Here is a 56,518-nt window from a genome sequence, read left to right as displayed (position 1 = left end):
AGCCTACCCATGTAAAAAAGTTGAGCATCAGACAACTCCCTTTATCCAGCTGTGATTTCCCCACTATAGCAAAAGGCATCCTTGCTGTAGCAAGCCTAAAAAAGCGGCAAACTGCTTTTTACGCTCGCTTACTTCCTCCTGCCGGGCTTGCTATAATTGCTAGAGAAAAACGTAGAGAATCGAGGAGAAACCCATGATCCTGCACAAGGGAGAAGTCCTGTTTCGACAAGGAGAAACTGGACCGCTCTATCATCTGAAGAGCGGTCTGTTAAAAATCGTTCGGGTACATGCAGACGGAGCATTGACGCTGGTCAACATCATCGTTCCAGATGAGATCATTCCGCATCATTCGTTGATGAGCCCGAATCCCTATTACGGGACAGCAATCGCTCTCGTGACCTGTGAGATCGAAGTGCTGTCTGCCCCCGATTGGTACCGCCATCTGGATGACAATCCTGAAAAGTGCCGTGATATCGCGCTACAGCTGCAAGGGAAGCTGCGGATGATGCAGCAGCGTATCGATCAACTGACTGAAGTCTCTCCTGCTGAAAAGCTTCGCAAGCTCCAGCTTTGGTTTCAGACATTCATCCCTGTCGCTTCGCTTTCGGATTTGCTAACTCAGGATGAAATCGGTCAGCTCATCGGGCTTCGCCGCGAGACGGTAAATCGGCTGCTGCGCGCTCAAGCTGCGAATCGCGAATAAGCCTGGGCTTTTTTCGTAAGAGCCTCTTTATGCCAAGGTCGCTGCCGGACCAAAGAACTCATAATGAATATCGGCTGCTGGTACTCCCCATTCCAACAGAGCACCATTGATCGTCTTCATGAATGGAATTGGACCACAGAAATAGTAGCTCGCCTCTTTTGTATCGATAACCTTTTGCAGCCACGGCAAGTCGATATATCCTTCTTTCTGAAAAGCACCGTTCAATCGATCTTTTTCGGTCGGCTGTGTATAGCACCAGTGGACAGAGAGCTGCGGATGTTTTGCGGCCAGCTCCTCTACGGCCTGCTTCATGGCATGCACATTTCCGTTTTTCGCTGCGTGAATGAAGGTGATCGGACGGTCTGTTCCCGATTTGATCAGTGTGTTCAGCATGCTGATCATTGGGGTCAATCCTACACCGCCACTGAGCAGCACAACCGGACGGCTGTCCTCTTGCTGTAAGGTAAAATCTCCAGCCGGAGCAGACAGCCGCAGGCTATCTCCTTCCTTCACTTCCTCTGACAAATAAACGGATACTTTTCCTGCTGGCTTATCTTGCATTGCGTCCTCGCGCTTGACAGAAATGCGGTAGTACGCATTCCCTGGCGCATCAGAGAGACTGTACTGGCGAATGTGTGTATATTGCTCGCCCGGTAATTCTACCTTGACGCTGACATACTGCCCTGGCTCATAGGTGGAAATCGGTTGACCATCTGCCGGAACCAGATAAAAGGAAGTGATCACGTCGCTTTCCTTCACCTTGCGTTGGACGATAAACTCTCTGAAATCTACCCAACCTCCAGGCTGCCCGCCCGCCTCTTCATACATTTCGTGTTCTACACCGATGAAGGCATCCGCAATGACGCCATACGCTTCCGCCCACGCCTGTATAATCTCGTCCGTAGCGGCATCCCCAAGTACGTCCTTGATCGCAGCAAGCAGGTTTTCTCCGACGATTGGGTAGTGTTCGGCCTTCACTCCCAAGCTGCGGTGCTTGTGTCCAATCTGCTTCACAACAGGCAGAATTGTTTCCAGCTTATCAATATACAAAGCCGCAGCATACACCGCATTTGCCAGAGCTGTTTGCTGTCTTCCCTGCTTTTGATTGGCGTGGTTGAAAATGTTGAGAAGCTCAGGGTGCTTGGCAAACATCATTTGATAAAAACGTTTTGTAATGGCAGTTCCGTGCACCTCTAGTACAGGAACGGTTGATTTTATGATTTCAATGGTTTTTTGGCTTAACATCGTAGAACCTCCTTGAAGTGCTTCGTACTCTCTATATTTCAAGTGTACGGGAGGTTCACAGATACACATGTGATTCTGGTCACAGGAAATAGAAACGATTTGTGACAATTGCGAAACGCCATAACAAAAAGTCGTCCCCCAACTGTCTTGTTGCAAAAGAAACGATTGCCATGATAGCATATCAGCCAATGATTTGTTATTAAATTCCAACAAAAACACTGAAGGTGAATCAATGCTAATCGTAAACCGAGATGACGAACGTCCAATCTGGCAGCAGCTGCTGGACCAAGCGATCCATAATATTACCTCTGGAAAATGGCAGCCAGGTGAATTGCTACTCCCCTCCCGCGAACTCGCTTCTTTAATTGGCGTTTCCCGTTCAACCATACAGATTGTTTATGAGGAGTTATTCAGCCGGGGCTACACTGTCACCTCTCGCCGCGGTGGAACGAGAGTTAGCGAATGGATTTATGCAACTCGCCCTTCAGAGGATGCTGCGCCCGAAGGACCTGTCCCACCCGAGTTGCCTTTATTAAACGCTACAATCGGTCATTTGCACGGTTGGTTCGGGGACAAAAATAGTCAAAAGGTTGAGGTCGATTTCAGTCCCCATGAGCCATATTTGGACGAACATTTTCAAAAGATTTGGAGACGTTCGTTTTTACAGGCTTCCACAGAAACGAATCTGGACTGTTGGGCTTATGGCAATGCCTATGGATACCAACCGCTACGAGAACAGATTCAACGTTATTTGTCACTTGAACGGGGCGTTCATGTAAATATCGATCAAATCATGTTAACCTCAGGTGCACAGCATAGCATCGATCTGATCGCCCAAGCCCTTTTACATGAAGGGGATACCGTTTCTGTGGAAGATCCAGGCTTCCCTGCTGCCTGGATGGCAATGAAGTATCGGCGTATGCAAGTTGTCTCCGTTCCAGTTGACGAGTACGGATTATGCGCAGACCAGATTCATCCGGGGTCCAAGCTTGTCTATGTTACGCCATCGCACCAGTGTGCGGTTGGAGTCATTATGTCCGAACCTCGCAGGCAACAATTGTTACACATGGCTGCCGAGCAGCAGTTTTGGATTGTTGAGGATGATTACGACAGCGAATTTCGCTATCGAGGCGATCCACTTCCAACCTTGTTCAGTCAGCGTCCTCAGAACACATTGTATATGATGAGTTTTTCCAAAATGATTGCTCCTGGTATACGGATATCGGCAATCGTTGGTCCCAAAGAGGCCATTCGCCAGCTCGCCAAAGTCCATGAATTAACCTATCGTCATCTTCCGATTATGGAGCAATTAACGCTTACTCATTTTATTGAGCATGGTCATTTCATGCGCCATATGAGACGGGTTCGAAATGTATATCGGCGCAGACACGAAGCCATGACGAAGGCCATTATCACGACAGGTCTCGTCGAACACTTCACACTAAGCGGCGTAGAAACGGGATTGCATATCCTCCTTGAAGCTGATAAATCGTTTGATGAAGAAGCCGCGACGATCCTAGCACTGGAAAAAGGAATCCGTGTTTATCTACTTAGCAAGTATTGTTTGAAAAGCGATCGAAAAGGATGGGTGCTAGGCTTTGCTAAAGTAGATGAATCAACCATTGAAGAAGGCATTTTTCGTCTTGCGGAGATTACACGGTTTTACCAGGTTTGAACATTTTTTCTTCTTCTATTGGATTTTCTTTCGCAGTGATATGCTGTGGATCTATTCGGTACACCTGAACCGGACCACCGAATACTGCTGAACGGTATTTGTCTACGTGCTGCTTAGGTAAAGGCCGATTATAGTAGCCTGGCACATACTTATTCATCATTTCTTGTAACATGTATGTAGCTTCATCTAGATCGGCTATAGGCTGTGCCTTGCCAAAAATCATTACACTCATATACGCTGTGTCCGTCTTTGCTGGCACCGGATCAGTAATCGTTCCATATTCTTCACAAACCGTAAAACAGACCTCAGGATTAGCATCCATAACCTGATTTCTTCTCCCGCCGGTGCCACCATGGAAATAAAGCTTCCCATTTGTCCAAACAAAATTGAGCGGAACTACATACGGCAAATGACCATCGACCATTCCAAGATGTCCGATTCTTGCTTGCTGCAAAAATGCCTCAATCTTGTTCTTATCTAATACTTCTCTAATTTTGTAACGCACTCCATCCATTGTTACCACTCCTATTATTTTGAAATATGCTGCAAGTTTATCAGCCATTGGAGTGAATATATACGTCCAAAACCATCTAATTGAAGCAATCCATAACCTACCTTCTAAAGCATGAGAAAACGAAAAAGCTGCCGGAATATCCCGGCAGCAGGCATCTTGGAACCGCACCAACTGTTCTTTTCTCTTCTGGTACCGTGTAAAAATAATGTGGTGCTCATTACTATATACTTCATTGCACGGATCATCTGCCATGCTACAAAAAAAGATCATTCCCAATCAAGCTGGAATGATCTCAATGTTTGTAATCAGTTTTGACAATACCAAGCAGATACCCGTTCCCTTACAAACTCGGCCAAGTTGTCGATGTCATTAATATCGAAAAATGGCAACCCCGGCTGACGTTTGTCTGACCAGCCTACGATCCCTACCAAATTTGTAACAATCGATAAAAGCTCCTCATCTTCTGGCCTGCGAAGCAGGACGAGCTTGGGATAGCCTTCACGCTTGAAGCCTTCTACCAAAACGAGCTGGGCCCCCGCATCTGCCAAGCGCTGGATAAGGACGGGCAACTCCTGCGGCTTTTGTTCCACGATGGCCGTTTTCGTTTTAGATGTGATCGCGACCAGCGAGGCTCCGGCTTCACGATAACGCCAGGTGTCCTTCCCCGGCTGATCCCACTCAAAATCGTGTCCCCCGTCATGCTTGATGACCCCAACTCTTATCCCTGCTTTTTCGAGAAGCGGAATGAGCTTGGTAAGCAGCGTCGTCTTGCCACTGTTCGAATAACCGACAATCTGTAAAACACAAGGTGGCTTGACCATTCGCTATCCCTCTCTTCTCCAGGTTGGGGCGGCATGCGTGAGAACATCAACCAGCTCTCCTGCTTTTCGGCCGCTTCCCCCAGCTGGTATGATCATAAAGCATTCGCTGTCCTTCAACGTCCCCAGATTCCCTGCCTTTTCATTGAAATCAGGGATCGCGTGCAAAACCCCGTCTTTTTCGAGGAGCTTCCCTCGCAGGTAACGCGGGTATGGACAAGGCTTCGTATAATCAACGCCAAGTCTCGCCTTAATCACGTGCTGCACAGCATGGGCTTCTCCCGAGAGGCGACGAATGGCTGCTCGCGCAAATAACTCAAACCCGAGAAAACAGGCACCCGGATTCCCTGATAGAGCAATAAAAGGCTTGCCTTCCATGATCATCGCTGTTGTCGGACTGCCCGGACGAATCGCGATCCGATTGAACAAAAGCTCCGCCTCTGGCTCATCCACTAAAGCCGCAATCACATCAAAATCCCCAACAGACACACCGCCGCTTGAAATGACCAGATCCACGCCTCGCAAGCATTCACTGATTTTCGCCTTTGCCACCGACAGATCATCGGGCAGTCTTGAAAACGAAACAGGGATGCCCCCTGCCTCGGCAATCAAGGCAGTCAGCATCACCGTATTACTGTTGCGAATTTTTCCTAGAGCAAGCGGCTGATCAATCTCCAACAGCTCGCTTCCAGTCGAAATCAGACCGACACGCGGCTTGCAGAACACCTCGACTTGCGAATAGCCAAACGTAGCCAAGCTGGCGAGAGTACCTGCGTTAATCCGCTCGCCCGCCTTGGCAATGATCGCTCCTGTGGACATCTCTTCACCGCGACGTGATACATTTTCCCCAGACTTCATCTCCCGCTTGATCCGCACAGCATCCGCCTCTTCGGCTGGATTGTACGTTTGCTCAAACATGATGACCGCATCCGCACCCGCAGGCATCATCGCACCTGTCATGATCCGCGTCGCATAGCCCTTTTTCAACTCTCTAGCAGGTACTTGCCCGGCCGCAACCGTCTCTAGCACTGTTAGCGTAATCGGGTGGTCAACGGAGGCCCCAACTGTATCCTCAGCTCTCACGGCAAACCCATCCAGCGGCGAGCGGTCAAAGTGCGGCAAATCGTATGTTGCATGTAGATCAGAGGCTAGTATCCGCCCGTATGCCTCCCCGATCTGCACTTGTTCCGTTCTCCCTGTCAGCAGTTTTGCCAACAGCTTGCTCATCGCTTCCTCAACTGAGAGTGTTTGTCGCGAAAAACGCATGGCTTGTTCCTCCTAATCTTGACCACCCATTGCTTCTGCTCGTTAGCCGACGTTTACTTCCAAATCTTCCACTTCTCTCTCCACGTATTTCAAATCTTTGTTGGCGTGGAAAGTGTCCGCTTTTTCAACCTTCACGGCTGTATTGTATTCGGGAATACCTGCGTATGTCTCGTATACACCCTTCGGAATGAGCACGTTCCCTTCCGGCCAGTGTACTTGAATATTTCCGCGTCTGGTGTCCTCAAATTTGGCACGTCCTTGGAACGTTCCATATTTATTGTAAACGACGATATTTTCGCCTTCTGCAATGCGCAGTTCTTTTGCATCCTCTGCATTGATCAGGATATCATAACGGTCCGCATTGTTGAACGGGTCTTTCTTGCTGTAGATCATCGAGTTGAACTGCTTACCGCGACGAGTCGTTACATAGAAGTGTCCCTCTGGCTTGTTCAAATCCGGAATCTCAATCGGAATCAGATTCGCTCTGCCGTCCGGTGTCGGGCATACGCCGCCTTCACACAACCATGCACCGCCCCATTGGAAAACATCTCCGCGGTTTTTCAGATGCTGGATACCATCGTAGTTTGGATTCGCCAGGGCAATCTCTGCGCGAATTTCAGCTGCGCTTGAGAAGTGCATCAGATGCTTTTTCTCTGGATTAACCCGTGCCGCCAGATCAACGTAAATCTCCCATTCCGCACGCGCCTCTTCAATACGTGGCCCTTCCACTTCGGCACTGAAGTAAACCATACGCTCTGTACTTGTCGAAGTTCCGCCACCCGGTTGCTCGTAGCGAGTCATTGCTGGCAGTACGATTACTTCTTCCTTCGCATCCACCAACGTTGATGTGTTGAAAATGATGTCCTGATGTACACGCACTTCTATGCTCTCCAAGCATTTTTGCATGAAGTCCGGATCTGGCATCGTCTCCAGGAAGTTACCTCCACTCGTATAGAACAATCTGGTCTTGCGCTCGTGTCCATCTGGCAGCACTGCATTCTCCAAAGAAATACCGACGATATCTCCTTGCCATTTCGGGATCGGGAACTTCCAGATCTTTTCAATGCGGTTCCAGGATTTTTCTTCAAAATCTCCACCTGGCAAGCTGAATGGATCGGCACCCATTTCACCGGAGCCTTGTACGCCGGAGTGTCCGCGAATCGGCATAAGACCTGTGTGTTTGCGACCCAAGAACCCACGAAGGATGGCCAGATTGGCTACTTGAGAAATATTGTCCGTACCGAATTTGTGCTGAGTCAAACCCATACTCCATACGAATACACCATTTTTGGAGTTGGCGAGCAGTTGCGCGAATTCTTTGATACGCTCGCGGCTGAGACCGGAGGATTCTACGATCTTGTCCCACGATTCATTCATCACATGCTTGCGAAGCTCCTCGATTCCGTTCGCGTGCTCCTTGATAAATTCATGGTTGATCGCTGAGCCTGGTTTGGCTTCCTCCATCTCGAACCAAATCTTCATCACGCCGTTCATGAATGCGATGTCGCCACCAATATTCACTTGGTAGAAATCGTCCGCAATCTTCGTACCGAACAATGCACTATCCGGTACAGATGGAATCCAGTACTTCTCCATCGCTGGCTCTCTGTACGGGTTGATCAGGATGATTTTCGTTCCTGCTTTTTTCGCAGCATACATGTATTTCGTCGATACAGGCTGGTTATTGCCTGGTACAGAGCCCCAGAACACGAGCACATCGGTACCGATCCAATCTTGATAATTACAGCTCGATGCACCAATCCCAACCGAACGCTTCAATGCTGTCTTACTCGGCGAGTGACAAATACGTGATGCGTTGTCGATATTGTTGGTTCCGAGGAAACGAGCCATTTTAGCTGCCGTGTAGTATACCTCATTCGTAATCCCACGAGCGGTCAAGAAAAAGGCCAGCTGTTTCGGGCTGATGTTTTTGATTTTTCTCGCGATGCGGTTTAACGCTTCATCCCAGCTAATGCGGGTGAACTTGTTTTCACCTGGCTTTCTTGAAAGCGGATACGGAATTCTTCCCAGCTTGCGCAGTTCTTCGCTGGACAGCTTGCGCAGCGCATTTACGTCTTCAAACCATTTGGCATCCATGGCTGGCATGGTATTGAGACGCAGTACGTTCAGTCGCGTGGTGCACAAATGCGGTCCAGTCAACGTCTGATCGTAGAGACCGGATACGCCGAGAGCGCAGCCATCACAAACCCCTTGGGTCAAAATGCGATAGGCATAGCCCAAATTATCGCGATTGTCATAGGCCACCTTCATCGTATCGCGAATGTGATGCGGCTTGATTTTTCCGAGTCCCATCGGCATCAGTGAAGCCCATAAGGAAGGCTTCCACGAGGTATCCAGCTTAATTGGTCCGCCATGCTTGGTCTTGCCCATTTCTTTAGTCTCCCCTCTAGTAAACTCCATTGAGACGAAAAAACCACCATGAAACCGTCCCTTGTCCTATAGGAAAAGAGCGTGTTCACGGTGGTTGTCTACGGCAGGTTCGCTACCTAGTCTCAACTTCGTGTTTGCTTTTGCGAATTCCGTTACGTCTAAGCCGGTGAACAGGAACGCTGCTTCGTTTAGACTTACGGTTCGTTTTTCATTTTCTTTTCGATGTCTTGATCAAAAACAAAGATCGACATTCCAAAATCCCGTTCAATGTCAATATCGACGAATAGATCAACGAGTTTTGCTCCAAGAAACGCTTCCATGTCAACTGGCTGGTGTTTCCGATAGATCTCTTTGACCATTTCGGTTCGGGCAGCTCGTAATGTCTGCTTTCCGTCTTCCGAAGTGGCGATGAACTTTTCCACCGGAGAAAGGTTGCCTTCCATCTCGCAGATCGCCCAGTTCTTGCAGAACGTGGTGCTGATCTTGCTAGGTCCCTTTCCCATATGGCGCTTTCGGAAAGCCCTGACCAAATTACTGAATTCTGCTTCGAACTTATTCATCGAGGAAAATCACCTTTACTTCAAATCATTCTCTACTTAAACTTTACCATTGATTAACTAGCCAATTCAACAGACTTTTCTCTTTGTTTGGCTTCTTCCTTCAGTTTTCTGATATCCAGACGGACGAATAGCGAGATCACCAGAGCGACAACGAACATTCCTGCGAAAACACTCATGGTTCCTGTATAGCTTTCTGTCGTCTTGCGAACCCATGCTGCAAAGATCGGTCCTGCCAAGCCGGCAGCAGCCCATGCCGTCAGAATATAGCCGTGAATCGCGCCCAATTGCTTCGTTCCAAACAAGTCACCGATGTAAGCCGGAATGGATGCAAAGCCACCGCCGTAACAGGTCATAATGATGAACATCGCCACCATGAACAAGATCGGATTGGACATATTCGGCAACAGGAAGAACAGTACCATTTGGATAGCAAAGAAAGCTGTGTACGTGTTTGGTCGTCCAATGAAATCAGACAGAGAAGCCCAGCCGATTCGTCCACCACCGTTGAACAAACCGTTTAGCCCTACCATCAAAGCTGCTGTTCCGACAGACATGCCCACCATTTCTTGCGCCATCGGCGATGCTACCGAAATGACAGCGATTCCACATGTCACATTGATAAACAGCATCAGCCACAGCCAGTAAAAACGGCGTGTCTTGATCGCTTCGTTGGCAGTCAATTGGCACAAATCTTTTTTGATTTGCTTGCTGCCAACTGTTCCCTCAGCGGAAAATCCAGCCGGTACCCAGCCTTTTGGAGGTGGAGCCAAATATTGAGCCGAAGCCAACATTACAATGAAATAAATAATGCCCAAAATATAAAAGGTGTTCGCGATTCCTACATTTGCAATCAAAGCGTTCATAATCGGACTGGCAATCATGGAAGCAAAACCGAAGCCCATAATGGCAAGACCCGTTGCTAACCCACGACGATCCGGAAACCATTTGACCAGAGTCGATACTGGCGTGATATAGCCTACCCCAAGTCCGATACCGCCCAGCACTCCATAACATAAGTACAACAGAGGCAAGCTGCTCAATTGGATCGCCAAGCCAGCCCCGACAGTTCCTACTCCAAAAAAGATAGATGCGAGAATGCCAGCTTTGCGCGGGCCGTGCTTTTCGACATAATGACCGAGGAAGGCAGCAGACAGCCCCAAGAACAAGATCGCAATACTAAACGTAAATTGAACGTCTGGCAAGTCCCAGCCGAATTGCTCGGTAATTGGCTTGGTAAATACACTCCAGGCGTACACCGAGCCAATCGAGATGTGGATGCCCACCGCAGCCAACGCGATAAGCCAACGGTTTTTCACTTTTTGTTCCAAATCATTCATCTCCTTCGCAATGGTCTTTAGCATGCTGCGGATTCATCAGCAGCCTTCGCGAAAAAAAGAAAAACTGCTGATTTCACCGACTCACCCAGGTTTCCACAACTGGAAACGAGGGCTACGATGAAACACAGCAGTTAATCATCAGCAGGAACGCTACATCAGCATCAACAAGCATTGTGTTCACTATGTAATTCGCTGCAAGGCTACAAAATAATCGGTGGCAGGGTCGCTGCTCCGTGTCAATCTGTCCTTACGCTATGAATACATGGAAAGACGAAAATTTTATGACACTTTTCATCTCACATAGTATACTACCATGTAAGCGTTCACTCGACAATATTTTCCTCACAAAATAGCCATGAAAACTTCATAATTTCGACAAAAAGGAGGCCCGTATGTCCGAGCTAACCATCACCACCCGATTGCCTGTGTTGAAAATTTCTGCTGACCAACATGGCTGGGAAGACGACGAAATCGTTACCGAGTACCCCCTCACGATTTTCCTCAATGATGAGGAATTCGCTACGATCGTATGTACCCCGGCCGACTTGGAAGAAATGGTCGTTGGTTTTCTCGCAGCTGAGGGTGTCATCAAGAGCTACTCGGAAATCAAACAGCTTACGATTAATGAGGCTCAAGGGTTTGCTTACGTTGATTTGCATAAAGAAACGATTTTGTCGCAGAGCTTTTACTCCAAACGCAGAATTACTTCCTGCTGCGGAAAAAGCAGACAATCCTTTTACTTTTTTAGCGATGCGCGCACAGCAAAGCCTGTTGAAAGCACAACAACTGTCACCCCAGCTCAATGCATGCGCCTGATGAAGGAATTGCAAGCGTCGTCTGAGATCCACCGCCAAACAGGTGGCGTCCACAATGCAGCCCTCTGTACACCGGATGAAGTTTTGCTTCAGTTCTCCGATATCGGGCGTCACAATGCTCTCGACAAGATCTATGGGAAATGCTTGCGAGATAACATTTCCACCACGGACAAAATTCTTGTATTCAGTGGACGCATCTCGTCTGAAGTGCTGCTCAAGGCTGCCAAGATTGGTGCTGGCATCATTTTGTCGAAGTCCGCTCCAACTGATCTCGCCCTGCAATTGGCAGATGAACTGAAGCTCACGGCAGTCGGTTTTATCCGCAATGACAAAATGAACGTGTATACACAAGCCGAAAGAATTCTTCTGCCTTAAAGAAGAAATCAATCAAAAGCGGGACAAGCTTAGAGCCTTCCCGCTTTTCTATGTTTTTTCATTTGGAAATCTCAAAGCCCGAGTTATCCTCTCGGGCTTTTGTTCTTTGAACGTGGGAATTTTTTATTTGCAGCAGCAATGTTTCCTTTTATGCTTGCAGTGGTCGTCTTCATCTTCGTCTTCGTCCTCATCATCTTCTTCATCTTTGTCTTTGTCTTCGTCTTCGTCCTCTTCTTCGTCTTCATCATCTATGTCTTGCTTTTTGCAACAATGGTGGTCATGTTTTTCAAAGCCTTTGCAATCATGTTGTTTGCAGCAAGAGCAGTGATCGTGGCAATGTTCATGCTTTTTGCAGCAGCAGTGTGGCTCGTAGTAATCGTCGTGTTTCTTGCAACAGCAGTGGTAATCGTAATACTTGTCATGTTTTTTGCAGCAGCAGTAGGTGTCGTAATATCTGTCGGTTTTTTTGCAACAGCAGTGGTGGTCGTAATACTTGTCGGGTTTTTTGCCGCAACAGTGGTGGTCGTAATACTTGTCGGGTTTTTTGCCGCAATAGTGTTGACCATGGTGTTTGCCCTGTATTTTGCACTTTCTTGTCATTGCGCTCCCTCCTTTCGTTAGCCATCACTACTATTCATACGGTTTGTCCAGAGAAACGCTTGTATGATAGCCCTCTATGAAAAGCCCCTTTTTTCCAAACGAAAAACAGGACACGTCTCAAGCATGTCCTGTCTTTCTGCGTTTTTCTTCGCTTTTTGCCTGTTCGTACTCTTCCGGCGTGTTTACATTAAATACAGCCCAAGGGTCCAACCATTCATCAGGCAAGGGCACCACTCGCAGTTCATCTAAAGTCCGCATCAATCTTCGCTGTCCATGCAACAGCGCCTGCTCCCAATTAGTCTGCGTTCTCCGATGGTACACTGCACATAATGGATGGGTTCGTCCTTCTGATTGGGCGACAATCACATCCCAGTCGTCCCTCTCCCTGGCAAATTCAATGAGTTTGGCTATTTGTACACGATCCATAAAAGGTAGGTCGCAGGACAACACCAGCAAAGCATCCTCGGAGCTTACGCGAAAAGCAGTAACCAGTCCACTCACAGGACCGCAGGATGGTACCAGATCAGGTGTTATTGTGACGGGCTGTACATCAATTTGTTCCTTTTGTGTCACTTGAGTGTCCGAAAAATCGTTCGCTACAATGAAGCAAGACAAGCCAACCGCCTGTACTTCCTTTACCAGCTCTGTTAAAAAGGTTCCGTCCCTCCACGGCAATTTTTGCTTTGGCGAGCCCATTCTGCTGCTTTTTCCGCCCGCTAAAATAACCGCACCGATACGCAGCTGCTGCATAAATTTCCTCCTGGTTGTTGACAATAACTCTTATTAGTTTATAATAAGTTTAAACAAATAATTATTATAAATAAGGAGAGATTCTCGATGGAAAACACACTCTACAGCGCTCTAAATAAACAAGTGGCAAACTGGACAGTCCTCTATACAAAACTACACAATTTTCACTGGAATGTAAAAGGACCGCACTTCTTTACGCTCCACGCAAAATTTGAGGAATTGTACAACGAAGCAGCAGCGAATCTCGATTCCCTCGCTGAACGTGTCCTCTCCATCGGCGGAAAGCCTGTAGCGACTTTGGCTGCATGTCTGAACACAGCAAGCATCACCGAAGCACAAGGAAGCGAAACAGCTGAGGAAATGGTAGAAACGATCGCGAGAGACTTCTCCATTCTCGTGGATGAACTGAAGCTGGCTATGGAAACGGCAGACCAAGCCGACGATGAAGCCACAGCCGATATGCTGTTGGGAATCCGCAGCAGCTTGGAAAAACACATTTGGATGCTCAAATCCTTCTTACAATAAGCAAGTAAATCAATAGACACCAAAAGGCGATTGTGCATAGACACATCGCCTTTTTGAGGTCTTGCCTCCCGCGAAACTGCCTATCTCACCCTGCTTTCCTAGAGTGAAAAAATCAGTTTCCGCCCGTCCTTTTCTACTTTTACTTGGGGTAAATACTTTAATGACTTCTGTACACCAATGTAGGGACTCGCAAACTCTACCTGGTGCCGTGCTTTCAATACGGAGCAGAGATCAGCCAATGACATTGGCGACATCGATTCCCGTAACAGGTTTTCGATGTGCTTCGCAACTTCCACATAATCATGACGAATGTGCGCCTTTCTCACCTTCATTCGCTTCATCACATCATCGGAATATTCCTCTGTTGACATAGCTACATCGTCTTGGCTCACTTCTTCTCCGATCCCGGCTTCATTATCCAACTCGCGAATGCGGCTCAGAAGCTGCTTGATGTCAGCTCCCAACTGCTTGTCCTGATCAACATACTGTCGACGCAGTGCCATACGCTGCTCTAGCATGGCCTGCAATGTCATTTGTAACGCTTTCCGTTCGTTAAACATTGCGTTATGTATTCCCCTTTTCGCAAAAAGTAGAATGATGGAATTATATCCAATGATAATATAATTCGTACTAGTTGGAAACGGGGGAATTTGCCCCCCACCTACTATCCATGCAACTACATTTCTCTGCAGGTCCTTCATTTTCGTATCTTCTGCCAGCATGTTTTCGGAATCTTCTTCGAGGAACGGCAAGTAAATCCTACCGTGATACTAAGGATGAACCGGATAATGTGCAGCGCACCTATCGCTTGTTTGTGTAAAATGTCACTTCCCTACCATCCACCCGTGAAAATTTACACTCCACACGAGCGTTTCCGAGCTTCAACAGTGATTCTTTTAACGATTAATGCGGTGCATCTGAATGATCGTCAAGCTCACTTCCGGATCAGCACTGCCGATATGAGTGATCCTCACTGCCAGGCCCACATCCCGAATCACTTTTGAGAACAGAACGCGCAGTACTTAATCAAAAAATTTAGTAGAACACTTTCTCCACGAAAAACACTTTACCAATTATGTATGATCCCATATCACTTTTTTGCGAAAGTTGTTTACCCTATTATTTACGAAAAAAACCCATCCACAATTGGACAGGTTCCTTCTGTAGATTATCAAGCTGTCTTCCCTCAAATCGATTCGTAATCACAAATCGCATATGGCGTAAGCCGTACCGAAGCTGTTCTGCAACAGTGTTATCTATTTTCTAGACAATCCTTGATTACAGATTTTCAGCGGATACAGTATAGGATGGGGAACCGACTATTCCCAATACTTGCACATAGTATTTTTTACCTGCAACTACATTGATCTCCATAGGGGTACTATAGTCAGACGTTCCAATCTTAGTGCGGTCTTGTTCATATACTTGGAATGCTGGAGCCCCTTTGTCACTCGTATGTGTCAGTGTAACGCGAACTTTCCCAGTCTTGTTTGCTTGAAAAACGAAGTAATCTCGGTCATCGAAATCAGTGGTTCCTGAAATGCCTGTGTTTATTGTAAAGGAATCAGCCGTTTCAAAGGTATTGTTGGGCTCTGTTTCCGAACTTGCAGCAAATGCAGAAGAGGATACAGCAAATACTAGAGTCAATGCTAACAGGACTTTTTTCACGAAAATAACCTCCTATATTTTGGATCAATAGAAATATAACACCAATTCAATCGATTGTCAAAATATAATGTTTCTTTAATAAAATTGTCGTTTTTGGTAAAAATTTGATTGTGAATAATGATCTCTCAATTCTTTATCTATCAAAAAGACCCATCCATACCTGGACAGGTCCTTGTTCCCAATAACAGCATTTTTATGCCGCTTTCTCCTCACTCAATCGATCCGTAATCACCGCAATCGCACCATCACCCGTTACGTTACAAGCAGTGCCAAAGCTATCCTGCGCGATGTACAGAGCAATCATCAACGAAGTCAACGTGGTAGTAAATCCGAGCATAGTCTCCATCAATCCGAGTGCTGCCATGACTGCTCCGCCCGGCACACCTGGTGCGGCGATCATCGTTACACCGAGCATCAAGATGAATGGAAACATCACACTAAAGGATGTCGCCATGTCATTTAGCATCATAACTGCCATGGAACAGCTGACAAGCGTAATCGTGCTTCCGGAAAGATGGATCGTTGCACAGAGTGGAACGACGAAGTCCGCGATTTTTTCGCTCACACCGTTTTTCTTGGTCTGATTCAGTGTCACAGGAATGGTGGCCGCAGATGATTGTGTTCCAATCGCTGTGAAGTAAGCGGGAAGCATATTTTTTATCAGCTTGAATGGGTTTTTGCGTCCCATCTGACCTGCTATCATGTACTGCACGAACAGATAGAATAGATGCAAGACGATAATCATGACGAAAACTTTCACAAATACGGACAAAATCATGGTGACTTGTCCACCATAGGTCAGATTGGAAAATACAGACAGGATATGTAATGGAAGCAACGGGATAATGACGGAAGCAATCAGCTTCTCGACGATATCTCTCAAGTCTACCATCACATTTTGCAGGGCATTCCCTTTGATGACAGTCGCTCCAAGACCAAGGGTAAAGGCGAGCAACAATGCTGTCATCACACCTACAATCGGCGGCATGTCCACGGTAAAGAATGGCTTCACCAGTGCTTCCTCCGGGTTGGCATACTGATTCACCAGTCCACCTACCTCAAGAATGTGTGGAAAAATACTCGTACTGACCCAATAAGCAAGCACTCCTGCGAGGATCGTAGACAAGTAAGCAACCCCTGTGGTTACCCCAAGCAAACGCCCTGCCCCTTTGCCCAGCTCACCGATGCCTGGCGCGATAAATCCAATGATAATCAACGGAATCGCAAATCCGAGGAAATTTCCAAACAGGCCACTAAATGTAGCCAATCCTTTCACAACCCAAATCGGCGAAATAGAGCCGATTCCGACCCCAAGGACAATGGCGATCAGGATTTTGGGTAGTAAACCTAGCTGTTTCATTAATATTAAACCTCCGTTAAGTATTGATAAAAAATGTCCACGTGGAATGGACTGTGTCTCTTTTACACGGACTGATGAATAACAAGGTAACACATCCGGGATGAGATTGTCATGAATCATAATAAAGTAAAAATATTCAAATTAAATAAAAACCCCCAATGAGCGTTGCTTACTCACTTGGGGGAACGATTTTATTTGGCGCAAAGCACCTGGCGAAATTCCTCTTCGATGTCTGCCAATACGCGCATGGCATTCGCTAGCTCTTGCTCATTCTTTGTCACGATCAGTGTGTGACAACGTCCAAATTGCTTCGCCTGCCTCTCTTTGATTGCCGCCAACTCTGGCGCATGCTTCGAGTAAAACACAGCGAAATCCAGGGCTCGCCTCGCACCTAATTGGAAAGCAAAATAGGAGAGATGACCAACTTCTGCCGGGGAGAGTCCGCCCTCCTCTTCTATCCGTTTCACTACCCGCAAGATCGCTTCCTTACCGTATAGGACCGAAGCGCTTGGTTTAGCCGATGCACTTTCCTGATAAATCCCTTGGAATAAACGAAGGGCATTTGCAGCTTGCTCCTCCTCTGACGGAATGCCTACACGCTTTGGTGCTGTCCAGTAGTGATAAGAAAAGAGGCGATCGAAGATTTTTTCGGCTTTCCATGCCAAGACAAACTGGGACAATGGCAAGCTCACAAAAGGGAATCCTGCCGGATCATGCAGGTAGATTTCTTGCTCATCCATCCTGTACGCGAGAACAAAATGGTCAGCTCCTCCCAAATAAGCAGCATTGGGATTATACGTCAAATAGCCCATATCAAGTGGTCCGAGCAAAACGGGCCCATTCTCCACATCACGCCGTAATTGCTCCAATGGTGGCTCTCCCTCAGCATCCCCTGACTTTTCCGTCCAGCGAAACCCTAGTAGCTCCAACGCATGACTTACACCACGATCTGGAATCTCTTGTCCGAAATAAATGACTTTCTGCTCTTCATGCCACATCGCCCCAATGCCTACGCCAGAGAGTACTTCAAGTACAGCAGGCGGTACCTTCTCCCCAATCGTCTCCAAAAGCATTGATGATGAATTTGCGTAGCAGTACGCGCCACTTCCGATGTACGGTAACATGCTTTTCTTCTCCCTCTTTCTCGTCAATGTATGGCTTACCTATCATTGACTTCGGGACACATGCTTTTCTGACAACGCTTTGCAAAACGCTTCTTCATTCTTCCTCTTCTTCCGACATGACGAAAAACTCTTTCTCAAATCCGGTTTTCTCCCAAAAAGCTTGTGCTGACTCATTCTCTACATCCACAAACACTTGAATGTGCGAAACTTCTTGCGCGAGAAGCCAGCTTTTCAAGCTGTGAAAAATCGCTTGCCCCGCTTTTTGTTTACGGTACACTGGAGCCACATACAGTTCATCTACATGCCCCGAGTAAGTTTCATGCACCATCTCTTTTTTCATGGAGGCAAGCCCATAACCAACAAGCTGGTCGTCATCGTCAAGCGCAATATGTACGACTCCGTATTCCGATCGGCAATACTGGACCACCTGCTGTTCGATGCCTGCCATTTCTCCATCTGTTAGCTCGTATCCTACAGTTTCGATTGCGTTTTGATTCCATAGTTCTACGATTTCCTTCAGGTAACGGCTATCTGCTTGCAACTGTTCAATGCGCATGTTTGGAAAAACCCTCTCTTACACGAAATATTTTTTGAAAAACTCCATCTTCTCACTCACAAAAGCATCATCCGAATCGGTGCTACCCATGATATGAGGATCATGCATGCACAGCCCCATTAGCCACAATTGGCGAATGCCTGTCATGAGCGACACCGCAGCCTGGTCGTTTTCAGATAAGGGACGAACCTCGGTATATCCTTTTAGAAAAGCATTCCATAGCGATTCCACCAGTTCGTCATCTTCCTCGATCAATATTCGGCTCAGCTTGAAAGCAGCCAAATCATACGCCCGCCAGCCATATCCGCACAGGTCGAAATCAAAGTGGGTACAGGTGTTGTCCTCACAAAAGTTCGTATTAAAATTCCCTTGAAGGTCTCCGTGGCAAATCCCCCAGTCGAGTCCGGCACGGATATGCTCGTTCAGCTTGGCTTCCAGCTCAATCGCCAGCTTTTGGAGGAATTGAAAATCTTCCTTCCGATGCTGCAGACGTGACTCGATGATGGCTAACGGGCGATGAATCAGTGTCTTGGCGTCCCACACCTCGCGAGCTTGCTGTGTGGAAAAGCCTTCTGATTTGACATGCAGCTCGGCAACGGCTCTGCCGAATCGTTCGCTCAGTTCTTCGGTATCGATCTCCTGCTCCTTGCCACAGGCAAAAGTGAACAACGCACCAAAGCGATTGCCCTCTGCTGCTTGCAGTCTCAAGACATGGTTTCCTGAGCCGTCCGCAATTGGCACAGAAACAGATACTCCTTGTCTGTTCAAATGGAGCAACAGCTCCATCTCGAACGCGACAGCTGCTTCCTCTGTTCGCCAATCACTGCGATACAGCCTGAAAATTCGTTTTTGATCAATCGTCTTTACTAGGTACGTATCGTTCATGCCTCGAAGCATGTAGTGAACAGATTGTATTTGTTCGGTTGGATATGCTTCCTGAAGTACTTTCTGTAATGCTTTTTCACAGATGGTTGAGTAGACGACGGGTAAATGCATAGTCATGCTGCTCCTTTTTGCCAAGTATTGGGAAGTTATTATAGAAGACGTGTGAATAGGGAAAAGGACACAGCAAGAAAAAGGACCTTGAAGGGCTAAAGGCCGATCAAGGTCTGGTACAGACTAAACGATTTGTCCCCCTTGCTGAATAAGCTTTTCAAGGAATCGGGCAACATAAGTAATGGATTCGTACTCATCAGAAGGTTTGATGTCAAAAATAGTTATTTCCTCACTTTTCCCTTGATCTCGCGCAATTCCTCGAGGATCAAATCGTATTTGTCGCTGTATTTGTCCAGCAAGTCTTGCAGTCGCCCCTCTCGCTCGCGATTTGCTCTCATAATATAAAACAACAACCAGACAAACAAAGCAGCAAATGGCCCTTGCTGAAGTAATACGGTTGTTACTTGATCTTCCATGTTTAATCTCCCCTTTTGTCACTGTACAGAACGAGTGTTCCCGCATCGTCCTTATCTGTATTTTGTACAAAAGGCTTGTACATAATTCGTTAGAGACAAAAATAATATCCATACTTTTCTTTTTCCTTCTCATTTAGTACAATATATTTGTACATCCTCACAGGAAGGACTGGCACGCTCATGCTATCTCAGCGCTTACGCACAGCTCGTAAGACAAAAGGTCTGACCCAGGAAGAGTTGGCAGAGCATGTCTGCACAACCAAGGGGACGATCAGTAACTACGAGAACAACCACAGCACACCACCGAATGACATGCTGCGGCAATTGGCTGATGTGCTGGACGTTACGACCGATTGGTTGTTGGGCCGCACAGATGAAGTCACGGCATATATTCTCCCAGCAACAGGAGAGACAAATCAACGTTCGTTGGACGAGCTCTTGCAGGAAAAGATCGATGACCCGGACGACTACTATTTCCTAGACGGGTATCTGGATGCTTCAGAAGAGGAGAAAAAAGAAATTCGCCGCTACTGGTACGACTTGAAGAAACAGTGGAAGGTCCGTAAAGTACGCGAAGAACGACCTCCGTCTTTGTTTGACATCACGGAAGACATCAAAAAAAAATAACCCCAATGCGGGGTTTTCTTTTCAGCCAAGAACAGAACGTACGTTCCTTACTTATTCACTTAGGAGGTCTTTGATGCTTCACTCCCTTTTGCAAGAAATCTGCGAACCGCAAACATGGCTCGAGAGTCGCGTGTACTTATTACTTCAGCATCACGGCATCGACCAGCCCGAACAAATCGATCTGCATCTGCTGTGCGAGACATACGGCATCGAGATCCATCGTATTTGCGGCAGGAGTCGGGCACACGCGCATCCCTTTTCGCCGGGACGTTATATCATTGCGGTGGACGAGCGACTCGATCCAGCTACCCAGCGGGTTAAAATCGCGCATGAGCTCGGACATTTGCTCCTTCATGAAGGCATTCAGCCCCAGAGCAGCGAATGGATGATTGACTGGCAAGAATCGCAGGCGAATCATTTTGCCGAGCATTTGCTGCTTCCCATTTACATGATGAGCACCCTTCTGGCCGATTGCTCGCGATACAATGCACCTGCTGTGTTGGCTCAGCGCTTTCAGGTGCCGTTGCCTCTTGCTCGTGCCCGTTTTGAGCGCATACTAAGCCGTATGTATGCCAAAGGCTTTCCCGTCTATGGGTAAATTGCGATGCTATTATGATGCAGGAGGCGATACCTGGTGAAACGAGTCTTTATTGCCGGAGATGCATACACGACTCATTTTTTTGATCTCGCCTTGGACCAAGACGAGGAGCTGTCTCTGTTACCCTCTTTGGAGGTAGCCAGCTATCACGTGGCCCGCTTTGCTCTCATCATGCGAGATGACGGCCTTAGTGGTCTCGGTATTTTTCCCGGAGACGCCTTATTGATCTCTGACTTTTCGATGGAGCCTGTAAAAGACAGACCTGTATTGGTCCGACAGGAGGGGCAGTTCCTTGTGCGAATCGCAGCAGATGTCAATCCATTGGAATGTCTGTTTACAACCACACGCGAGCAAGACACGCCCATGCTGCTCCCCTCGGAAAACATTCGCATTACAGGTGTTGTATCCGGTATTATTCCACGTTCATCATCGTGACATCATTAAGCAGCCAATCCTTGATTGCTGCCACCGTTTGCTGCCACTGCTCCTGCGGGGTAATGGCAGCGGGATTGTCACCCTCCTGCGATCCATAGCTTCCGAACTGGGAGTGGTTTCCCCCTTCTATGGACATGTACACGGTACGCTCCGGCAAATATTGCTTGCTCTCCTCAAACTTTTCCATATTGATCACACCATCGCGGGACCCGAGCAATGACAGCACGGGCAAATTCACGTTTTTCAAGTTCCCCTGTCTGTTCGGATACGCCCCCAGTAAAAACACACCGTTGATTCGGTCCGGATGGTTTACTGCGAATTCGGCTGCCATGGTACCACCGAGCGAATGCCCTCCGATGACAAACGTTTTATTCGGGTATGCCTTTAATACTTGTGTGGCTCTCGTCATATCACTTACAGCCAAATTCAGTGGCATCCGTGCAAGAAAAACATGGTAGCCGTAGCCTGCCAAAGCACGGGCAATTGGTGCATAGCTCTCCGGTTTAACTAATGCTCCCGGATATAAGATGAGTCCCGGCTCGCGTGACTCCCCGCCTTGAAAAATAATCCAGTCATTCGTATCCATGACCGTAATCCCTTCACCGCCTTGCATGGCCGTTAAAGCTGCCTGATCGGGCTGATATGGCTGCAAGTACCATATAGCGAGACAAACCGCTGCAAGTGTCACCAATACGAGTGCCTGAAGCCATTTTTTGCGTGCTTGACTCATCCTACCCACCTCGTTTCCGATCCCATGTATGATGCTACTTATTATGTCTCAAACGCTCTGCACATGTGCATAAATTGTGAATCTCGACATTTTCGTGGTGTTGACGAGCTGATTTTTTCATAGTAGTATTCAAACATACTACTTAACTTTCACCAAAAAAAGAAGGGATGGGAATTGTATGAATCTACAGGATGTGCAATTTTGCGAGGAACTGGTAAGAAGCGTTGGAAAGGAGCTGCTAGTGGAATTTGAAAAAGGCGCGCCCTGCCATAGCAAGGAAGCAATGGCTAAACGCTTTGAAGAGGTGAATTCCGTGGTTGAAGCTCGATTGAAGCAATCGTTATCCAAGCGTTTCCCCACCTATGAATTCTCGGACGCGGAATTCGATCTGGCTGCACAGGAAAAGCCTGAATTCACCAATCCTTATTGGGTGATGGATGCAATCGATGGAGCAGTCCACTTTCTGCAAAATATGCCGATGTGGGCTACCTCCCTCTGCCTGATTGACGGAGGAAGCACGGTTGTTTCCTTTGTCTATGATCCATGCCGTGATGAACTGTTTACAGCAATTGACGGGTGTGGAGCTTTTCTAAACGGACAAAAAATCAGTACCTCATCCAAATCGCAGCTGAGTGAGTGCACTCTCGGCACGCTCTTTGCTTCCTCCGAGCCGATGAACCTATTGGTCGGTAAGTATACAGCGAATTCCTTGACGCGAGTGATGCCAGAGGCTTTTGCCATCCGCATGCAGGGAGCGGTTTCCCTCCATCTTGCTTACGTGGCTTGCGGACGGCTCGACGGTTACTGGGAATACGGTGAAGGGGTGTATGATTGGCTGGCGGGAGCTCTTTTGGTCCAGGAAGCCGGAGGCAAAATTACGGATACGCAAGGGGATGATTTTTGCTGGAAAAGCACAGGCATCGTAGCAGCAGGCTCGTCCATCTACCCTAAACTGATCCAATTGACCCCAGCTTCATAACAGACAGATAAAAAGGGTGAGCCCATGCGCATCACCCTTTCTCCTTTTTCCGCTCACGAAAACGACGCACCTTCATCAGGTTGCCGCACATTTTGTCATCGCACCAGCGGCGCACCCGGTTTCGGCTTTCATCATAAAACACCCAGCGGCAATCCTCGTTGTCACATATTTTAATTCGTTCCAGATGCTGCGGGGCAAGCAACTCCGCGAAAGAAGCCGCAATTTGCGCCATGACGAGGGGCCAGCCCTCTGTTGAGCTAGAATGCTTTTGTATGTAGCTGCCCTCCTCATCTATATACAACACCTGCATGTGAAAAGGAGCGAGAGCCAACACTTTGTTCAATTCCGCAAGGTCCTCCTCTTGGATTCGGTCTCCACGGACAACGGCTTCCAGCATACGTCTCAAGCGTTCCCGCAATTGCAAAAGAGACGCACCACACTCCTCACCAATCGGCAGCGGAGCGGTTAGCTTGTATGTTTGCAAAAAGGATGACAGCCATTCCTGGTTCTCCAAACGATTTTCCCAACGACCAGAGCCACGCCAATCCCGCCAATCACTATTTAAAAAATCGATGCAAAGCCAGTCCATGTCATCAACTCTCCTGACGAAACCCTTCATTTTTCTCTCTTGTATGACCATACAGGATATGGTAACCTTTACTCGTAACTATCGTAATCAGATTTACTAGTTACACACTCGTTTCTTATTGCTATTATAGCGTTTCATCAATCTGTTTCACAGACGAGGAGGAAGCGTATGAATCGGAAGGAATTGCTTTTGCACGGATGGGCATGTGCGTATGACAAGGAAGACTGGTATTCACCCTTAAAAGAAGCGCTTTCCGGGGTATCGGCTGTCGAGGCTAGCTGGCGTCCTGTGGGAGAAGCAGCCAACACGATCTGGGAAAACGTCAGCCACCTTCTTTATTACAAAGAACGCCTGTTGCATCGTCTTTTGGGCACTGAATTTCCTGGCTCCGCTGAGACGAACGATGATACCTTCACCCCATCCGGCGGTCCAGATGACGAAGACGCTTGGCAAGCTACCCTCTTGCGAATGGAAAGCGTCCATCGCCACATTCATGAACAGCTTGCTTTGCTGACGGATGAAGAGTTAAACCAGATGGCTACCTATACACCCATTTACCAAAATGTAATGAGTCTTGTCTTGCATGATGCTTTTCACACGGGACAAATCGTCCAAATTCGCAAGCTGCAAGGCTCTTGGCCTGCCAGACGCTCATTTGAATAACAAAATTTCACATTGATTAATCCTGAACAATCCTTTATATTTGATGAATCACATAATTTCATACATGTTATCCTCATCTTTCACGGTGAGGATAGAGGTCGCGGCTTTTATATCATCCTGTACGAGATTCAGAGAAAATCAATGACTCCAGGTAAGGAAAATCCGCCGAAGCTCATATCGCGTCTCTGTGCGATTGGGTTGGGGCTGTACTCGAAAGGGGCAGAACTGTCACGTTTGCATGCCAAGCAAACGTGGTGAGCTATCTTCAGTGAAGGCTTGGTGGGGATTGGATGATACCGCCCTATGCCATTTTTTGGCTATGGCGGTTTTTTAATTTCCGACCTTCCTTCTCAAAAATCTAGAAAGGTCGTGCAAGCAGCTTATGTCACAAAATCAATTGCAACGTGGTTTAAAAGCCCGACACCTGACGATGATCGCCATCGGCGGCTCGATTGGGACGGGATTGTTTCTCGCGAGCGGAGGCTCGATTCATTCCGCTGGACCAGGTGGAGCTTTAGTCGCCTACCTCGCCATTAGTATCATGGTTTACTTTTTAATGACCAGCTTGGGGGAAATGGCGGCTTTCATGCCTGTTTCCGGTTCGTTTTCGACGTATGCCACACGCTTCGTCGATCCATCTCTCGGCTTTGCTCTTGGCTGGAACTACTGGTACAACTGGGCCATTACCATTGCCGTCGAGCTGTCAGCTTCCGCACTTATTATGAAATATTGGTTCCCAGATACCCCAGCGATAGTGTGGAGCGCTTTGTTCCTTGGATTGCTGTTTGCCTTGAATCTCCTGTCTGTGAAAGCCTATGGAGAATCTGAATATTGGTTCGCCTTGATTAAAGTAGTAACGGTTATCATCTTTATTATTGTGGGTGTGTTGATGATTTTTGGCATTATGGGTGGTCAAGCAGTTGGCTTCCAAAACTTCACCAAAGGCGACGCGCCATTCAATGGTGGCTTCATGGCCCTGCTCGGTGTCTTTATGATTGCCGGATTCTCTTTCCAAGGGACAGAGCTGGTTGGTGTCGCAGCCGGTGAGAGCGAAGACCCTGCCCGCAACATTCCGAAGGCTATCCGTCAAATTTTTTGGCGCATCTTGCTCTTCTACATCCTCGCTATTTTGATCATCGGGTTGTTGGTTCCATACGATAATCCAAATCTGATCAGTGGCGACCTTACGGATATTGCGATCAGTCCGTTTACGATTGTATTTGAAAATGCCGGATTCGCTTTTGCAGCATCCGTCATGAATGCCGTTATTCTCACGTCTGTATTGTCTGCTGGTAACTCTGGCATGTACGCCTCTACACGCATGCTGTGGAACTTGGCGAAAGAAGGAAAAGCACCAAAATGGTTCGCAAAAGTAACAAGTAACGGCGTACCGATCAATGCCTTGATCTTGACTGCGATCATCGGTGCCCTTGCTTTTCTGTCCTCTCTGTTTGGAGAAGGCGAAGTGTATGTATGGCTTTTGAATGCGTCCGGTATGTCGGGCTTCATCGCTTGGCTGGGAATTGCCGTTAGTCACTACCGTTTCCGCAAAGCGTTTATCGCTCAGGGCCGTGACTTAAGCGAATTGCCTTATCGGGCAAAGTGGTTCCCGTTTGGACCGATTTTTGCCTTCATCATTTGCTGTATCGTTATTTTGGGGCAAAACTACTCCGCATTCTTGGGTGGAACGATCGACTGGTATGGCGTTTTGGTCTCTTACATTGGCCTGCCACTCTTCTTAATCGTTTGGCTCGCTTATAAGATTTCCCAAAAGACCAAGCTCGTCCCTCTTGAACAAGTAGACTTCAGCATGGATGAACACACGAAATAATCGAAGAAAAAATCCGGACTTCCGTCATCTGAACGGGAGTCCTTTTTCATGTTTGCCCACATATTAAAAATTGCCCCAAAATAGCCGATAGTATAGAGAAGAAGCATTGAGATCCGTTTCCTTCCGTTCTCACAACTCATCCCAGTCATCTGATAAAAGGTAACCAGATCTCCTACCATCACGACTGAACATGAATCCATGTGAGGAGAGTAGAACATGCACATCCAATCGAATACCCGCTATCTAACCCCCCAGCTATCAACTGCCCAACTTGCACCCAAGATGGTGACAGGAACTCGCCTAGGATTGCCCCGATTGCCCGAGCACGATACAGTAGACCTTCGTTCTCACAAGGCCCGCGAGCTACCTGCAGATGCTATCGAACATCACAGCGTTCAATTATTCTTTAGCACAGAGATTAATGAGCGTTTGGATAAAATTTTCGCAGATAAACCACCTGAGGCTCGCAAAGCCTTTGACCACATCCTGGAGCGAAATTTTTTCAACTCCCAAGCCACCTACACCGATGAAGAAAGAGCTGCTTTGATAGAAGTCGGTTTAACCCAAGGCAAATATTTGGCAGACCAGTACATGGCTGATGAAAAAAATGCTGCTGAATTTTTGGATACCCTCCATTTACTCGCAGGCGTTGCCAAAACCCGAAAGGTTGACCCTGCAACTGGCAGTGTCAGCTACGTAGAGCTTCCGCAAAAGCCGCATGGGGCGCCGAACGACTATGTCAATCCATCCAAGCTGATGGAGCGGCATGATCCAGAAGCCTATAAAAAAATGCAAGCGGCCACAACCAATCAAACAGAGAAAGTAAGCATGCTGATTCAATTCGTCAAAAAGCTGCAACATCGTCCAGACTGGATCGCACAATACCGAAACGAACAGGCTACGCTTCTCTCCGATTTAAAAAATACAAAAATCGCTAACCGCTTTGAGAATGTAAATACAAAGGACGCCACTGAATTTGTTCATCAAATGAATACACTCGCTGAAAAGGCTTCTTTTTCTACCTTCACACCATTGCTACAAACGAATCTTGCCTCTTTTATGAAGATCGTGGCCAAGAAAACGAGTTAACTGCACAAAGATGATCGTTACAGCCTCTGCCCGAACTTCCCTGGGACTGGGGCTGTTTTTTCGTGTACAGTTTCCTTTTCCAGTTAAGGAAATTGACAGGCAGATGGTGGACATACTAACCCGTAAAGGAGGAGACGAACATGAATGACAATCGTGAAAACGACCTGCCTGATTTCAAACAACTGGATGACAGACTGATCGCACAACCTCCCACTAGTCCAATACTCGCAATCCGTACCAATCTGGACAAGGAACCAAATGACATCGACAATCCGTATGTGCAGCAAGACTCTAAACCCACTGGACAAAATAAGGGGGAAGCAAATGACTGATCGCATCTCTAAGGAAAAGCCGGACATGGGCTATAACGGAAGCAATATGCATGGCTATTCGCTTACACCAAAAGAAGGAACTTTGAACCAAACTGCCAAGGCGGCTGCGGAAAACAAAGAAAACCGAGACGAAGAATAGTTCTTTTCCCATTACGTAAAACAAAGCCCCTTTGGGGAAACAGGCAGATGCTCACTTTGCCTTTTTCCCGAAGGGGCTTTCTTTGGATTTCTGACCAAAAACATGGTGAAAAACATTTTTTTATTGACGAAATTCTATTGGAAATATATACTTTTGGTTAATTTGATAATGAGAATCGTTATCAAATTCTTGTATATATGATCAGGAGGTTGCCCCATGAAATCCAGGCTCTTCAAACACATTTACAGCACAACATTAGTCACTTCTCTCCTCACAGGTGGCGCCCATTTGGCTCAGGCCGCTCCACTCGTGGCCACAGCTGAACAGACGGATGTTTCCCCTTTATCGCTTAATTTCGCAGTTGAACAGGCACTAAAGAACAGCGTTGACCTGGAGCTACTTCGGCTTGAGCTAGATATTACGAAGTACGAAACATCCATCACGTTAAGAGAAAAAGAAGAAATCAAAAAAGCCGACATCATGACTCTGGCTGATGCAAAAAAGAAATTCGAAGACGCTGCCAAAGCCATCAAAGAAGTAGTTGTCGATGAAGTCGCCCTGAATACGCAAAAAAACACCATTCAGCTGCAAGTGCAAAAAGCTTTCTTCGAAGCCCAATCATTAGACGCCAAAATCAAAGCGCAAAAGAAAAGCTTGCAAAGACAGTACTGGTTGGACTCACAAGAAACAGAAGCTCACAAAAATCTTGCTGCCCTTGAAGCCAGCTACAAACAAGCATTGGCCAAGCTCAACGAGTTATTGAATGAAAAAGCAGACAGACAATGGAGAATGATCGCTACTGATCTGACCCAGCACGAGCTGCTTTCCCTGGAGCAATTGCAAGCAAAAGCTTTTGAAAAACGTCCTGAGATGATCAAAGCACAAGCAGAAATAGACTTTGCCCAAGTAAGAATTGATTACACGGCAGAGTATTCCGCACTCAGCACACATAAAGGTACAATCGCTAAAAATGAGCACAAAAAAGCGGAACTGCAAAAACAAAAAACCCAAAAGAAAATCGGTCAAGAAGTAAGTGACAACTATACGAAGGTACTGGCAGCGAAAAAGGCAGTAGAGGAAAGTACAACAAAGAAAGAAACCGCATTGGAGCGCTATCAGGCAACAATCGATCAATATAGATTAGGAAAAGCATCAATGAAAGAACTGATGGAAGACGAAGCAAACCTGTTTGACGCCGAAACAAAAGCAATCGAATCGGTTTATCAATACAATCTCGCTGCTTCCACCTTGAACCAGTCAACTGGCTATTAATATTTCGTGTAACGAAAGATCTCATTTATTCATTTAAAATAGAGAAGGCTTCATCCCACAGGGTGAAGCCTTTACTCATTTAACTGCCTCTCGAAAACTCCCGACATCACCAGACGACCACCGTAGAGACCACCGTGTTTTGCAATCAGCAATCAACTCATGAAAGGAATCCAGCCGGAGACGCTCCTCTTCTTTATGTACGCCGATAATTGTTTGGGTAAATTGGGTTGGCAGTGAAATCATTAAGAAAACCCTCCTCGAAAAACCTTCAAAACATCCTCTTGCACCAACTTTCAAGCTGTTCCCTTACAACAGCCACGTAAGAAGAAGCGTATTTCCATTCAAGCGCCTCTGGAGCCCATCCCAGCTTCGGAAAAAATGGTGGGGAATTTATGCTTTTATTACATACAAAAACGCATTCGCGTTTTCAGGTTTGAAGCGCTCCCACCATTTTTTCCGAGGCGGACAGTGAATCCCCCTTGCGGGGCGTAGGCCGAAGCGCAGACTGGAAATGCGCTTCTTCCTCCCACAGCCACTCGTTAAAAAAGGGAGTAGCTTGAAAGCCGCCCCCCCCCTTTATTTCCCGGAAAATGTTAGGACAGTCGTCCCATCAAGCGCTCCATACGTTCAAGCGCCTTCTTCAACTGGTCCATCGATGTTGCATAAGAACAACGGATATGTCCCTGTCCGCTTTCGCCGAACACATCTCCAGGTACAACAGCTACCTTTTCCTCCATCAGCAGCTTCTCCGCAAACTCAGAAGAGCTGAGACCTGTAGACGCCACTGACGGGAATGCGTAGAATGCTCCATCCGGTTCATGGCAAGTCAATCCGATTTGGCGGAATCCATCTACCACATAATTGCGGCGCTGACGGTAGCTCTCAATCATTCGTTCCATATCAGAACGCCCATGACGCAGGGCTTCCAATGCAGCCATCTGAGCCATTGTCGGAGCACACAGCATCGTGTACTGGTGGATTTTCAGCATGCCTGCGAGCAAATCAGGCGACGCGCAGACATATCCCAGACGCCAGCCGGTCATCGCGAATGCTTTGGAAAAACCGGAGATCAGGATTGTCCGATCTTTCATCCCTGGCAGAGCCGCGATACTATCGTGCATGCGGCCGTAGGTAAGCTCCGCATAAATCTCATCGGAGATCACCATGAGGTCGTGCTTTTCAATGATCGGCAACAGTGTTTTCCACTCTTCAGCCGTCATAGTCCCCCCGGTCGGGTTATTTGGATAGCAGAAAATGATTGCCTTTGTACGCGAGGTGATGTGCGTCTCCAGCTCTTGCGGTGTCAGCTTGAACTGGTTTTCCATCGTCGTTTTCAGGAAAACCGGCACACCACCAGCCAAGCGAATAACTGGTTCATAGGAGACATAGCAAGGCTCTACAACCAATACTTCATCACCTGGATCGAGAATGGCACGCAGTGCAATATCAATCGCTTCGCTGGCACCAACCGTCACGAGAATTTCTGTCTCTGGATGATAGCTGACAGAAAAACGTTCTTCCAAGTATTTCTGAATTTCCACGCGCAATGGCAGCATACCTGCATTGGATGTATATGCTGTATGTCCGCGCTCCAAGGAAGAAATTGAAGCTTCTCTCATGCGCCAAGGAGTGACGAAATCAGGCTCCCCTACACCTAAGGAAATGACTCCTTCCATCGAGGCTGCCAAATCGAAAAAGCGGCGAATGCCTGATGGCTTCAACGATTGAACTGTGTTGGATAAACGGTTTTTGACTTTGACTTGTGTACTCACGGCGTAACCACCATCCTGTGATCTTCGTCACGATCTTCCAGCTCAATGCCATCGTGCTTGTAACGTTTCAAAATAAAATGTGTAGCTGTTGAGACAACCGAATCGAGAGTGGACAGCTTTTGTGAAACAAAAGTGGCTACCTCTTTCATCGTTTTGCCTTCCAAAATAATCGACAAGTCATAGCTTGCACCAGACATCAAGTAAACAGCCTTCACTTCTGGGAAACGGCAGATTCGCTCCGCCACTTCATCAAAGCCGACGTCGCGCTTTGGCGTCACTTTCACATCAATCATGGCGTTTACGTACGGATGATCGTCCACACGCTCCCAGTTCACCAGCGCTGGATATTTGACAATGACCTTCTCGGCTTCCAATGCTGCAATCGTCTGCTCAACGACCTCGGTCGGCTCTCCGATCATTTTTCCGATTTGCTCAGCGCTCATGCGACTGTCTTCTTCCAACAGGTGCAACAGCTCTCTTTGCTTCAAGCGATCCATGCCCCACCACTCCAGTTTTCTCTTTATTTTTTTTACACAACCTCATAAAGCAAAAAGCCCCAGCAACCAGACTCATGATTTCCATGAATCCGGTTGCTGAGGCGAAGGTATCGCGGTACCACTCAGCTTTTTTGCCTCTCTCACAAAAGGCAAACTCGTGCTGTCTACAAAGACATGCGCCCCATAACGTGGGCCATCCGCTGCTTTCTACTTGGTATTTTCAAAAGCAGAGCTCCAAGGTGGCTTTCAAAAAGAGTTCGCGGCTGCCCTCTCAGCTAACAGGCAACTCTCTGGACGTCAAAATCCCTTTTTTACTTTCCTTTTCACGGCTGTGTTGTTTGTTTTATTGAATGTCTCAGATTATAAATGACGTTTTCTCTCATTGTCAACCAACAACTTCTGCCTTCTGGACCTCTTTCAAACCGGTAGGCAACCAGACGCGAAACACCGTCCCTGTTCCCAAGCTGCTTTGTACGTCAATTTTTCCCCGATGATTTTCTACGATGGATTGGGTGATCGACAGTCCCAGTCCAGCACCTCCGCTTTTCCGTGCGCGTGAGGATTCAATCCGGTAGAAACGGTCGAATACATGCGGGACATGCTCCGGTGCGATTCCGGCCCCATTATCTCTGATCGCCAGTTCGATCCCATTGGCAATCTTGCTCAATGTAAGCTCGATCTCACCGTTCACAGGGTCAGTATGCTGCACCGCATTTTGAAACAGATTGAGAATAACTTGCTTCATTCCGTCACAGTCGAAAGCAACCGTAACATTCGGTTCTACGCGGAAATGAACGTTTCGGTCACCCGCCAGGACCATGAGCTGTGATTCCATACTGTGCACGACCGCGTCCAACTGCCCTTCTTGCAAAAGGAAAGCCGGTTCCCGATCCATCCGAGCCAGGTACAGTAAATCATTGACCAGTTTGTTCAGCCGCTCTGTCTCGCCATGCATGCTTTTCAATGCTTTTTGCAAATGTTCGGGATTTGCCGCCGCACCGCGCAACAGCACCTCCAAAAAACCATGGATGGATGTCAGCGGTGTTCGCAATTCGTGCGAAGCGTCCGCTACAAAGCGCCTCATCCGCTCCCCTGCTTCCTGCTCAGTTTTAAAGGAGGTTTCCAGCCGCTCCAGCATTCCGTTGAAGACCGCCGATAATTGATCTATCTCCATTTGTCCTTGATCCATCGGCAGACGCTCATCCAAATTACCCGCATTAATCCGCTCAACTGTAACTTCAATACGCGAAAGTGGGTTCAGCGTACGGCGGAGCACAGGCACATACGTTAACAAACCGATAAGCAAGGCGAGTGCAGATGCTGAGAAGAAAATGATCAACTGTGGAAGCAGCACTTCACGCATCGAGCCGACAGGTGTGCTCAGCTGTACAATTCCTTGCAGCTGATCAGGGGAAAGGATTGGTGCCAGTACGACCAAATAATCCGTACCCGTACTGCCTTCCAAAATTTTGTATTTAAAAGAACATACGCCACTAGCCAAGATCTCGCGGTATAGACTCTCAGGAAAGCGCGGGGAATATCCTTCGCTCGGATTCGCAAACAGCTCCGTCACGTTGGCGTCGTTGTCAATAAAGGCATACTTGATATCGGGAGTACGCAAGGAAAGCAACGCGCTGACATACTGATCGTTTTTCGGGAGCGTCTCCGTGTCCTCTAATACCTGAAAAGGAACTGTTACAGCCAGATTTAACAAGCTTTCTGCTTTACTTCGATACAAGAACTGCTCCATTAATAAGTATTGAATCATGCCAATTAGAAGCAGCAACCCGGATAAGATAAATAACGAACGAGACAACAGCTGATAACGCAAAGAGTTCGGTTCTAGGAAGGCGGCCCATTGATTGTTTCGATTCATTTTCATACAAAATCAACCCGATAGCCCGCACCGCGCAATGTGCGGATGATCCGATGCTGACGATCGTTCAGTTTATCTCGCAGGGAGCGAATGTACACCTCGACAATATTCTCCTCCCCACCGAAATCATAGCCCCAGACGTTATCCAAAATCATTGGTTTACTCAGCACCAAGCCGTGATTCGTCACCAAATATTTCAGCAAAGAGTATTCCGTTGGCGATAGCTCCAGAAGCGTATCCTCGTAGGTAATTTCCTTTCGCCTGTCATCGATCTGGAATGGGCCGAGGTGCACCTTGGAGAGCAGATGTGGGTAATGATTACGAATGCGCGCATGGATACGGGCAAGCAGCTCTTCAAAGCTAAACGGCTTGATCATATAATCATCGGCACCGAGCGTCAGCCCTTTTACCCGATCCTCGACATCTTCGCGGGCTGTCAGCATGATCGTCGCTACATTCTGTATCTTTTTCAGCATCCGGCATACCTCGAAGCCATCCATGCCAGGCATCATCACATCGAGAATGACGACATGCGGCTGATGCTCCTTCACCATGGTCACGGCGGTCATCCCATCTTGTGCCGTCAATACTTGGAAGCCTTCATTCTCAAGACCCATCTCCAAAAATTGCAGGATGGTTGGCTCATCATCGACAAGCAATATTTTAATGCCTTTGTTTTGGCTCATTTCTTTCACCTCACCTCCATTTTACCTGATCAGTCCAAGCGTAGCTGAAAATTAGCTGAATAGACCCTGAGTGCGAGCTGAAAGCTATTTACAGAATAATTACCCAAAAAATGTAAATCATACGCAAAATACGTTGATAACTCTCTTCCCAATGCATATTCAACAAACTTTCAGCCAGCTTTCAAGACCCGCTCAGCTTCCTCTCTCATAATGATCCCAGCAAGGCCAAATACATACGACTCAAGTCTGAACACTTCAAAAACATGGAGGTTATCCAATAATGAAAAAGAATTCGGTTATCCTGACTGCCTCAGTTGCCACGCTCGTGGTTGGTATCGGAGGCTACATGCTTTATGACTATTTTGTGGGAAACCATGTGGAGATCCAGCCTGCAGCTGCGGCAACCACAGCCTCATCTACCGCTTCCTCAACGCCTTTGACAGCAGATCAACTGAATAAAAAATGGACGATCAATGACCAGTCCAAAGTCTATTTCTCCGTCACTACGTCGAAAGAAACGGTAAACTTTGAAATGGATGGCATTACTGGCAGTTGGGATGTGAACCTCACTGCACCCGACCAAATGAAAGCAACAGCTTCCGCTGACTTGAATAAGCTGAACTCCGGTAATAAAAAGCGCGACACCCATATCAAATCTCCTGATTACTTCGATACGGCCGTCCATCCAGCTGCTACCTTCGAAGCGAAATCCTTTGAGAACTGGCCATCCACATGGACAGAAGGACAAAAGGCATCGTTCACCATCAATGGCGTCCTGACTGTAAGAGGAATTGCCAAAGACGTAAAAATTAATGCTGACGCGATTTATTCCCAAGGCAAGCTACAGTTGGAAGGAACGTCTGTCGTAACGTTTGGTGACTTCGGTTTGACTAGCCCTCATACGATCGTGGCCAAAACGGAAGAAAACATTACCATTACATTGCGACTCGCGCTGGATGCTGTTTAATCATTTCTTTTCGCAGGAACCACTTCGAGAGACGTCTGACATTCACAGACGTCTTTTTTCATAAATTTTTACATTGTAATATTGACATTGTTAAAACGATATCATAATATAAAAGCATGATAACAGATTCGAGCAAACGGAAAGGATGATCTTGTGAGTACGTCTCGCCTTCGAGCCAAACGCATCCACTTTCGGACGAAAAAGTACCGCTCGCCGGATGGACTTCCTACAGATATTTGCCTCTTTACGATCCTTTCCATCCCGCGCCAAACGAAAACCAAATCGCTGCCACTCAAGCAATTGGCCGTTCTTCTGATCAAGCGAAAAAGCGATACATTTGGAGAGCAATGGGCCTTGCCTGGCGGTTTTTCCCATGAATCGGAGACACTGGACGAATGTGCCTATCGTGAGTTGAAAGAAGAGACGAATATTGACCGCGATGTACACATCGAGCAGCTGAAGACGTACTACAAACCGGGAAGAGACCCTCGTGGTTGGATCCCGAGTGTTGCCTATGTCTCCCTCGTTCATGAAGATTTATTGAAGCACGCACAGGCAAACGACGATGCATCAGACGCGCAGCTGTTTCCGATCGAGGAAGCTTTTGCCCTCAACCTTGCTTTTGATCATCGTGAAATTTTGACTGACGCCTTACAGCGCGTTCGTGAGCAGATGCTGCAAACGACTATCGCCAAAGCATTTTTGCCAGATGAGTTTACCTTGAGTGAACTGCTGCAAGTGATCGAGACCGTCGTTCCATCCTTTTCAGCAAAGGATCGCGGCAATTTTGAGCGGCGCCTGCTTGCGACAACCAGACGGCAAGGACTTCTCGAGCCAGTTCTCTCGGCTGACGGACAGCCTGTCTACTCGACCGAGTTTTCGAATTCGCCAGCCAAGCTCTATCGCTTTACAGGTTTTACCCCAATTGCCATGATTTACTGAAAAAGTCCACATTCAGGAGGTTTTTTCCATGAAAGCTTTGATTGTGATCGACTACACGAATGATTTTGTCGCGACAGATGGTGCATTGACTTGTGGAGAGCCTGGTCAGGCTATTGAAGGACGCATTGGAGAGCTGATCCGCGACTTCCTCGCAGAAGGCGACTTTGTCGTCATGGCAGTCGACGCTCATCGAGAGCAGGACCCGTACCACCCTGAGACTGGACTCTATCCTCCGCACAACATTATCGGTACGGCTGGCCGGAATTTGTATGGCAGCATTCAGGACATTTACGAGGAATTCGAAGATACGATTCACTGGATGGATAAGACGCGCTACAGCGCTTTCCAAGGCACCGACCTTGCCCTATTGTTGCGCACGAGAGGTATTACTGAGATTCATCTAGTAGGTGTCTGCACTGACATTTGTGTGCTGCATACAGCGATTGAAGGCTTCTATAACGGCTTTTCTGTCGTCATCCACGAGGATGCCGTAGCGAGCTTTCTTCCCGAAGGTCACAAGTGGGCTCTCGGTCATTTTCAAAACCAGCTAGGCATGACTGTTCGAAAAAAATAACAGGCTCATGACGATTGGAGGCAATTTTTATGCGAATCGGCATTTATGGCAGCAGCTTTGATCCCATCACGTACAGCCATTTGTTCACGGCAGCGACTGTCGCTCACCGGAGACGGCTGGACAAAGTCATTTTCGTACCATGCTCTTCGAAGCGTCATGACAAAAAATTGCAGACAGAGGACGTCCATCGCTTGCACATGCTCAAACTGGCTTTGGCTGGCAGCACACACAAAACAAACCAATATGGCGAGCCTCTTTTCGAGATTTCTACAGTCGAGATGGATGCCTTGCCAGGTGAAACCTATACGTACGATACGATGATGCACATGAAAAGGAAGTACCCGAACGATGAGCTCTTTTTCATCATGGGATCGGATTTATTAGAGGGACTGTCGAACTGGGGCAACGCTGAAAAGCTGGTCGCAGGGTTCAACTTCATCGTGATGTCGCGCGAAGGCTATCCGACAGCTGACCTGATCGCAGAGGACGCGCTGCTGCGCAATCATGATGAGCATTTTCTCATTATGAGCAAGGGCATCAACATGGGAATCAGCTCTACCTACATCCGAGACGAAATCCGCAAAGGCGGCGATCCAAGCTTCCTGTTGCCGGATGCTTGCCTTCAGTACATTTATGAAAAAGGAATCTACAAAGAGCCTTACGTATAATCTCCATAAGAAAAACAGCCGAACCTGTGAAGTGTCGGCTGTTTTCTTTGTCGTCTCCATCAACGATTGAGATGATTGGCAATTACAGGCTGTCGTATCTTTTTCTGATAGTTCACCAAGTAAATACTGCACACGATCAATACCAGACCGGCGATAAGCGAATAGGTAACCGGCTCGTCCATGAAAATAGTGCCAGTGACGACTGCGATGAGCGGCACGAGAAACGTAAAAGCTGCCACCTTGCTCGCTTCGCCTGCATTCACAAGCCCAAAGTAAATGACAATGGCAATCGGCACGCCAAATGTAGCTCCATAGCTGAGACCGATCAAATAAGGTACATTCCAGACAATGTCGGACCAGCTTTCTACGCCTGTCCCCAAAAGAGTTAAGGCCGCGCCACCGATGATGCATTGCATGGCAACCATCCACAGCGAATCAACCTTGGCACTGACTTTTTTCACATAGATCACACCCATCGCCCACGACAGAGCCGTCAACAAGCCTAAAATGACGCCCGCGATGGAAACCTGTCCAGTCAGACCATCTGCACTGACCGCAAGTATCCCGAGGAATCCCATGATCAGCCCAATGATTTTGAGCACTGTCATGCTCTCACCCAGCCACAACCAGGCAAAGAGTCCAATCAAGATTGGCTGGAAATACACCAACACAGAGAATAATCCACCTGGCAAATACACGAGTCCAACCGTCTGAATGCCGTAAAAGCACAATGTATTCAGAAAGGCAGATATACAATAGCGCAACCAGTTTTCACGCCAGTTGATCTTTTTCCATTTCGGTAAAATAAATAAAGCAAGGAGAAGTCCGCCAATCAGCGAACGCATTCCTGCGAATAAAATCGGTGGAGTATAGGCGAGCGACATTTTGTAGATCGACCAGCTTAATCCCCACATCAACACCAGACTTGCAACAGCGACTACAGTCTTACCCGAAAACTTTCCCACGAGGGGCCTCCCTTTCTAGCTGCACACTTGCACTTATGTTTTTGTCCGCCTCCTATAGTACCACACAAAAGAAACAGCCGGATGCTCTCACCCGGCTTTGCTTCCTGGCATATTATTGCTGTTCTTGACGCAATAACTGATCGAAATCATCTGTCGGAAGCGGTTTGCTGAACAAATAACCTTGACCGTGGTCGCAGCCATTTTCCTTCAAAGCCGCTACTTGATCGTGCAGCTCAATTCCCTCTGCGATGACATTCATATTGAGACTTTGCGCGATCGTGACAATCGCTTTTACAATCGCTTGACTCTCTTGGTTGTGATGAATGTCGCGAATAAATGAGGCGTCAATTTTGATTGTATCGACTGGCAAGCTTTTAATATAACTAAATGAGCTATAGCCTGTCCCAAAATCATCAATGGAAATTTGGATGCCGATATCCCGAATCTGTTGCAGGACTGCCGTCGCCTCTTCCATTTTGACAAAAATGCTCTCCGTAATCTCGAGCTCTAGCCAATTAGGAGACAGATTTGTTTCCTGAAGAATATCCTTGATCATCTCGACCAGATCTTTTTGATAGATCTGTCTCGCTGACAAATTCACAGAGACCTTCAGGGTATATCCTTGATCGTGCCAGATTTTATTTTGCTTGCACGCCTGTTTCAAAATCCATTCCCCAAGCGCCAGGATCATCCCTGTCTCTTCAGCGATGGGAATAAAGCGATTCGGCGGAATGATGCCCAGCTCTGGATGCACCCATCTGACGAGCGCCTCCATGCCTGTCATTGCGCTTGTCGCAATATCGATTTTGGGCTGGTAGTATATTTGGAACTGCTCTTGTTCAATGGCTTTCCGCATCTCGTTTTCCATCAAGATTCGCTCCAGCGACTTCGCCTCCATCGTCGGATCGAAAAAGTCATAGCCATTCTTCCCGCGCGATTTCACTGTATACAAGGCCGTATCGGCTCTTTTTAACAAATCCTCGGGATTGTCCCCATCCTGCGGGTACAAGGCGATGCCGATGCTGCACGACACGTTGAATACATGACCATCCAATTCAAACGGCCGCTGTAGCTGATACATGATCTGCTCTGCCAAAGCAGTCGCTTCGCTGCGATCTTGCAGCTGGTTTTGCATAATCGTAAATTCGTCTCCACCCAACCTGGCCACAACATCCCCTGGCTTGAGGCATGCCTGTAGACGCTTTGCTGCTTCAACCAGCAACATATCCCCCACATCATGACCGAAAGAATCGTTCACATCCTTGAAGCGATCCAAATCCAAAAACAGCACAGCCAGATTCGATTGGAATCGCTTGGCCTGCATCATTTCCTTGCTGAGCTGTTGGACATACATCCGTCGATTCGGCAGGTCTGTCAACGCATCGTGATAAGCCAAGTGGTGAATCGTCTCTTCGGACTGTTTTCTGTCTGTGACGTCACGGGTAACAAGGAGCAGCTTGGTCACATTTCCTTCTTCATCCATAATCGGATTGATTTTGCTTTCTGTCCAGATCACATCGTTTCTTTGGGTGTTAATCCGGCACTCTACCATGTACTCTTTACGCGTAGAGAAGGCATGCTGAATCGCATAAGCAAAAATATCCCGGTCATCCTCCACAATCCACTCGAACAGGTTATGGATTTCCTCATCAGGAACGGTATGCTCCCATACACGCTTGTGAGACGGGGACAAATAGAGAAAATCCCCATCCAGGTTGATGATGCTGATGATATCCGACGTGTTTTCCGCGATGATGCGATACTTTTCTTCACTGCGCTTGAGCTCGTCTTCCATCTGCTTGCGAGCTGTGATATCACTGCGAATGGACAGGTATTGATAGATTTCGCCCGCTTGATTCTTAAATGGCACGATGGTTGTATCGACCCAATAATAGCTGCCATCTTTAGCGCGATTGCGAATTTCCCCCCGCCAGACCTGGCCAGATCGAATACAGGACCACATTTCTTTAAAAAAGCCTTTCGGATGGTAACCCGAATTAAGAATACGATGGTCCTTTCCAATCAATTCGCTTCGTTCGTATTTCGATATGCGGCAAAATTGCTCATTTGCCCGCAAAATAATCCCCTTATGGTCCGTAATTGCCAAGATCGTGGATTGGTCCAAAGCGTATTTGACATCTGCCAGCTCATTCACAACCATGTTCAGCTCACCATCTTTTTCACGTAGTAGCCCTGCCCAATCTTGGGGTGTCAGTGAAGACATCGTTTGATTTTTCATTTCCATCACCTGCTTTGGATACAGTCAAAAAAAATGATCCTTACAGAAGGATCGTAACGTTCTGAATACAAGTTCGTTCCATTTTACCATGTTTTACCGAAAGATCAACGAGAACAACTGTCGTAGAAATAACATTTTTGCGAAAAAAATGAACCAGTGCATGAAGACTGGCTCATTTTTTCAATGGGTATGAACGGGCTGCTACCCTTACAATCGCGCAAGAATGCTGCGATTGAGGTCTGTGACAGAATTGCTGCCAGACAGCGCCATTGCGACGTCAAATTCATGGATGAGTGTATCTAACACACTCGCTACGCCTTGCTCTCCGGCAACAGCCAGTCCATACAGGAATGGGCGGCCAATCAGGATGGCATTGGCCCCTAAAGCAATCGCTTTGACGACATCTGCTCCTGTACGCACGCCACTGTCGAGCAAGACAGGTATTTTGCCAGCTACTACCTCGGCAATCGCTGGCAACGCATCCAGCGTAGAAATAGCACCATCCATCTGCCGCCCACCGTGATTGGAGACGATGATTCCATCGACACCATGCTCTAAAGCAAGCCGCGCATCATCCGGATGCAAAATGCCTTTTACCAAAATCGGTAGACGGGTATGCTCACGCAAAAAGGCGATATCGTTCCAATTGAGCGCTGGATGATAAATGTTTTTCAACACTTCCTCCACTGCATTCTCCGGCGTTACCTCTGGGAGCCGCGAGCAAAAAACAGGGTCTGTCAAGTAATTCGCCAGTCCTCTTCCTTCGCGCAGTGGCGAATACCCGTTGCGGAAGTCTCTGCGCTTCCACCCTAGCATGACGGTATCTACCGTGAGGACAATAGCAGAATAGCCTGACTTTTCCGCCCTTCTGACCATGCTCGCAGAAACCTCTCGATCATTCGACCAATAGAGCTGAAACCAGCGATAGGCATCGCCCATCACTTCTGCAATCTGCTCGAGTGAGTGAGCAGAAACTGTACTGGCTACGAACGGCACTCCAGCTGCTGCTGCCGCCTTGGCAGACGCCAGCTCTCCAGCTGGATGTGAAATCGTCTGCATGCCTACAGGTGCCAAGAAGATCGGTGTGCGCAATGCTTGATTGTACATCGAAATACTGAGCGTGCGATTCGTTACATCCCGCATCATCCGTGGAATGATTGCCCAACGGGAAAAAGCTGTCCGGTTTTCTACCAGCGTTTCCTCTGCCCCTGATCCCCCGGCAACGTAATCAAATGGTCCATCCGGCAAAACCTCGCGTGCCTTTTTCTCCCAATCCTCAATGGAAATCGGCAATGCCTGCGTCTCCTTGTTCACACGGGTAAATAAGAGTGATTCCTCATTTGTTTTCGTCATCTGGTTTGCTCCCTTTCTGCGATCGTCTTTCATCTTTTTTATCTCAATTCACATAAATTCGCAATAGTCTTAATCTCAATTCTATTATCGAGCTTGTCCACTTTCACACGCTGCCTTTTTCAAGGCGACTTTTTCTTTTTGCCTTTTCGGGCTGCGCGACGGACCCGTTTTTTTGTCTTCCCTGTCTTCATCGTCTTCATCGTCTTCATTCCAGCGGCTCCTGAACCCACCCATGTATTGGTTTGACTATTTTCATTGATGACCTTCACTACGTTGCCGCTATTGTTTCCACCCGAACCGGAAAACGATTTGGTTACGCTTTTCGGAGAGTTGTTTGCCGTATCGCCAAAATTGATATTCCCGACATTATTGGTAATGGTCACCGTGCCTACAAAAGTCGGCAAAACTCCTCCCTCCCCGTTGCGCTTATGGATTATTCCCAGCATATTCGAATCGTTTTGCGCCCGCTTGGACGATGGTGTAGGGCATTTGTCCGATGCGGTCTTGCAAAAAAATCTCCTCGAGTAGACAAATCTACGCGAGGAGAAAGACACATTTTATTGCGCAGTATAACCGCCATCGACCAGCAGGCTTGTCCCTGTGACGAAGGAGGCATCGTCGCTGGCAAGGAACAGAACAGCCTTAGCCACTTCTTCTGGTTTATCCAAGCTTCCCATCAGATGCAACCCGATCAGGTGCTCATTCAAAGCTTCATTGCGCCCAGCAATCAGAGGTGCGCTCGGAGGAACGGCATTATTCCCGTATTTCCATGAACTTTATCAATCGACTCCAATATGATTTGAAAAGCAAAAAATACCCACCAACTCCTTAGCATAAAAAAGGCTGCCGCTTCATTTTCGCGAACAGCCTTTTTCAAACGTTCCTACTGCGCCGGAGCAAAGAAGGTTTGTTGAACGTTCCCGTTCATAATCAGCGCTGATCTGGCCTTCACCACTTGCCCCTCATACGTGAAATCTTGCTCAGAGAAGTTGGCGATCACTTGCAGATCCTCCCCATAAACCGACTTTTGCACGAGCCTGTCCTCGGACAAGACGCGATAATCAGTCATTTCTTGTTGCACCGCTTTTTTATGGAAAGGAGACCACACCTTCAAATAGTTCGTGATCAATAGTTGGTTTGCATCCCACATCTTTTTATCCAAATGATAGAGCGGCGGTACATTGTAAAGCAGCTCCTTGAGCATACGGGTGCCGACTTCATCCTTGATCTTCAGACTGCCCCACTCCCAGTGATGGCTCGTAATCACCGCGTTATTGTACACGAGCTTGTACAGTGGCAGAGAATAGGCAGGATCAATGTATACATGGCGATACTCTTCCTTGATCGGAACCGGTTTGGCGTATCGTTCCGGAATCTCTCCCGCCGGGGACCAGTAGCCTCCTACATAATAGGGGCTTTGCTTGTTTTTTCGCATGTCCGGATCTGCCCATTTGATGACAGGCGTTTCAATGCCGTGGGCAAAGGCAATGCTCCGGCTGGCGAAGTCATTTCCAGTCTCAGACCCGATGACCAATTTCTTTTCATCGCGAATGTAGTCCATACGCGCTAGCTTTGCCTTCATATCCTCGGCCTCAGTCGTCGTGTGCTGCGGCGAATAATCATCGTTGAAATCTCCAGCAGCATCCACATCAATAAACCACGAATTGAAAGCGACATCGTTACTCATGATTTCATCCATGCGCTGTTTGACACTCGGCAGTGAGAGAGTCGGATTCAGCAATCTCCCCTGTTGGAGAAAACCAGCTTTCTTCTCTCCATTTTTCTTTGAGATCGTTGCGTTCTCATACAAGCTCTTATCCTTGAAAATAGCCGTGTTCCAATCGGGATTTTCTTCCTGATGAATCGAATGGTAGGAATCGTAGCTGGCAATCAAATAGCCTGTCTCATTCGCCCTTTGAATGAATGCTGGCTTCATGTAGGCTGCTGTCCAATCCGGCAAACCGATCCATGCCTGATCAATCCCTGCCGCTTTCATTTCTTTCAAGAGATCAGTAGAGTCGGCATTCCCCCACTGTTCCACAGGTGGAACGACATCTTGGAGCACACTTTTCAGCACCTTTTTGTTCAAGTCGTACATCTGTGATTCCGGCAACGTGTCGATCCCTTTTTCAAACGATCTTTTTATCTCTTCATCGACATGTGGAAATAGCTGCGGATTGTAAAACTCACGGGAACGCAAAGCGTAATTCAACCCGCCAAGGATCGCTTTCTTTTGATAATCCGCGACGTAATCCTGCTTCTGAATCTCGCGGAATTGCTGGATGCTCTCTTTTCCGTCCACCCCATTGGAAACCAAGATTTGCTCAAGTGCCCCGATGAAGCTCGCATTCAGTTTCGTCTTCAGTACATTCCATTTCACATCGTTGATTGATAGAAAGCTCTTGTTCCACAAGTAAAAATGAGGAGCGCCGTAAAGCTTTTCGATATTCGGATTGGCTTTGGCTTTTTCAGCCAGGGTCAGCAGTTCTCCCTGCTCCTTGACATATTGCTTGTAAACACCTGCTACGCTAACAGGATCGTTGTCTGTGACATACAAGCGGAACCCGTAGGTCTTGTCTGGATTAATCGTGGGGAACTCGTGCGAGAACGTAAACGCAATCGTCGGATCAACGGCAAAATCGACGGTGTTGTTAAACAAATTGTCCACGACGTACATCAACGCATACTTGCTCTTGTTCACAGCAAAAAAGCGCATGGAAAAAGACTCAGCAAAGCTAAGACTCTCTTCTTTTAAAAAGGACTGCCACTTGCTGTCAGCCGCAGGAATCCATTTCCCCTCGCCCAAAGGCAATAGGTAGCTTGCTCCCTTTACTGTCGGCCAGGAAAAGCTCTCTGCTCCTGTAGAGGTCAGAGTGATTTGCAAATGATCCTCTTTCTTTTTGATCGAGACATCCAGCTGATCGTCTGGGTAGCTCCAGACAATCTCTTGTTCACCTTTCTGTACATTCGTTACCTTGCGCGCAGGCATTGGCTCCGAAGCACTTTCCTTCACTCCGTCTCTCTCGACAAACACTTCGAAGGTCTCCGGCTTCACATCAAAAGTAAAATCTGCATGCTGTTTCGACTGCGCCTGCTCAGTAGCATTATTACTTTCACAACCAACGGCGAGTTGGAGCAAGAGAACAAATACCATGAGGAAAATCGTTGTTCGTTTCATAAAAACCCTCCTAAATCGATTCACTATGTATATCGTATTACGATGTACATATGCAAAAAAAATGGACAAAGCCTTTGCCAAGGCCGCCTTACAACTGTGCGACCTCGGTCACTCAAAAGACTCTTACAGCACTTCCTGCTAAAAGGATGAGGAGGACAGATCGTCATCGAATTTGCTGCTGTTCCGTCGCCTGTGGATCAGCGTCGCCCCTACTCGAAACATCCCATAGCCAAGCAGTCCGCCGAGCACATTTAGCAGCAGATCATCGACATCAAAGCTGCCTAACGAAAACAACAGCTGCAATGTTTCGATGATGAGACTGGCCAAAAGCGTGAGAAAAAACACACGATGCACGCTTTGAAAGGACATAAATATCAGCGGCAGCAACAGCCCAAGCGGAACAAACAACATGACATTGCCAATCAGGTTATACATCACAATGCCAAAGCTGTAATTATCATAATGAAAAACGTAATCCACCAAGGTTTGAAATGGTTTCGTATTTTGGAACAGATGCGTATATTGCGGGACGCCGTATTCCAGCATCCTTTGCTTCCATTCCACGGTAAAAGCTCTACGTCGGAAGCGATCCGGCGAAAATAACAAGAGATAACCGGAGATAGCTACATACAAGAAAAACAAGGACAGGAGCCATTTCCGGATGTATTTATCAATAAGCGGCATGGACTCAGACAGTTGCCGACTGATTGTTTTCGCCGAACCAAATCGTTGAATAGTCAGTAAAACGGCTTCCTGTTCTTCATAGCCTTCTTCGACCAGCTCACTTTTCATGCTGTTCAAATGATCTATCAGCTCATCTTTGACATCCCGCTTTTCCCATTTCGAGCACGGCAAGTGACTGACAACCTGTTCTGCATAATCTTCGAGCTTCATTCGTTTACTCACTTCCCTCATTGCAAAGCAAAATGAGTCTGCTCAAGCTCTGCCAATCCTTCATCTTGTCTTGAAGAAGCCCCTGGCCCGTCTTGGTAATCCGATAATATTTGCGGCGTCCGCCTTCGTTGGCTTCCCCCCAGTAAGACTCCACTGCCTTTTGCGTCTCCAGTCGTTTTAGGGCAGGGTATAGTGTGCCTTCACCGATTTCATACAACTCATCGCTTTTATCGCGAATCTTCTTGGCCAACTCATAGCCGTACTGATCTTTTTGTGCGATCAGCGAGAGAAGCAATAAATCAATGCTTCCTTTCAACAACTCCTTGTTCACAAAAGCATCTCCTCCCCGTGACATGCCTAGAGATTATCACACTATACCTCGTGATACAAGGTAGTTCATCAAGGAAATTTCCGGATAACACTTTTGGTGCTATGCAATTATTGACAATAATAAAATAGGTAATATAGACTATATTCGATCACATTTTTCATGAGTCTACATACTTTCGGATGATCATTCTTTTCTATACACAACCAGATGATAGGTCCATAGAATGAAGCGAAAAGAAGATTTTTACTTTTTTGGAGCAGGTTACTTTTCATTCGTGACTTCATTCTCTCTTACAGGAGGCACTTACATGCTTGCCGACTTTCCAATGATCGTTCTGAATACGGTTCTCTTAGCCTATTTTGCAATCGGTGTGCTATTTTTGTATTCCGAATCCAAATTTTTGCGTAAAATGAAGACTCGTAGAAATAGATAAGCCGATTTTTAGATAAAGGAGTTTGCACGAACATTGAGATCCTTTTTTCGCCAATTTCTGCCAAGTCAGAACCAACCCCAAGAAATTACCTACAAGGAACTGGATTCGAAATTGATCAAAGCTGCTCGCTACGATCTGGATGCAAGCCACCTCTACATCCGTTTTCACGATGGACGCGAGGTCGTTTACTGTCGGGTCACTCCTTACGCTTACAATGCGTTTTTAAATGCTGATTCGTTCAGCGATCATTTTCATTCGTTCATCAGCCAACGGTACTTGAACTATCAGGTGATGTAGCCTGTCAATACAAAAATGCCCTCAGTCTGTCTTCCTGGCACTGAGGGCATTTGTTATTGATCTTCTCTATTTTAATGCGCGATGCAAAAAAGATTTGGTCCGCTCGAATTTAGCGTTTGTAAACAATTGCTCCGGTGTCCCCGACTCTACGAATTCCCCTTTGTCCATAAACATGATTTGGTTCGCCACCTCGCGTGCGAATCCCATCTCATGCGTCACAACCATCATCGTCATATGCTCCTGGGCAAGCTGCTTGATGACTTGCAGGACCTCACCTGTCAGTTCGGGATCAAGCGCAGACGTAGGCTCGTCAAACAACAAGATTTGCGGGTTCATCATCAGTGCTCTGGCGATCGCCACACGCTGCTTCTGTCCGCCTGAGAGCTTTGCTGGATACGCGTCTGCCTTATCAGACAGGCCGACCTTTTCCAAGAGCTCTGCACTCTTTCTCTGGATGTCCGAAGACGCCTCACCTTTGACTACGCGTGGTGCGATCTCCAGATTTTCTTTTACTGTGAGATGAGGAAACAGATTAAAATGCTGAAAGACCATGCCCATTCTCGATGTAATCTGCTTGATTTCTTGATTGCCGGCATAAACGCCGTCCTTCACCAAATAATCATCCTGCACACGAATGCTGCCACCATTCACCTGCTCCAGATTGACCAAGCTGCGTAGCATTGTGCTTTTGCCGGAGCCAGATGGTCCGATTACTGCTACGACTTCGTTCTTTTTCACTGAAAACGAGACATCTCGCAAAACTTCCTGATTGCCAAATGATTTCTTTAGATTCGATACTTGAATGATATCCATATTGAGCCAGCCCTTTATTCGAATTTGAACCTTTTTTCCAGCCACTTAAAGAACAACGTCAACAATAGCGTCATCAACAAATAAATGATTCCGGCAATAAAAAACGGAACGATGGTAAAGTCGCGATTCACAGCCGTTTGTGCAAAGTGAAGCAATTCAGGAACGGCAACCGCATAGAGCAGTGCTGTGTCTTTTACGAGGGTAATGGATTCATTTGCGACGGCAGGCAAAGCCACGCGAAACATTTGAGGCAAAATGATCTTATTGGTCGTCTGCCATTTGCTGAAGCCGAGGACCTGCGCCGCCTCGTACTGTCCTTTGTCGATTGACAGCAGTCCTCCACGGAAAATTTCCGCGAAATACGCTGCGTAGTTCAGTACGAAGCCGACGCATGCAGCGACGAATCGATCCATCACCAAATACTCTCCCACTACGGGCAAGAGAGGCAGCCCGAAGCAAATAAACAACAGCTGCAATAAGAGAGGTGTCCCACGCATCACATACACATACGTATGCGCGAACCAGGACAGCGCCTTATTATTGCTTTTTGCCATTAAGGTGATCAAAAAACCTAATGGAATAGAAAGCAGAATGGCGATGATAAACAACAGCACCGTCATCTGCGCCCCTTCTAGCATGGGCTTCGTAATGGAGAGAATGTAGTCTACGCTCATCTTGGTATGCTCCTAATCCTGAAAATAAAAGCGTGGCTTCGCCAATCAAGCGGCGAAGCCATCGCTGTTCTTCTTATTTCAATACACGATTTTCGCCGAACCATTTTTCCGATATTTTTGCAGCTGTACCATCCTGATTCAACGCATCCAGTGCTTTTTGCAGCTCATTCAACAATGCCTCGTTGCCTTTTTTGACACCTACTCCATATTCCTCAGGGGACAGCGATTCTTCTAACTTCTTAAAAGTACCCGGTTCTTTTGCCATATAGTAATCAGCCACAACCTGGTCGATGACAACTGCTTCTACACGCCCAATCTTCAAATCACTCAGTGCCAGCACGTTATCAGGGAACTCAGTAATCGATTTGACCTGATTTTTGATATCACTCGCATTAATCGCGTCAGCTGCGGAAGACAGCTTTTGCAAACCAATTCCTTTACCGGCCAAGTCTGAGAGCTTGGTCAAGCTGCTATTTGCCATCGTGACCACTACTTGTGCGTTTTTCAGATAAGGCTTGGTAAAGAGAACCTTTCCTTTTCGCTCATCTGTAATCGTATATCCATTCCAGATCAAGTCAATACGACCGCTGTTTAGTTCAGACTCTTTTGCACTCCAATCGATTGGTTGAAACTCGATTTGTTTTCCCATTTTTTCGCCGGCTGCACGCGCATAATCAATATCAAAGCCAACTAGCTCATTTTTCTCATCCCGAAATCCCATTGGTGCAAACTTATCATCAATTCCGATAATCAGCTTGTTCGCGTCAGCGCCAGTATTTGTACTGGAACAGCCCACTACCAATGAAACCATCGCACTCAACAACAATGACATCCATGCTATTTTCTTCATCGTGATGATCCCCCTCGTTCCCCTACTCTATGTTTTACTCTGATAAAGTGGTAATACGTTAACAAGGTATCATGATAGCACATTAGCAAGAAATAGTCGATACTTTACTAAACAAAAGCACCTTAGAAATATACGCCAAATGATTGAGAAAAATGCCCGACTAGCAAATGCATGTCTTTTTCTTTTTTCCGACACTCCCTCGTTCCTCTATCTTTTTGATATACTCCGTAGCTAAAGGAACTTTGCACGCTGTCTGTCCGACGTCCACATGTACTTTGCCAATCGCTGCGGCCACTTCCAGCGCTTCCTGATGAAGTTCCGGTACATACGCGCCTACTGAAATAACGAATTGATTCATGGTGTACCGTACGCGATTCTGTTCCTGATGAATCGTCTCCTTTACTCTCATGAGGAGTCGTTTGATTTCTTCTTTATCCAGCTGTTCGTCGGGGGTAATCGACAAGTAGTTCGAATACGTGTTCCACCCACATGTGGCTACCATCTCTTCCTTTGACTCGATCCATTCTCGTGCCAACTCCATGGCAAAATGGCTCTCAGCGGCTACACTCGCAACCGTATACTCGGCTGGCGCGTACCAAGAGGCTTCCTTGATCCAAGCCTGTAGCCGCTCTTTTGGCATGCTCTTTGGGTCTACCGTCAATCCGGCCAAGTACATGGCGTCGTAGTTTCCCGTATCGTACAGCGCCTGGACGAGCTGCTGATCACGCTTTACCTCCTTGACCAGCTTTTTCATATCGCCGACTCGCACGCCAAACAAAGGCTCTTTCGCCCCATGCCGCAATAACGTTTTTTTCGTCTGTTCAGTCCCCATCGCTTCGAGCTTCTGCATGACTTCTTCCAGCGTCATATTGTAACCCTCCTTTTTCTTCTATTAATAGAATAACCAACTGAGCTCCTCCAACACGAAAAAGCCCTCCATATGCAAAGGAGAGCTTTTTCGTGCTAGAGCTTGACGCTCTTTTCCTATTCTTATTCTTATTCTTACGCCTGATTGCGTACTCTGATATACAAAACATTTCTCACGTTAATGACAACATCATCATACTGGAGCCATCCGTCGTTTTGATTAGCGACCATTTGAATGATCTCTTCCGGTTCCGTCGTTTCGATGCTAATCATTTCACCGCCTCCGGAAAAGTAAAATTGAATCACTTTTACTTCCTTCATCAAGAATCCCCTCCTATTCCTTCTAGTTATCGGATAGTTGGAAAATTTTTGTTACGGGTGATTTTTATGTATACTTTTACCATTACTGCGAAAAGGAGTTTGTTGAAATGCCGGATTCGGTACACACGAGAAAAGGAGCTTAGGCGCGTATGTCCCTCAACTTGTTGGTCAGTTAGAAGAGACCGGATCAACGAGCGGAATGAAAGCTATCCGTCTGATTGGACAAGAACTGCTTGCGATCTTACACAAATCGTGTGAACCCACAGCTACGTCTCCTGTTTTCCTATCGTTGGCCAACCACAAGTCAGACAGTGTGCGTTGCTGGAGTGCCTATATTATCGGCCTGGACAACACCTTATCTCTAGAAGAAAAACTAGTACAAATAAGAAAATTCGCGGCTGATCATCATTTTGGAGTGAGAGAGATCGCATGGATGGCGATTCGAGATTCTCTCTTGCATGATCTGAACCATTCCATTCAACTCCTGAGCGAATGGGTACTTGATGCCGACGAAAATATTCGCCGCTTTGCGGTAGAAGCCACACGCCCTCGAGGTGTCTGGTGTAAGCATATTGACGCATTGAAAAATGAGCCCGCTCGCTGCCTGCCTTTGCTCACACCAGTGAAGTCAGATCCATCCAAATATGTACAAGATTCTGTAGGGAATTGGTTGAACGATGCGAGTAAATCACAACCAGACTGGGTGACACAGCTTTGTGACGAGTGGCTAAAAACCTCTGATACAAAGGAGACGAAAAGAATTGTCACCAAAGCGAAAAGAACGATCCTGAAGACCCAAACCGAACAGAAATGATGAACCGAATCACACATTTATCCCAATTTTATTTGTTGAATTCATTATCCGAGGAAAGTTTGCGCTTAATTGATCAATTAACCTCTTTAACCCCTTTTCCCAAAAATACGTGCATTCAAACACCAGAAACTTTTTCAGAGGGCTTCTACTTCATCAAGCAGGGGAAGGTACGTTTATATAAAGTAAATCGGGATGGTCGGCAGTTCACATTCGATATCCTCGGGGAAGGCAATGTGTTTGGAGAAGTGGATCTCCTCTCACTAGGTACAAGGGAGATGTATATAGAAGCCATCGAAGACTGCCTCATTTGTAAAATGAGTAAAGCAAAATTTGAAAGCTACCTCATCGAACATCCGCAACTGATGATGAAGATCATGAAGATCATTAGCGATAGAATGGTTTCGATCAGCCAAGCAGCCGAAAATCTTGCCCTTCTCCCTTTACAAGATCGCATTATTTCCACGTTAGTAAAGCTTGCCGATCAATTTGGCAATCCTAACAGTTCGGCGTTTCAACAAATTGACTTACCTCTTTCCCATCAAGAACTCGCCAATTTTGTTGGGGCATCCAGGGAAGCTGTGACGGTAGCATTACGTGCTTTAGCAAGAGAAGAACTGATTCAAACAGGCTTTAAATCCATTTCTATTCAGCGGGACAAAATTTTGAAGAAAATGTAATCCAGTTTACATCTTTCGCTCAAAAAGAAAGATATCGTAAAGCTATGGCTTCTACTATTCTTTCGAAAAAGAGGGGAACGACATATGGATAAACCACATTTTCAGAGCCTGCGCGAAGAGCTAGATTTTACAACCATTCAAATAGCAGACTTCCTCACCCGTGAAGTAACAGATGCATTTACAAGATCAATCGAGGAGCTGCGGACCTCTGGACACGCAAAGGGCTTGCCGCTTGGTTCGATTGCGCCTGATTTCACGTTGAACGATCATACTGAAAAGAACATTACTTTGTCGGAAGAAATCGTAAAAGGTCCTGTCGTCCTCACATTTTTCCGTGGATCATGGTGCCCCTACTGCAATTTGGAGATGCAAGCGTACCAAAAACAGATCGATACAATAAACTCACTGGGTGCCCAATTGTTTGCCATAAGTCCACAATCTCCTGCACACTCTCTTACTATGCAAGAGAACAATCGTCTGAGTTTCCCCATTTTATGCGATACCAATAATCAGGTAGCAGAAAAATATGAACTAAGATTCAGGCTGCCTGAGTATTTACATGATACCTACCAATCATTAGATATCGATCTCACTCGTTTTAATAGTGACGATTCATGGACACTCCCCATACCCGCTACTTATATCCTCGATAAACAGGGCGTAATCCGGTCAGTATCCTTAGATCCTGACTACAAAAAGCGAATGGAGCCTACTGAAGTTATTGACATTCTGCGCACCCTAGCCTAACGCCCTACTCCCTACTTAATGAAGAACCAGTTGATACCGCAACTGGTTTTTTCGTACGTTCTTATATTATGAACAATTAGTTACTTCTCCCTACCAAAACTTGACACGGCTAATACAAATGGCTTATATTTTGCATGATTGTGTCTAGCAAAATTCGACACACTTTTACAATTTTTGCTAAAAAATGCAAAAGGCAAAGTCATCGAAAGGTGGCGACGCAAAACCACGGGTCTACAGTCTTCTTTGACCATGATAGCCGGGTTGCCATCATCATGAGACCATTTTCGATGTTGGTAGCTTCGGTTGTTCCATTTTGATGGAATGGCCTTTTTTTGTGTTGACATTTTTGAAAGGAGGATGAAAGCACTTTCATTTTTGCAACGGATGGAAAAACATAACTTTTGAGACGACAAACATACACAACATAGTTCAATCAGAGAAAACGATGGAGTGGAGAAGTTATGTACAAACAAGTAGAAACCGTACAAGAGTTAGCTAAATTTCATGAAATCAAAGAAACAGTATGGACAAGCATGGGCTTCGAGATGGAGTACGCGAAAGAAGGCTCAGCTCAGTTCCTCCTAATCGCCGAAGATGGTGAAGCAGGTGGAACATTTGAAATGACGCCCTTTTCCAAATCAAGTGCTTATATGAAATCACTTTTTCAGGACGTTGTTACAGAAGATATGAAAGTCATGGAGGTAGACAGTCTCGCTGTTTTGCCGAAATACCGCGGACAACTAGGGCAAAAAGGAATTTGCTTGATGATAGATTACGCTGAAAAGCATGGCTATACCCACGCAATCGGGGTGGCAGATCCGACATTTTTTAAATTTATTAACAAGAAGTATCAAGTAAAGGCGACTCAGACCAAAGATATCGTCTTTTATAAAGGGGCCGATGCTATTCCGACCCTCTTCCATCTCAAAGATGTCTATGACAATAAGCACGATCCGAAATATTCCTGGTACAATTCGTCGTCATCCAATCAAGTAAAAGTCGAGGTAGGTGGGTAACATGGATCACATTGATCTATTGAGAAGAAGAAACAATTGGGTCGTAATCGTATTCGCAAGTATTATTACGGTTGTTCAGATCTTAAACCTCTTTCTAGGCGTACCGTACACATTCGTTATCACGGTACTGGGTATTTTGTATGGTGTGCTGGCACCTTTTGCTTACATCTCCAATCGCCCGAGCTTGCGGGAAAAAGCAGCGCCCTTCATGAAGTTTTTCAACTTCGCCGTAATTGGGCTCTTTATGTTCATCATAGTTGGACTGGACCCGCATATGATCAATATCATGACTATTATGTTCTTTGTAGCAGTTATGGGGATTTATCAAGACCGACTCATTAATATTTTGACAATTGTATCGACATTGGGCATTGTCTCTTACTACTTCCTGACACAAAGAGAAACGATTTTCCATTCGACAAGCAATCTTGATCTGATGTACTTCCTGCTCACCTTCTGCTTCGTCTCTATCACGAGCATGATGCATGCTGTATTCAATAACAAGCTGCAAGAAGAAAGTGAGCAACAAAAGCAAGAAGCGATTGCCTCGAAGGAATCGTTACAACGTGTTCTGGATCAGATCAATGAATCACTCACCTCTATGCAAGACTATCAAGAGAATTTGAACAAGGTGACGGACGGTGTAAATGTTCGCGCTGTCGAAACCGTCGCTTCCCTGCAAGACATTATGGAGTCCTTTACGGTCCAGACCAGCAATACAGACGAGCTGCGTCGGGAAATGAGCTCGACGAATTTGCAAGTTGAGGATATGACCCGCTCTGTTATAGAGATGCATGAGTACGTAGAATCGACCAAAGAAGCCACTAGCGAGAGTGGAAAACGCATTGGCAACATCGGCAATGACTTTGAACGATTCATCAAGGACATCCAAGGTACGAACCAGCTGATTCAAGAGCTCAATAAAGAAACCGAATCGATTGGGAAAATCATTCAAACCATTTCCGATATTTCTGCACAAACCAATCTGTTGGCACTCAATGCCACGATTGAAGCGTCTCGCGCAGGCGAACACGGCCGAGGATTTGCTGTCGTAGCAGATGAAGTACGCAAGCTGGCTGAATCCTCCAAGCTATCCTCCGAGTCGATCTCGAGCCTGCTCATGACCATCCGCGAAAAAATGAAGCTCGTATCAGATATGATTTCCGAGTCGCAGACTTCTTTTGAGAAAAATAGCGAGGGCATCCTCGAAGTACAAGAAATGTTCACCAATGTAGACAACTACATGCAAAACTTCGCAGATAAAACGAAGAACCTGCAAGAGTTCATCGTCCATGTTCACAGCATGATTCAGGAAGTCGGCGCAAAAGTAGAAGTCAACGCAGATATTACCGACAAGAACAAAGAGAGTCTGGAAGAAGTGCTTGTTCTCGTTTCTGAGCAAAAAGACGAAGTCGTTAAGGTTTCAGGCGGCTTTGAGAAAATCGAACAGCAGATGCGTGGTCTCCATAATTAACCTTCCTGCAACCGCCTTTTCAAGGGCGGTTGTTTTCTTTTCTCATTTTGTAACTGAACAGGCATATAATAGGAATATTCTGATATTAGGGATTTGAAAGGAGGCACATCATTGATGGATGCACGAATCGAAACCAAAACGATTCAGACCGATCGATTGCTCGTTTCCTACCTGACAGCAGGCGTACCGGAAGGAGAACCGCTTCTCCTCATTCACGGCAATGCATCAGCCAACTTGTTCTGGGATGATACCATTGCGGCTCTATGTGACCAGTACCGTCTGTATGCACCTGATATGCGTGGCTATGGAGCAAGTGAAGCATTGCCCATTGATGCTACACGCGGTTTGCGAGACTGGTCGGATGACCTTCATTCGTTTATTCGGGCATTGGACTTGCCAACGCCCGTCCATCTTGCCGGCTGGTCGTTGGGTGGCGGGATCGCGATGCAGTTTGCCATCGATCACCCGCAGGAAGTCCGCTCTCTGATTCTCATCGCCCCCATGTCCCCTTACGGCTTTGGTGGAACCAAGGATATAGCTGGCACCCCATGCTACAGCAGCTTTTCGGGCTCGGGTGGGGGAGCAGCCAACTCCGAGCTGGTCAAAAGGATTGCAGCCAAAGATATGGGCAATGAATCTCCCTCCAGTCCTCGCAATGTTATGAATCAGCTTTATTTCAAGCCCCCATTCCAAGTTGGCCCAGAGCAGGAAGACCGTTATGTGAGCGCAATACTCTCTACGAGAACGGGAGAGGACTTTTACCCTGGTGCCTTTGAATACGTAAACGATTGGCCCGGTGTTGCTCCTGGAACGACAGGGATTACGAATGCGATTTCCCCCAAATACGTAAATTTGTCCGGTATTGTCCAGATGGAGCCGAAGTGTCCGATTTTATGGATTCGCGGTGCGGATGATGCCATTGTCTCGGATCAGTCGCTGGCTGATTTCGGTACGCTGGGCAAGCTTGGCCATGTCCCCGGATGGCCGGGGGAAGACGAATATCCCCCGCAGCCGATGGTCTCCCAAATTCGTGACGTGCTTGAACAATATCAGCGCGCTGGTGGTTCCTATCAGGAGATTGTCATGGAAAATGTGGGGCACGCTCCACACATCGAGAAAGCAGAGGAGTTTATAGCGCTCATTAGAAAAACCGTCAGGGCATGACCGTGACGGTTTTTCTAATAAGCGCTATTTCGGCGTTTCTTTCTCCGCTTTCGATACCTTCAAGTTAAATTCTCTTTCCTGCTCCTCAATAATCGCTCGATCCTCTGCATTATCTCTCACTACTTTTTGCGTCAAAATCGATCCAACTGCTACCAGAAGCATGCATGCGATATAATACCCCTTTTCGTGCAGCTGAAGACCTGTTGCATTGTATAAACCGATGGAAAATAGCAGTACACCTGCGCCCAATGTAAAGTATGCCAAGAAAGTGAAGGCTCCCGTGTTGCGCATCCGATGCTTTTGTGGATACATTTATAACACCCCTCACATTTTGTTCATGTGGCTCATGCAAACAAATAGAAGTCAACCGGACGATTTCTCGCCCGGTTGCTTCTACGGATTACTTCACAGCTTCCTTCTTTCCAAAGAATGTACGCAACGCCTTGTATAC

At 46.9% G+C, this 56,518-nt stretch carries 62 protein-coding genes, 1 pseudogene, 2 riboswitches and 1 other annotated feature (1 of these 66 cut by a window edge); of the genes and pseudogenes, 25 read left to right on the top strand and 38 right to left on the bottom strand.

Annotation, left to right across the window (positions count from 1 at the left end; translation table 11 throughout):
• Positions 1-28: the 5' end (the start) of an MBL fold metallo-hydrolase gene (locus C7R91_RS11785; protein WP_047070428.1), read on the bottom strand. Its footprint begins 914 nt before the window's first position; 28 of the gene's 942 nt are visible here — the first part of the coding sequence; its start codon is at positions 26-28; its stop codon lies off the left edge, out of view.
• A gap of 165 nt (positions 29-193) precedes the next feature.
• On the opposite strand from C7R91_RS11785, the gene C7R91_RS11780 reads away from it, so the two are divergent.
• Positions 194-703: a Crp/Fnr family transcriptional regulator gene (locus C7R91_RS11780; protein WP_047070427.1), complete on the top strand. Its 510-nt coding sequence runs from the start codon at positions 194-196 to the stop codon at positions 701-703.
• Between the two features lie 27 nt (positions 704-730).
• Here the strand turns inward: C7R91_RS11780 and hmpA are convergent, their stop codons facing one another.
• Positions 731-1,948 carry an NO-inducible flavohemoprotein gene (gene hmpA, locus C7R91_RS11775; protein ID WP_047070426.1) on the bottom strand — a complete coding sequence of 406 codons (1,218 nt, stop codon included), beginning with the start codon at positions 1,946-1,948 and terminating at the stop codon, positions 731-733.
• Between the two features lie 232 nt (positions 1,949-2,180).
• Between hmpA and pdxR the strand changes: the two genes are divergently transcribed.
• Positions 2,181-3,623, top strand: coding sequence for a MocR-like pyridoxine biosynthesis transcription factor PdxR (gene pdxR, locus C7R91_RS11770; RefSeq protein WP_047070425.1), 1,443 nt, complete (start codon positions 2,181-2,183; stop codon positions 3,621-3,623).
• Here pdxR and C7R91_RS11765 read toward each other — a convergent pair.
• The 6 genes from C7R91_RS11765 to C7R91_RS11740 form a co-directional block, all read right to left on the bottom strand.
• Positions 3,601-4,137, bottom strand: coding sequence for a pyridoxamine 5'-phosphate oxidase family protein (locus C7R91_RS11765; RefSeq protein WP_047070424.1), 537 nt, complete (start codon positions 4,135-4,137; stop codon positions 3,601-3,603). The two genes, pdxR and C7R91_RS11765, sit on opposite strands and share 23 nt — an antisense overlap.
• Positions 4,138-4,442: 305 nt before the next feature.
• Positions 4,443-4,958: a molybdopterin-guanine dinucleotide biosynthesis protein B gene (gene mobB / locus C7R91_RS11760; RefSeq protein WP_047070423.1), complete on the bottom strand. Its 516-nt coding sequence runs from the start codon at positions 4,956-4,958 to the stop codon at positions 4,443-4,445.
• 3 nt (positions 4,959-4,961) lie between these two features.
• Positions 4,962-6,221: a molybdopterin molybdotransferase MoeA gene (locus C7R91_RS11755; RefSeq protein ID WP_047070422.1), complete on the bottom strand. Its 1,260-nt coding sequence runs from the start codon at positions 6,219-6,221 to the stop codon at positions 4,962-4,964.
• 42 nt (positions 6,222-6,263) lie between these two features.
• Positions 6,264-8,612 carry an FdhF/YdeP family oxidoreductase gene (locus C7R91_RS11750; protein ID WP_047070421.1) on the bottom strand — a complete coding sequence of 783 codons (2,349 nt, stop codon included), beginning with the start codon at positions 8,610-8,612 and terminating at the stop codon, positions 6,264-6,266.
• A 194-nt stretch (positions 8,613-8,806) separates the two neighbouring features.
• Positions 8,807-9,172, bottom strand: coding sequence for a Na-translocating system protein MpsC family protein (locus C7R91_RS11745; protein ID WP_012684864.1), 366 nt, complete (start codon positions 9,170-9,172; stop codon positions 8,807-8,809).
• 53 nt (positions 9,173-9,225) lie between these two features.
• Positions 9,226-10,500, bottom strand: a complete 1,275-nt coding sequence (locus C7R91_RS11740; protein WP_304363576.1) for an L-lactate MFS transporter — start codon at positions 10,498-10,500, stop codon at positions 9,226-9,228.
• Positions 10,501-10,901: 401 nt separating this feature from the next.
• Here C7R91_RS11740 and fdhD point away from each other — a divergent pair, with 401 nt between their 5' ends.
• Positions 10,902-11,699 (top strand): formate dehydrogenase accessory sulfurtransferase FdhD, encoded by a 798-nt coding sequence (gene fdhD, locus C7R91_RS11735; RefSeq protein WP_047070419.1) that lies wholly within the window; start codon positions 10,902-10,904, stop codon positions 11,697-11,699.
• 248 nt (positions 11,700-11,947) lie between these two features.
• Here fdhD and C7R91_RS29320 read toward each other — a convergent pair whose 3' ends face one another.
• Together C7R91_RS29320 and mobA are read right to left on the bottom strand one after the other, a co-directional pair.
• Complete coding sequence (locus C7R91_RS29320) at positions 11,948-12,265, bottom strand: hypothetical protein (protein WP_162488998.1); 318 nt, start codon at positions 12,263-12,265, stop codon at positions 11,948-11,950.
• Between the two features lie 151 nt (positions 12,266-12,416).
• Entirely contained in the window at positions 12,417-13,049 is a 633-nt protein-coding gene (gene mobA, locus C7R91_RS11720) for a molybdenum cofactor guanylyltransferase (RefSeq protein ID WP_047070417.1), read from the bottom strand.
• A gap of 87 nt (positions 13,050-13,136) precedes the next feature.
• Between mobA and C7R91_RS11715 the strand changes: the two genes are divergently transcribed.
• Positions 13,137-13,574 (top strand): Dps family protein, encoded by a 438-nt coding sequence (locus C7R91_RS11715; RefSeq protein WP_047070416.1) that lies wholly within the window; start codon positions 13,137-13,139, stop codon positions 13,572-13,574.
• Positions 13,575-13,672: 98 nt separating this feature from the next.
• Here C7R91_RS11715 and C7R91_RS11710 read toward each other — a convergent pair whose 3' ends face one another.
• From C7R91_RS11710 to C7R91_RS11680, 7 genes are all read right to left on the bottom strand, one after another.
• On the bottom strand, positions 13,673-14,134 hold the full coding sequence (locus C7R91_RS11710; protein WP_047071238.1) for a hypothetical protein: 462 nt from the start codon (positions 14,132-14,134) through the stop codon (positions 13,673-13,675).
• A 718-nt stretch (positions 14,135-14,852) separates the two neighbouring features.
• Positions 14,853-15,242: a hypothetical protein gene (locus tag C7R91_RS11705; RefSeq protein WP_047070415.1), complete on the bottom strand. Its 390-nt coding sequence runs from the start codon at positions 15,240-15,242 to the stop codon at positions 14,853-14,855.
• A gap of 193 nt (positions 15,243-15,435) precedes the next feature.
• Positions 15,436-16,602, bottom strand: a complete 1,167-nt coding sequence (locus C7R91_RS11700; RefSeq protein ID WP_047070414.1) for a dicarboxylate/amino acid:cation symporter — start codon at positions 16,600-16,602, stop codon at positions 15,436-15,438.
• Positions 16,603-16,793: 191 nt separating this feature from the next.
• On the bottom strand, positions 16,794-17,726 hold the full coding sequence (locus C7R91_RS11695) for a YobF C-terminal domain-containing protein (RefSeq protein ID WP_047070413.1): 933 nt from the start codon (positions 17,724-17,726) through the stop codon (positions 16,794-16,796).
• A gap of 94 nt (positions 17,727-17,820) precedes the next feature.
• Entirely contained in the window at positions 17,821-18,282 is a 462-nt protein-coding gene (locus C7R91_RS11690) for a GNAT family N-acetyltransferase (RefSeq protein WP_047070412.1), read from the bottom strand.
• An 18-nt stretch (positions 18,283-18,300) separates the two neighbouring features.
• Entirely contained in the window at positions 18,301-19,278 is a 978-nt protein-coding gene (locus C7R91_RS11685; RefSeq protein ID WP_047070411.1) for a homoserine kinase, read from the bottom strand.
• 221 nt (positions 19,279-19,499) lie between these two features.
• Positions 19,500-19,694, bottom strand: coding sequence for a BhlA/UviB family holin-like peptide (locus C7R91_RS11680; RefSeq protein ID WP_047070410.1), 195 nt, complete (start codon positions 19,692-19,694; stop codon positions 19,500-19,502).
• 180 nt (positions 19,695-19,874) lie between these two features.
• On the opposite strand from C7R91_RS11680, the gene C7R91_RS11675 reads away from it, so the two are divergent.
• The 3 genes from C7R91_RS11675 (at position 19,875) to C7R91_RS11665 (ending at position 21,354) form a co-directional block, all read left to right on the top strand.
• Entirely contained in the window at positions 19,875-20,321 is a 447-nt protein-coding gene (locus C7R91_RS11675) for a helix-turn-helix domain-containing protein (RefSeq protein ID WP_047070409.1), read from the top strand.
• A 73-nt stretch (positions 20,322-20,394) separates the two neighbouring features.
• Complete coding sequence (locus C7R91_RS11670; protein WP_047070408.1) at positions 20,395-20,919, top strand: ImmA/IrrE family metallo-endopeptidase; 525 nt, start codon at positions 20,395-20,397, stop codon at positions 20,917-20,919.
• 36 nt (positions 20,920-20,955) lie between these two features.
• Positions 20,956-21,354, top strand: a complete 399-nt coding sequence (locus tag C7R91_RS11665) for a hypothetical protein (protein ID WP_047070407.1) — start codon at positions 20,956-20,958, stop codon at positions 21,352-21,354.
• Here C7R91_RS11665 and C7R91_RS11660 read toward each other — a convergent pair.
• Positions 21,332-22,084 (bottom strand): alpha/beta fold hydrolase, encoded by a 753-nt coding sequence (locus C7R91_RS11660; protein WP_047070406.1) that lies wholly within the window; start codon positions 22,082-22,084, stop codon positions 21,332-21,334. The genes C7R91_RS11665 and C7R91_RS11660 overlap by 23 nt on opposite strands.
• A gap of 178 nt (positions 22,085-22,262) precedes the next feature.
• Between C7R91_RS11660 and C7R91_RS11655 the strand changes: the two genes are divergently transcribed.
• Positions 22,263-23,063, top strand: coding sequence for an inositol monophosphatase family protein (locus C7R91_RS11655; RefSeq protein ID WP_047070405.1), 801 nt, complete (start codon positions 22,263-22,265; stop codon positions 23,061-23,063).
• A gap of 31 nt (positions 23,064-23,094) precedes the next feature.
• On the opposite strand, the gene C7R91_RS11650 is transcribed toward C7R91_RS11655, so the two are convergent.
• Complete coding sequence (locus C7R91_RS11650; RefSeq protein ID WP_047070404.1) at positions 23,095-23,652, bottom strand: CGNR zinc finger domain-containing protein; 558 nt, start codon at positions 23,650-23,652, stop codon at positions 23,095-23,097.
• A 168-nt stretch (positions 23,653-23,820) separates the two neighbouring features.
• Between C7R91_RS11650 and C7R91_RS11645 the strand changes: the two genes are divergently transcribed.
• From C7R91_RS11645 to C7R91_RS11625, 6 genes are all read left to right on the top strand, one after another.
• Entirely contained in the window at positions 23,821-24,315 is a 495-nt protein-coding gene (locus C7R91_RS11645; RefSeq protein ID WP_047070403.1) for a DinB family protein, read from the top strand.
• 84 nt (positions 24,316-24,399) lie between these two features.
• A riboswitch (Lysine riboswitch) is annotated at positions 24,400-24,585 on the top strand.
• A gap of 112 nt (positions 24,586-24,697) precedes the next feature.
• A complete protein-coding gene (locus C7R91_RS11640; RefSeq protein WP_047070402.1) occupies positions 24,698-26,146 on the top strand; it encodes an amino acid permease in 1,449 nt (482 codons plus the stop codon).
• A 216-nt stretch (positions 26,147-26,362) separates the two neighbouring features.
• A complete protein-coding gene (locus tag C7R91_RS11635; RefSeq protein ID WP_047070401.1) occupies positions 26,363-27,235 on the top strand; it encodes a hypothetical protein in 873 nt (290 codons plus the stop codon).
• A 140-nt stretch (positions 27,236-27,375) separates the two neighbouring features.
• Positions 27,376-27,567 (top strand): hypothetical protein, encoded by a 192-nt coding sequence (locus tag C7R91_RS11630; RefSeq protein WP_047070400.1) that lies wholly within the window; start codon positions 27,376-27,378, stop codon positions 27,565-27,567.
• Entirely contained in the window at positions 27,560-27,706 is a 147-nt protein-coding gene (locus tag C7R91_RS29315; RefSeq protein ID WP_162837751.1) for a hypothetical protein, read from the top strand. Before C7R91_RS11630 ends, C7R91_RS29315 begins: the two co-directional genes overlap by 8 nt.
• 216 nt (positions 27,707-27,922) lie before the next feature.
• Positions 27,923-28,978 carry a TolC family protein gene (locus C7R91_RS11625; protein ID WP_047070399.1) on the top strand — a complete coding sequence of 352 codons (1,056 nt, stop codon included), beginning with the start codon at positions 27,923-27,925 and terminating at the stop codon, positions 28,976-28,978.
• 75 nt (positions 28,979-29,053) lie between these two features.
• Here C7R91_RS11625 and C7R91_RS11620 read toward each other — a convergent pair whose 3' ends face one another.
• The 5 genes from C7R91_RS11620 to C7R91_RS11600 form a co-directional block, all read right to left on the bottom strand.
• On the bottom strand, positions 29,054-29,221 hold the full coding sequence (locus tag C7R91_RS11620; RefSeq protein ID WP_236697882.1) for a hypothetical protein: 168 nt from the start codon (positions 29,219-29,221) through the stop codon (positions 29,054-29,056).
• 350 nt (positions 29,222-29,571) lie between these two features.
• Complete coding sequence (locus C7R91_RS11615) at positions 29,572-30,750, bottom strand: aminotransferase (RefSeq protein ID WP_047070398.1); 1,179 nt, start codon at positions 30,748-30,750, stop codon at positions 29,572-29,574.
• Positions 30,747-31,247, bottom strand: coding sequence for an Lrp/AsnC family transcriptional regulator (locus C7R91_RS11610; protein ID WP_007722565.1), 501 nt, complete (start codon positions 31,245-31,247; stop codon positions 30,747-30,749). Before C7R91_RS11610 ends, C7R91_RS11615 begins: the two co-directional genes overlap by 4 nt.
• Before the next feature lie 94 nt (positions 31,248-31,341).
• Positions 31,342-31,583, bottom strand: a binding site (T-box leader).
• Between the two features lie 49 nt (positions 31,584-31,632).
• A complete protein-coding gene (locus tag C7R91_RS11605; RefSeq protein WP_047070397.1) occupies positions 31,633-33,129 on the bottom strand; it encodes a sensor histidine kinase in 1,497 nt (498 codons plus the stop codon).
• Positions 33,126-33,809 carry a response regulator transcription factor gene (locus tag C7R91_RS11600; RefSeq protein WP_047071237.1) on the bottom strand — a complete coding sequence of 228 codons (684 nt, stop codon included), beginning with the start codon at positions 33,807-33,809 and terminating at the stop codon, positions 33,126-33,128. Before C7R91_RS11600 ends, C7R91_RS11605 begins: the two co-directional genes overlap by 4 nt.
• Positions 33,810-34,089: 280 nt before the next feature.
• Between C7R91_RS11600 and C7R91_RS11595 the strand changes: the two genes are divergently transcribed.
• From C7R91_RS11595 to nadD, 4 genes are all read left to right on the top strand, one after another.
• Positions 34,090-34,776 carry a YceI family protein gene (locus C7R91_RS11595; protein WP_047070396.1) on the top strand — a complete coding sequence of 229 codons (687 nt, stop codon included), beginning with the start codon at positions 34,090-34,092 and terminating at the stop codon, positions 34,774-34,776.
• Between the two features lie 153 nt (positions 34,777-34,929).
• Positions 34,930-35,718 carry an NUDIX hydrolase gene (locus tag C7R91_RS11590; RefSeq protein ID WP_047070395.1) on the top strand — a complete coding sequence of 263 codons (789 nt, stop codon included), beginning with the start codon at positions 34,930-34,932 and terminating at the stop codon, positions 35,716-35,718.
• 28 nt (positions 35,719-35,746) lie between these two features.
• A complete protein-coding gene (locus C7R91_RS11585) occupies positions 35,747-36,292 on the top strand; it encodes a cysteine hydrolase family protein (RefSeq protein ID WP_047070394.1) in 546 nt (181 codons plus the stop codon).
• Between the two features lie 29 nt (positions 36,293-36,321).
• Positions 36,322-36,960 carry a nicotinate-nucleotide adenylyltransferase gene (gene nadD / locus C7R91_RS11580; protein WP_047070393.1) on the top strand — a complete coding sequence of 213 codons (639 nt, stop codon included), beginning with the start codon at positions 36,322-36,324 and terminating at the stop codon, positions 36,958-36,960.
• Positions 36,961-37,019: 59 nt separating this feature from the next.
• On the opposite strand, the gene C7R91_RS11575 is transcribed toward nadD, so the two are convergent.
• The 8 genes and pseudogenes from C7R91_RS11575 to C7R91_RS11535 all read right to left on the bottom strand — a co-directional run bounded on the left by C7R91_RS11575 (position 37,020) and on the right by C7R91_RS11535 (position 45,920).
• A complete protein-coding gene (locus tag C7R91_RS11575) occupies positions 37,020-37,925 on the bottom strand; it encodes a DMT family transporter (RefSeq protein WP_047070392.1) in 906 nt (301 codons plus the stop codon).
• A 112-nt stretch (positions 37,926-38,037) separates the two neighbouring features.
• On the bottom strand, positions 38,038-40,164 hold the full coding sequence (locus C7R91_RS11570) for a bifunctional diguanylate cyclase/phosphodiesterase (RefSeq protein WP_047070391.1): 2,127 nt from the start codon (positions 40,162-40,164) through the stop codon (positions 38,038-38,040).
• Positions 40,165-40,371: 207 nt separating this feature from the next.
• On the bottom strand, positions 40,372-41,517 hold the full coding sequence (locus C7R91_RS11565) for an alpha-hydroxy-acid oxidizing protein (protein WP_047071235.1): 1,146 nt from the start codon (positions 41,515-41,517) through the stop codon (positions 40,372-40,374).
• Positions 41,518-41,636: 119 nt separating this feature from the next.
• The gene (locus C7R91_RS11560) at positions 41,637-41,921 is read right to left on the bottom strand and encodes a spore germination protein (RefSeq protein WP_047070390.1); all 285 of its coding nucleotides are present in this window, start codon (positions 41,919-41,921) and stop codon (positions 41,637-41,639) included.
• Between the two features lie 153 nt (positions 41,922-42,074).
• Positions 42,075-42,284, bottom strand: a pseudogene (locus tag C7R91_RS11555) (SDR family oxidoreductase); the annotation flags it as partial.
• A 116-nt stretch (positions 42,285-42,400) separates the two neighbouring features.
• Complete coding sequence (locus tag C7R91_RS11545) at positions 42,401-44,695, bottom strand: glycoside hydrolase (protein ID WP_047070388.1); 2,295 nt, start codon at positions 44,693-44,695, stop codon at positions 42,401-42,403.
• A gap of 138 nt (positions 44,696-44,833) precedes the next feature.
• On the bottom strand, positions 44,834-45,589 hold the full coding sequence (locus tag C7R91_RS11540) for a VanZ family protein (RefSeq protein WP_047070387.1): 756 nt from the start codon (positions 45,587-45,589) through the stop codon (positions 44,834-44,836).
• A 4-nt stretch (positions 45,590-45,593) separates the two neighbouring features.
• Positions 45,594-45,920, bottom strand: a complete 327-nt coding sequence (locus C7R91_RS11535) for a PadR family transcriptional regulator (RefSeq protein WP_012684822.1) — start codon at positions 45,918-45,920, stop codon at positions 45,594-45,596.
• Positions 45,921-46,386: 466 nt separating this feature from the next.
• Here C7R91_RS11535 and C7R91_RS11530 point away from each other — a divergent pair, with 466 nt between their 5' ends.
• A complete protein-coding gene (locus C7R91_RS11530; protein WP_047070386.1) occupies positions 46,387-46,650 on the top strand; it encodes a KTSC domain-containing protein in 264 nt (87 codons plus the stop codon).
• Positions 46,651-46,716: 66 nt separating this feature from the next.
• On the opposite strand, the gene C7R91_RS11525 is transcribed toward C7R91_RS11530, so the two are convergent.
• The 5 genes from C7R91_RS11525 to C7R91_RS11505 all read right to left on the bottom strand — a co-directional run bounded on the left by C7R91_RS11525 (position 46,717) and on the right by C7R91_RS11505 (position 50,175).
• Positions 46,717-47,463, bottom strand: a complete 747-nt coding sequence (locus C7R91_RS11525) for an amino acid ABC transporter ATP-binding protein (RefSeq protein WP_047070385.1) — start codon at positions 47,461-47,463, stop codon at positions 46,717-46,719.
• A gap of 14 nt (positions 47,464-47,477) precedes the next feature.
• Positions 47,478-48,137 carry an amino acid ABC transporter permease gene (locus C7R91_RS11520; RefSeq protein ID WP_047070384.1) on the bottom strand — a complete coding sequence of 220 codons (660 nt, stop codon included), beginning with the start codon at positions 48,135-48,137 and terminating at the stop codon, positions 47,478-47,480.
• 73 nt (positions 48,138-48,210) lie between these two features.
• The gene (locus C7R91_RS11515) at positions 48,211-48,987 is read right to left on the bottom strand and encodes an amino acid ABC transporter substrate-binding protein (RefSeq protein ID WP_047070383.1); all 777 of its coding nucleotides are present in this window, start codon (positions 48,985-48,987) and stop codon (positions 48,211-48,213) included.
• 160 nt (positions 48,988-49,147) lie between these two features.
• Positions 49,148-49,855: a DNA alkylation repair protein gene (locus C7R91_RS11510; protein ID WP_047070382.1), complete on the bottom strand. Its 708-nt coding sequence runs from the start codon at positions 49,853-49,855 to the stop codon at positions 49,148-49,150.
• A 134-nt stretch (positions 49,856-49,989) separates the two neighbouring features.
• The gene (locus C7R91_RS11505; RefSeq protein WP_047070381.1) at positions 49,990-50,175 is read right to left on the bottom strand and encodes a hypothetical protein; all 186 of its coding nucleotides are present in this window, start codon (positions 50,173-50,175) and stop codon (positions 49,990-49,992) included.
• Positions 50,176-50,374: 199 nt separating this feature from the next.
• Between C7R91_RS11505 and C7R91_RS11500 the strand changes: the two genes are divergently transcribed.
• The 6 genes from C7R91_RS11500 to C7R91_RS11475 all read left to right on the top strand — a co-directional run bounded on the left by C7R91_RS11500 (position 50,375) and on the right by C7R91_RS11475 (position 56,067).
• The gene (locus C7R91_RS11500; protein ID WP_052773406.1) at positions 50,375-50,989 is read left to right on the top strand and encodes a DNA alkylation repair protein; all 615 of its coding nucleotides are present in this window, start codon (positions 50,375-50,377) and stop codon (positions 50,987-50,989) included.
• A complete protein-coding gene (locus C7R91_RS11495) occupies positions 50,989-51,666 on the top strand; it encodes a Crp/Fnr family transcriptional regulator (RefSeq protein WP_047071231.1) in 678 nt (225 codons plus the stop codon). The genes C7R91_RS11500 and C7R91_RS11495 overlap by 1 nt, the downstream gene beginning before the upstream one ends.
• A gap of 84 nt (positions 51,667-51,750) precedes the next feature.
• Entirely contained in the window at positions 51,751-52,413 is a 663-nt protein-coding gene (locus C7R91_RS11490; RefSeq protein ID WP_047070380.1) for a peroxiredoxin-like family protein, read from the top strand.
• A gap of 182 nt (positions 52,414-52,595) precedes the next feature.
• Positions 52,596-52,682, top strand: a riboswitch (cyclic di-GMP riboswitch).
• A gap of 192 nt (positions 52,683-52,874) precedes the next feature.
• The gene (locus tag C7R91_RS11485; protein WP_047070379.1) at positions 52,875-53,429 is read left to right on the top strand and encodes a GNAT family N-acetyltransferase; all 555 of its coding nucleotides are present in this window, start codon (positions 52,875-52,877) and stop codon (positions 53,427-53,429) included.
• A gap of 1 nt (position 53,430) precedes the next feature.
• Positions 53,431-54,903: a methyl-accepting chemotaxis protein gene (locus tag C7R91_RS11480; protein ID WP_106786190.1), complete on the top strand. Its 1,473-nt coding sequence runs from the start codon at positions 53,431-53,433 to the stop codon at positions 54,901-54,903.
• Positions 54,904-55,017: 114 nt separating this feature from the next.
• Complete coding sequence (locus C7R91_RS11475; RefSeq protein WP_047070377.1) at positions 55,018-56,067, top strand: alpha/beta fold hydrolase; 1,050 nt, start codon at positions 55,018-55,020, stop codon at positions 56,065-56,067.
• A 24-nt stretch (positions 56,068-56,091) separates the two neighbouring features.
• Here the strand turns inward: C7R91_RS11475 and C7R91_RS11470 are convergent, their stop codons facing one another.
• Complete coding sequence (locus C7R91_RS11470) at positions 56,092-56,379, bottom strand: YiaA/YiaB family inner membrane protein (RefSeq protein ID WP_047070376.1); 288 nt, start codon at positions 56,377-56,379, stop codon at positions 56,092-56,094.
• Between the last annotated feature and the right edge of the window lie 139 nt (positions 56,380-56,518).

It is taken from the genome of Brevibacillus formosus, from assembly GCF_003013405.1.
Lineage (GTDB): Bacteria > Bacillota > Bacilli > Brevibacillales > Brevibacillaceae > Brevibacillus > Brevibacillus formosus.
Note: the sequence above shows the minus strand (reverse complement) of the source record. Positions and strands in the feature narration are given on the sequence as shown.

Coding starts and splice junctions, on each gene's coding strand:
- C7R91_RS11480 (WP_106786190.1), top strand. CDS start 53,431: ATGGATCACATTGATCTATTGAGAAGAAGAAACAATTGGGTCGTAATC.
- C7R91_RS11595 (WP_047070396.1), top strand. CDS start 34,090: ATGAAAAAGAATTCGGTTATCCTGACTGCCTCAGTTGCCACGCTCGTG.
- C7R91_RS11715 (WP_047070416.1), top strand. CDS start 13,137: ATGGAAAACACACTCTACAGCGCTCTAAATAAACAAGTGGCAAACTGG.
- C7R91_RS11585 (WP_047070394.1), top strand. CDS start 35,747: ATGAAAGCTTTGATTGTGATCGACTACACGAATGATTTTGTCGCGACA.
- C7R91_RS29320 (WP_162488998.1), bottom strand. CDS start 12,265: ATGGTCAACACTATTGCGGCAAAAAACCCGACAAGTATTACGACCACC.
- nadD (WP_047070393.1), top strand. CDS start 36,322: ATGCGAATCGGCATTTATGGCAGCAGCTTTGATCCCATCACGTACAGC.
- C7R91_RS11710 (WP_047071238.1), bottom strand. CDS start 14,134: ATGTTTAACGAACGGAAAGCGTTACAAATGACATTGCAGGCCATGCTA.
- C7R91_RS11700 (WP_047070414.1), bottom strand. CDS start 16,602: ATGAAACAGCTAGGTTTACTACCCAAAATCCTGATCGCCATTGTCCTT.
- C7R91_RS11625 (WP_047070399.1), top strand. CDS start 27,923: ATGAAATCCAGGCTCTTCAAACACATTTACAGCACAACATTAGTCACT.
- C7R91_RS11545 (WP_047070388.1), bottom strand. CDS start 44,695: ATGAAACGAACAACGATTTTCCTCATGGTATTTGTTCTCTTGCTCCAA.
- C7R91_RS11570 (WP_047070391.1), bottom strand. CDS start 40,164: ATGAAAAATCAAACGATGTCTTCACTGACACCCCAAGATTGGGCAGGG.
- mobB (WP_047070423.1), bottom strand. CDS start 4,958: ATGGTCAAGCCACCTTGTGTTTTACAGATTGTCGGTTATTCGAACAGT.
- pdxR (WP_047070425.1), top strand. CDS start 2,181: ATGCTAATCGTAAACCGAGATGACGAACGTCCAATCTGGCAGCAGCTG.
- C7R91_RS11685 (WP_047070411.1), bottom strand. CDS start 19,278: ATGCATTTACCCGTCGTCTACTCAACCATCTGTGAAAAAGCATTACAG.
- C7R91_RS11655 (WP_047070405.1), top strand. CDS start 22,263: ATGAATCTACAGGATGTGCAATTTTGCGAGGAACTGGTAAGAAGCGTT.
- C7R91_RS11675 (WP_047070409.1), top strand. CDS start 19,875: ATGCTATCTCAGCGCTTACGCACAGCTCGTAAGACAAAAGGTCTGACC.
- C7R91_RS11695 (WP_047070413.1), bottom strand. CDS start 17,726: ATGTTACCGTACATCGGAAGTGGCGCGTACTGCTACGCAAATTCATCA.
- C7R91_RS11670 (WP_047070408.1), top strand. CDS start 20,395: ATGCTTCACTCCCTTTTGCAAGAAATCTGCGAACCGCAAACATGGCTC.
- C7R91_RS11765 (WP_047070424.1), bottom strand. CDS start 4,137: ATGGATGGAGTGCGTTACAAAATTAGAGAAGTATTAGATAAGAACAAG.
- C7R91_RS11650 (WP_047070404.1), bottom strand. CDS start 23,652: ATGGACTGGCTTTGCATCGATTTTTTAAATAGTGATTGGCGGGATTGG.
- C7R91_RS11500 (WP_052773406.1), top strand. CDS start 50,375: ATGAAAGCTATCCGTCTGATTGGACAAGAACTGCTTGCGATCTTACAC.
- mobA (WP_047070417.1), bottom strand. CDS start 13,049: ATGCAGCAGCTGCGTATCGGTGCGGTTATTTTAGCGGGCGGAAAAAGC.
- C7R91_RS11515 (WP_047070383.1), bottom strand. CDS start 48,987: ATGAAGAAAATAGCATGGATGTCATTGTTGTTGAGTGCGATGGTTTCA.
- hmpA (WP_047070426.1), bottom strand. CDS start 1,948: ATGTTAAGCCAAAAAACCATTGAAATCATAAAATCAACCGTTCCTGTA.
- C7R91_RS11660 (WP_047070406.1), bottom strand. CDS start 22,084: ATGAGTCAAGCACGCAAAAAATGGCTTCAGGCACTCGTATTGGTGACA.
- C7R91_RS29315 (WP_162837751.1), top strand. CDS start 27,560: ATGACTGATCGCATCTCTAAGGAAAAGCCGGACATGGGCTATAACGGA.
- C7R91_RS11680 (WP_047070410.1), bottom strand. CDS start 19,694: ATGGAAGATCAAGTAACAACCGTATTACTTCAGCAAGGGCCATTTGCT.
- C7R91_RS11610 (WP_007722565.1), bottom strand. CDS start 31,247: ATGGATCGCTTGAAGCAAAGAGAGCTGTTGCACCTGTTGGAAGAAGAC.
- C7R91_RS11780 (WP_047070427.1), top strand. CDS start 194: ATGATCCTGCACAAGGGAGAAGTCCTGTTTCGACAAGGAGAAACTGGA.
- C7R91_RS11510 (WP_047070382.1), bottom strand. CDS start 49,855: ATGACGCTGGAAGAAGTCATGCAGAAGCTCGAAGCGATGGGGACTGAA.
- fdhD (WP_047070419.1), top strand. CDS start 10,902: ATGTCCGAGCTAACCATCACCACCCGATTGCCTGTGTTGAAAATTTCT.
- C7R91_RS11745 (WP_012684864.1), bottom strand. CDS start 9,172: ATGAATAAGTTCGAAGCAGAATTCAGTAATTTGGTCAGGGCTTTCCGA.
- C7R91_RS11525 (WP_047070385.1), bottom strand. CDS start 47,463: ATGGATATCATTCAAGTATCGAATCTAAAGAAATCATTTGGCAATCAG.
- C7R91_RS11490 (WP_047070380.1), top strand. CDS start 51,751: ATGGATAAACCACATTTTCAGAGCCTGCGCGAAGAGCTAGATTTTACA.
- C7R91_RS11470 (WP_047070376.1), bottom strand. CDS start 56,379: ATGTATCCACAAAAGCATCGGATGCGCAACACGGGAGCCTTCACTTTC.
- C7R91_RS11620 (WP_236697882.1), bottom strand. CDS start 29,221: ATGATTTCACTGCCAACCCAATTTACCCAAACAATTATCGGCGTACAT.
- C7R91_RS11750 (WP_047070421.1), bottom strand. CDS start 8,612: ATGGGCAAGACCAAGCATGGCGGACCAATTAAGCTGGATACCTCGTGG.
- C7R91_RS11600 (WP_047071237.1), bottom strand. CDS start 33,809: ATGAGCCAAAACAAAGGCATTAAAATATTGCTTGTCGATGATGAGCCA.
- C7R91_RS11635 (WP_047070401.1), top strand. CDS start 26,363: ATGCACATCCAATCGAATACCCGCTATCTAACCCCCCAGCTATCAACT.
- C7R91_RS11485 (WP_047070379.1), top strand. CDS start 52,875: ATGTACAAACAAGTAGAAACCGTACAAGAGTTAGCTAAATTTCATGAA.
- C7R91_RS11520 (WP_047070384.1), bottom strand. CDS start 48,137: ATGAGCGTAGACTACATTCTCTCCATTACGAAGCCCATGCTAGAAGGG.
- C7R91_RS11475 (WP_047070377.1), top strand. CDS start 55,018: ATGGATGCACGAATCGAAACCAAAACGATTCAGACCGATCGATTGCTC.
- C7R91_RS11630 (WP_047070400.1), top strand. CDS start 27,376: ATGAATGACAATCGTGAAAACGACCTGCCTGATTTCAAACAACTGGAT.
- C7R91_RS11645 (WP_047070403.1), top strand. CDS start 23,821: ATGAATCGGAAGGAATTGCTTTTGCACGGATGGGCATGTGCGTATGAC.
- C7R91_RS11565 (WP_047071235.1), bottom strand. CDS start 41,517: ATGACGAAAACAAATGAGGAATCACTCTTATTTACCCGTGTGAACAAG.
- C7R91_RS11690 (WP_047070412.1), bottom strand. CDS start 18,282: ATGCGCATTGAACAGTTGCAAGCAGATAGCCGTTACCTGAAGGAAATC.
- C7R91_RS11505 (WP_047070381.1), bottom strand. CDS start 50,175: ATGAAGGAAGTAAAAGTGATTCAATTTTACTTTTCCGGAGGCGGTGAA.
- C7R91_RS11605 (WP_047070397.1), bottom strand. CDS start 33,129: ATGAAAATGAATCGAAACAATCAATGGGCCGCCTTCCTAGAACCGAAC.
- C7R91_RS11755 (WP_047070422.1), bottom strand. CDS start 6,221: ATGCGTTTTTCGCGACAAACACTCTCAGTTGAGGAAGCGATGAGCAAG.
- C7R91_RS11495 (WP_047071231.1), top strand. CDS start 50,989: ATGAACCGAATCACACATTTATCCCAATTTTATTTGTTGAATTCATTA.
- C7R91_RS11540 (WP_047070387.1), bottom strand. CDS start 45,589: ATGAAGCTCGAAGATTATGCAGAACAGGTTGTCAGTCACTTGCCGTGC.
- C7R91_RS11640 (WP_047070402.1), top strand. CDS start 24,698: ATGTCACAAAATCAATTGCAACGTGGTTTAAAAGCCCGACACCTGACG.